Below are 44,958 nucleotides of genomic sequence, written 5' to 3'. Positions count from 1 at the left end.
GCTAAACCCGCTGCACCAGCGGCGGCTAAGCCGGGTGCCAAGCCAGCAGCCCCGAGCCCGAAGCCGGGCGCAGCAAAGCCGGGTACCGGCAACGCCGCACCGTCCCGCGCCCCGAAGCCTGGACAGGAAATGCCACGCCCGCCGAAGCCGGCTGGCCCGAAACCGGGTCCGAAGCCAGGCGCACGCGCACCGCGTGTAGCAAACAACCCATTTTCTACCGGCGGATCCTCCCGCCCGGCACCGCGGCCGTCTAACATGCCGCGCCCGCAGGGAGGTTCTGGTCGTCCGGGGCCGAAGCCTGGAGCACGCCAGGGTGGCCCGCGCTCGCAGGGAGGACACGGTCGTCCGGGACCAAAGCCTGGAGCACGCCAGGGTGGCCCACGCCCACAGGGAGGCCAGGGCCGCGGTAATAAGCCGGGTGGCAACCGTCCAACTCCGGCAATGATGCCTTCGCACCCGAATCCGGGGCAGATGCCGGCAAAGGCTAGCCGCGGCGGCGCTGGTGGCGGCTTCGGTGGCCGTGGTCGTGGCCCAGGAGGTCCGGGTGGCGGACCACGCGGTGGTCGCGGTGGACGTCGCGGTGGAACTGCAGGTGCATTCGGGCGGCCAGGAGGCGCCCCGCGTCGCGGACGTAAGTCGAAGCGTCAGAAGCGCAATGAGTACGAGGCAATGCAGGCACCATCCGTGGTGGGCGGCGTTAAGCTGCCTAACGGTAAGGGCAAGACCATTCGTCTCGCACGTGGTGCATCCCTGTCCGACTTCGCTGAGAAGATTAACGCTGACGCAGCATCGCTGGTCCAGGCGTTGTTCAACCTCGGCGAAATGGTAACGGCAACTGCCTCGGTTTCCGATGAGACCCTGCAGCTGCTCGGCGATGAGATGGACTACAAGGTCCAGGTCGTCTCGCCGGAGGATGAGGACCGTGAGCTCCTCGAGTCCTTCGACCTCCAGTTCGGTGAGGACGAGGGCGACGATGAGGACCTGGAGCAGCGTCCGCCAGTGGTTACCGTGATGGGTCACGTCGATCACGGTAAGACACGCCTGTTGGATACCATTCGTCAGGCTAACGTCGGTGGTCACGAGTCCGGTGGTATTACCCAGCACATCGGTGCCTACCAGGTGCCGGTGGAGCTCGACGGCGAGAAGCGCAAGGTTACCTTCTTGGATACCCCGGGTCACGAGGCGTTTACCGCCATGCGTGCCCGTGGTGCAAAGTCGACCGATATCGCGATTCTGGTGGTTGCAGCCGATGACGGCGTTATGCCGCAGACGGTTGAGGCTATTAACCACGCCAAGGCCGCTGATGTGCCCATCGTCGTGGCAGTCAACAAGATTGATAAGGAAACTGCGGATCCGCAGAAAATTCGTGGTCAGCTGACTGAATACGGTCTCACTGACGAAGAGTGGGGCGGCGACACCATGTTCGTCGATATCTCCGCTAAGAAGGGCACCAACATCGATCAGCTGCTCGAAGCAGTGTTGCTGACTGCAGACGCTTCGCTGGATCTGCGCGCCAACCCGGATATGGATGCCCAGGGTGTCGCCATTGAGGCTCACCTTGACCGCGGCCGTGGTCCCGTGGCAACCGTTATCGTCCAGCGCGGTACGTTGCGCGTCGGTGACTCCATCGTTGTCGGTGACGCCTATGGCCGTGTTCGCCGCATGGTCGACGAATACGGTAACGATGTCGAAGAGGCCGGTCCTTCCCGTCCGGTTCAGGTGCTCGGCCTGACCTCCGTGCCGGGTGCTGGCGACAACCTGCTGGTTGTTGATGAGGATCGTACGGCTCGCCAGATTGCAGACCGCCGTGACGCGCGCCGTCGTAACGCACTGCAGGCACGTCGTCGTAAGCGCGTCTCCCTGGAGAATCTGGACGAGATTCTGAAGGAGACCAACACCCTCAACCTGATCCTGAAGGGCGACAACGCCGGTACCGTCGAGGCACTGGAAGAAGCCCTGCTCAAGATCGAGGTCGACGACGAGGTCGCCCTGAACATCATCGACCGTGGTGTAGGCGCTGTCACGCAGACCAACGTCTCGCTGGCTGCCGCGTCTGACGCCGTTATCATCGGCTTCAACGTTCGCTCCGAGGGCAAGGCCACTGAGTTCGCCAATGCTGAGGGCGTTGACATTCGCTACTACACGGTAATCTACCGTGCTATCGAGGATGTCGAGGCCGCTTTGAAGGGCATGCTCAAGCCGGTCTACGAGGAAAAGGAGATCGGTCGTGCAGAGATTCGCGCCATCTTCAAGTCCTCCGCAGTTGGCCTCATCGCAGGTTGCATGGTGGAGTCCGGCAAGGTTCGCCGCAATGCCAAGGCTCGTCTGGTACGCGACGGCAACGTCATCACGGATTCGGCGACCATCGAGTCGCTGAAGCGCGAGAAGGATGATGCCACCGAGGTCGCAGCCGGTTACGAGTGCGGTATGGTGCTGTCCTACCCGGACATCCAGGTCGACGATGTCATCGAGGTCTACGAGATGGTTGAGGTTCCGCGCACTTAGTAGCGCAAGCTGAACCGCAAGCTAAGCACTGCGTGAACTTTGATAAGGCGCTCCCTTCGGGGAGCGCCTTTTTGCGTACGGTGTTCGTTATGGGCTTCAAAACTAATCTCTTTGCACTCTCGGGTGAACTGCCGCGAACGAATATTTTGAGTTATCCTCCGGCGAGCGCAGAGGAGACTCTTGCGCAATTGGACAGGATTTGGTCAGGGAAGTTCGCCTTTGATTCCGAAGTAACCATTGAGGATGGTCATAATTGGTACCTCCACGCGGTAGCGTTTGGGCCAACGCTGCTTTTCGGGACTGACGACGTATGTTAGGTGTAGGCAAAGATTCTGAGCTGCGCTCTGGCTGGCATTTCCGGCCGTTGAGTTGCTGTGCGATAGCGGGGGTGAGGAGACCCCGTTTCGCCTGCGCATCTTGGTTGTAGTGGCTTCTCAAGCAGGCGATGACATCGATGGTGTCGGCAGTATTGTCATGATGATGAAAGGGGCACTAACAAAGGTCGAACGTAGGGCGAAACACATGACCGCACTCGGTAGACGGCCGCAGGTGAAGATACGAAACTTGCGGTTCGAAGTTGAGTAGTGTTTTGCGTTAGTATTAGCAGTCCTTTGTATTGAATCGCTTTTGCCGGATCCCAATTGTGTCGTTGTCAGCGAAGGGGCACCTCAGGCCCCACGCTATAAGGGGTCTAGCTACGAATCGTTACGCACAGGTTTAGATAGATAGGGAGTAGCCAAAAATGGCAGATCCAGCACGCGCGCGCAGGCTGTCCAAGCGAATTCAGGAGATTGTCGCCAGCTCAATTGAGCGTGAAATTAAGGATCGGCGCCTGGAGTTTGTGACTATCACGGACTGCCGCGTCACCGGCGATTTGCACGATGCCACGATTTTCTACACCGTCCGCGGACGCACGCTGGACGAGGAACCGGATTATGAGTCTGCGACGGCAGCGCTGGAAAAGGCGAAGGGGCAGCTGCGTTCCCTGGTCGGTCGTGGCACCGGTGTGCGCTACACACCGACCCTGACGTTCGAGGTCGACACGGTGCCGGAGATTTCTGCGCACTTGGAGGAGCTTCTCGACAAGACTCGCGCGCGTGATGCAGAACTGGCGGAACGGGCAAGGGATGCCAAGCCCGCGGGCGATGCCAACCCATACCGCGACGAGGAGTAAAACTCTCCGCCAGCCACACCTATAGATGAAAGGGGCACTAACGTGACCACTTCTCCGCAGGCTCAAGAGCAGGCAGCCCATCAGCTCTCTCAGGCGATTGATCGCCGCATGTCCAAGCCGATTCAGCAGATGCAAGAAATGCTTGCCGGCGCCAAGAAGGTCGGCGTCATTGCCCATGTTCACCCCGATGCGGATGCGATTGGTGCTGCATCTGCGATGGTCATGGCTCTTGTACAGCGTGGCATTTCGGCTGTTGCCAGCTACGGCGAGAGCGATTTGCCCGCCAAGTCGCTGCTGACCATCCCCGGGTGGGAGCGGTTCGTGGAGTACACGGACTTGGATGAGGATATCGATACATGGGTGACCGTCGACTGCGCAAGCCCGGGGCGCCTCGGTGAGTTAGAAGAGCGCGTGATGGCTTCCGACCGCGTAATCAATGTCGACCACCACGCGACCAACACCCGCTTTGGGGCCGTCAACATGGTTGATGCGCTCGCAGAGTCCTCGACCATGGTGCTGCTGGACTTCTTCGGCGTCTGGGGCATCAAGCTGACCACGCCGATGGCGCATGCGCTCTATGCGGGGTTGTTGACAGACACCGCGTCGTTCCAGTTTGGGCGTTCTCGCATGCATACCTCGGCGGCGCGGTTGCTGGACAAGGGGCTCGATCCCCGCACAATTGGTGCGCAGCTGTTGGAGGAGCACCCATTTGCCTACTTGCCCTTCCTGGGGCAGGTGCTTTCCACTGCCACACTCGTGCCCGAGTGGGGCGACGGCGCCGGTCTCATCCACGTCGTCATTGAGCACGATCAGACCAGCGAGGTCGGTCACGATGAGATTGAGTCAGTCGTGGACATCGTGCGGACGACAAATGCGGCTGATGTCTGTGCGGTGCTCAAGGAGTATGAGCCAGGCCAGTGGGCGGTATCGTTGCGTTCCCGAGAGGTTGTCGATGTGTCCCAGGTTGCCCTGGCAATCGGTGGCGGTGGCCACGAGCGCGCAGCCGGTCTGACTCGCGAGTGCAGCAAGGATGAGCTGCTGCAGGCCATTCTGGGCACGAGCGAGGTCGCAGCCCAGGCACGGCGTGATATGAGCGAGGTCTAGGGGATTGTCGGACTCGCGAGAAACTCAGGAGCATACTGAGGTCAAGCAAGCTGACATAGAGCGAACCGGACACAACTCGAAGTCGGATGTCAGCCTCCGAGCGATTGTTTCGCTGGCGCTACCCGCGCTGGGTGTGCTTGCCGCGCCGGCTCTCTATGTACTGCTGGATACGGCCGTTATTGGACGGCTCGGAGCGATTGAGCTAGCGGCACTTGCCGCTGGCTCCACCGTCTTTTCCGTGGTGACCACGCAGCTCACTTTCCTGGCTTATGGCACCACCGCCCGATCAGCACGAGCATTTGGTAAAGGCAACGTTGATGAAGCGGTCGAAGAGGGGCTGCAGGCAACATGGGTTGCCATTTTCGTCGGTCTTAGCCTCTTCACCATCATCGTGGGACTAGCACCGGTATTTACCGGTTGGCTCGCTCCACACTCTGAGGTCGCCCAGGATGCAGGGCAGTGGCTACGCGTTGCGGCCTTCGCCATTCCGCTGACCTTGATTGCGCAGGCGGGCAACGGTTGGCTGCGAGGCATTCAAAACACCCGCGCACCGTTGCTTTTTGTACTAGCCGGCCTCATTCCCGCAGCCATTGTCATTGTGCCGCTTGTCCGTGCCTTTGGGCTTGAGGGCTCCGCAATGGCCGTGCTCTTAGGCGAATTGATTACCGGCGGCTTATTCCTGCGCAGTCTTTTCAAGGAGTGTACTCAGCGCAACCTTGCCCTGCGCCCCAACGGCAGCATCATCAAAAGCCAGCTTGTCCTCGGTCGCGACCTCATTGTTCGGTCCCTGTCCTTCCAGGTAGCGTTCCTCTCCGCGGCCGCAGTTGCTGGCCGCGTGGGGCCGAACACGCTCGGTGGGCACCAGGTCATGCTGCAGCTGTGGAATCTCATCTCTTTGGTTCTCGATTCTCTGGCCATTGCAGCACAGACACTCGTCGGTGCAGCCCTAGGCGGTAGCTCCACGGGTGTTGCCCGCTGGACTGGCAAGCGAGTTACTGCATGGTCAAGCATCATTTCTCTCGGCCTCGCAGCTATCTTCGCCGTCGGCAACGCCAGCATCGTCCGCGTCTTCACCGATGACTCAGGTGTAATTAGTTCCGTCACCTCGGGACCATGGTGGATTCTCGTCGCAATGATTCCTATCGGCGGTATCGTCTTCGCACTCGACGGCGTGTTGCTCGGTGCCGGCGACGCAGCCTTCCTTCGTAACGCCACCGTTAGCGCGGTCCTGTGCGGATTCCTCCCACCGGTCTGGCTGGCGCAGGCATTTGGCTGGGGTCTGACCGGCGTGTGGTGTGGTCTCTTGGCCTTCATGATTTTGCGACTTGTCTTTGTCGCCACCCGCTTCCGCGGCGAGAAATGGTACGGCGTCAACGAATGAATGTGCTTGCCGACGTCCAGGAGGCCCTAACCACACATCTACCTGCGGGTAGCCAGCTGGTTATCAGGCCCAATGCCGAGCTGCCCTTTAGCGACGCAGAATTGCGACAGCTCCGCAGTGCTGAGTTCACCCTTTCTGACAGAGCCGTAACAGCACGAGTTCGAGATTTCACCCGGGGGCGTCTCACTGCGCATGAGGTTTTGCAGAGACTAGGAGAGTCTGCCCCAGACGGGATTGCTGCATCACCCAGTGGCGCGCCCCTGTGGCCGCGAGGAGTTGTCGGATCAATTAGTCACTGCGACAAGGCTGTCGCAGCAGTGGCCGCGCACGATGAACAGCTGCAGGGGCTTGGTATCGATGTGGAAGTTGAGCAGACTCTAGAGTTAGGAATCATTGATTCCGTCTTGCGCGCTGACGAGGCTCGCCTTGACCCGCTGGTGCAATTTAGCGCCAAGGAATCGATGTACAAGCTCTGGGAGCCGATAGTCGGTCAGTGGCTCGATTTTGATGAGGTCTCCGTGCAGCTGGGGAAGAAGCCATTAACCAGATGGGGTTTTTCGCGGGGAGTGACGGGCGGACCTTTGGCGCTGGCGTTTCATCGTGAGGTGCCCGAGTGTTTCCGCGGCGTATTGGGCTTCTGGGTCCGCGGTGCCGGAGTTGTTATCACGGCGGTGTGGCTCGAGCAGGCTTAAGCGGCACGTGGCGTTGCCGCTGACGGATTAACTCTTACAGCGTGGCCGGGCGCACCACGAAGACCGTTTTGGCTCGCTTGCCAGATTCTGTGAGCAGTGCCGGAACCTTTCCGGCTGGTGACACCGCCGCGTAGATCCCCGACTTTCCGATCGGCTCCAACCACTTGCCCTGCGCCAAATCAGCCGCCTGCTGTTCAGTAATTTCGCGGGTATCGAAGCAACGCAGGCAGGCTTCGTCCAGACTCATCGGTAGCAACGCAGCGGCACGCTCCGGGCTGGGGCGACGCATCTCCGCAAGTTCCGGGTGCGCAGCGTCAAACTGTTCGGCTTTGGCCGTGAGCTCGTCGATAGTCAATGCCTCGTCAATGGTGAAAACGCCTGCAGCAGTACGCCGTAGCGCGGTGAGATGCCCACCGACTCCCAGTGCCTCCCCCAAGTCACGAGCCAACGCGCGGATGAATGTACCAGCAGAGCAGTCGACCTCCACATCGATGTCGATGCATTCACCGGGACGAACAGGATTGGAGTCGTGGCGGATGTCCAAAACTTCATAGCGGGTGATTGTCACCGGACGAGCGGGGATATCGACCTTCTCGCCCCGGCGAATACGTTCGTAGGCGCGGACACCGTCGATCTTCACCGCGGATACCGCAGCCGGTTTCTGCATAATTGAGCCGGTGAAGTCAGCAACTTTCTCCCGAATCATTTCATCGGTCACTGCTGCCGCTGAGGATTCGGAAAGCAATTCGCCCTCGGCATCGTCGGTAAGCGTGGCAGCGCCGAGACGAATCGTCGCTTGGTAGGACTTCGTGTCGGCGTGCACATGCGGCAGGAAACGGGTGCCACGGCCGATGCCGAGGACGAGAACGCCGGTGGCCATCGGATCGAGGGTGCCAGAGTGGCCGACCTTCTTAGTGCGGAAAATTCGACGGAGTTTGCCCACTACATCATGGCTTGTCCAGCCTTGGGGCTTGTCCACGATGACAATGCCGGCGTCTGCAATTGGATCGAAGTCGGTCATAGACGCAATCCTATGTTGCACTATATGCGGTGTGTTAAACGGCGACCAGTTACACTGGCTCTTTGTGGAGATTTGGTATGGCTTGGACAATGCACCCGCAGACCTGGGCGACACGGTCGTAACCATTGGGGTTTTCGATGGAATTCACCTCGGTCATAAGCGTCTGATTGCTGCTGCGGTCAGAGACGCTCGCGCTCGTGGCGTGAAATCGCTGCTGATGACCTTTGACCCTAACCCGGTAGCGCTGTTTGCCCCGGATAAGGTGCCGCCAGCACTGTCCACTGTTTCCCGTCGTGCCGAACTGGCAGAGGCGGAGGGAATCGATGCCATGCTCGTCGTGCCTTTCGACAAGAACTTCTCCAGCATCCCCGCTGAGGACTTTGTCCGCACCGTTGTCCGCGACAAGCTGAACGCGCAGGCCGTTTTCGTCGGCCAGAACTTCACCTATGGGAAAAAGGCCGCAGGTACTGCCGAGACTATGCCGGGGCACGGCCGTGAGTGTGGGGTGGACGTCACTATCGTCGATCTCCTTGATGTCACCGCCGAGGACTCTACGGAGCGTGTCTCTTCGACGCGTATTCGCGGTTTGCTTGCCGACGGTGCGGTGTCCGCGGCCGCCACGTGTCTTGGGTACTTCTACCGTGTCGATGGCGATGTCATTCCAGGCCAGGGGCGCGGTGGGGCACAGCTCGGCTTTCCAACAGCCAACATTGACTTCGCAGAAGGCTTGGCAATCCCAGCCGATGGTGTCTACGCAGCGTGGTTTACAGCTCAGCCGACGCAGGCACGACCCGAGGCGGATGAGGAAGGCGATATCGAGTTCGGGGTTCGCTACCCAGCAGCGGTGTCAGTGGGCACCAATGTGACCTTTGGGGACACTGACCGCACGGTAGAGGCCTACGTTATTGACCGCCATGCGGACCTCTACGGCACTGCCGGACAGATAGAGTTTGTCCACCGTATTCGCGGAATGGAGAAGTTCGACTCGGTCGAAGAACTCATTGACCGAATGAACCAGGACGTCACTGACACCAAGGCCATTTTGGCTAAAGCGGAATAGCTGGTAAAGTTTCCCGTCGGCTGTGACTGCGGTCCACAAGCAGTTGCGAGGAATTAGCTGCCAAATGCTGTTTGGTTCCGAGAAAGCCGAGAATGTGGACTGAAACAACGACCATAATTTGATTCAAGGAGTTAGATTTACATGGCTTTGAATACTGCAGAAAAGGCAGAGATTCTCAAGGAATTCGGTCTGCACGAGACCGATACCGGTTCCCCGGAGGCTCAGGTTGCACTGCTGACCGCTCGTATTCGTCAGCTGACCGAGCACCTGAAGTTCCACAAGCACGATCACCACTCCCGTCGTGGTCTGCTGCTGCTGGTCGGTCGCCGCAAGGGTCTGCTGCAGTACCTGCAGGACAACGACGTTGAGCGCTACCGTAAGCTGATCGAGCGCCTGGGCCTGCGTCGCTAAGATTTCCCTTAAGGTCCTGTTTGTCAGAGCTTCATTGGTGTAAGTTGCTCTGTTAATTCAAGGCTTTTAAGCTTTTAGACCCGCCGTTTGGGTTTCCATTGGATGGAAGCTCACGGCGGGTCTTTTTGGTCACTTGTCGTTGTGGTATTCACTCATCGATGGGCTGTAGCGTGGCCACAAGTGAATACCTCATCGACATGTGGAGGGGCTGATTGACAGCGTGCGCATAAGTGCCGGGGCACCTTCGATAAGACACGGTAATCCATCGATGAGTGAAGAGAAGTCATCGATAAGTGCCCCCGCTCCGCAAACTCCTAGAACCCCGCGTAGGTGCAAGAACCCAGATGGCAGTGAGAGATCTCCGATCCGTCCAATACGAGAACTTTCCGCGTTAGCTGGTAGAATGCGTGACGCAAACGAAGTTCATTCGATCTTTTCAGGCGACATCGATGATCGCCGCTATTTCTAGGAGTAAGAAACCTATGGCCAACAGCAAGGCTGTTGAATTTTTCTTTGATGAGGATTTCGGTATTACCGAGGCCGTTGCCACCATCGACAATGGTGATTTCGGCACCCGCACCATCCGCTTTGAAACGGGCCAGCTGGCTCGTCAGGCCGATGGTTCGGTGACCACTTACTTGGACGAGGAGACCATGCTCCTGTCCACCGTCACCGCTTCTAACCAGCCCCGCGAGGGCTTTGACTTCTTCCCGCTGACCGTTGACGTAGAAGAGCGTATGTACGCTGCGGGCAAGATTCCGGGTTCGTTCTTCCGCCGTGAAGGCCGCCCATCCACCGACGCCATCCTGGCATGTCGTCTGATTGACCGTCCGCTGCGCCCGACCTTCGTCAAGGGCCTGCGCAACGAGGTACAGGTTGTCGTCACCGTTATGTCCTGGGATCCGAAGGACCGCTACGACGTCGTCGCAATCAATGGCGCATCAGCTGCAACTCAGCTTTCCGGGCTGCCGGTTTCCGGCGCCGTCGGTGGAGTCCGCATTGCGCTTGTCGCCGATGATAAGCATCCGGAGGGCGCATGGGTCGCTTTCCCGACCGAGGAGCAGCACGAGCAGGCTCTGTTCGAGATGGTCGTCGCTGGTCGTATTGTCACCCGCAAGCGCCGTGGCAAGAACGTCGAAGATGTCGCCATCATGATGGTGGAGGCCGGAGCAGGGGAGACCGTCGTCAAGCGTATTGCTGACGGTGCACCGGCCCCGACCGAGGACATCGTCGCCGCTGGTCTCGAGGCCGCAAAGCCGCACATCAAGGTTCTGTGTGAGGCACAGAAGGGTCTGGCTGAGCGCGCAGCGAAGGAAACGCAGGAGTTCCCGCTGTTCCCGGCGTACAGCGATGAAATCTTCGATGCAGTCGAGAAGAAGTCCGCTAAGAAGCTGGCCAAGCTGCTCACCATTCCGGGTAAGCAGGATCGAGACGACGCCACCAACGAGTACATGGAGGACGTCGAGGGGCAGCTGCTGGAGCGTTTCGTCTCTGACGATGTCGATGAGCAGGCTGCTTCCAAGCAGATTCGCGCTGCATATAACGCAGTGATGAAGCAGATTGTTCGTGAGAAGATTCTGGCCGAGGGCTTCCGTATTGACGGTCGCGGTGTCACTGACATCCGTGACCTGGGCGTTGAGGTCGGCCTGGTTCCGCGCGCGCACGGTTCCTCGCTTTTCGAGCGCGGTGAAACCCAGATTCTGGGTGTCACCACTTTGGACATGCTGAAGATGGAACAGCAGATTGACTCGCTGACCCCGGTTACTTCCAAGCGCTACATCCACCACTACAACTTCCCGCCGTACTCCACCGGCGAGACCGGTCGTGTTGGCTCTCCGAAGCGCCGCGAGATTGGCCACGGGGCACTGGCTGAGCGCGCTCTGCTGCCGGTCGTGCCGTCCCGTGAGGAGTTCCCGTACACCATTCGCCAGGTCTCCGAGGCGCTTGGATCCAATGGTTCGACCTCTATGGGTTCGGTCTGTGCTTCGACTCTGTCGCTGTACAACGCCGGTGTGCCGCTGAAGGCTCCGGTTGCCGGTATCGCCATGGGTCTGGTTTCCGGCGAGGTTGACGGTGAGAACCGCTTCGTCGCGCTGACCGATATCCTCGGTGCTGAAGACGCTTTCGGTGACATGGACTTCAAGGTCGCTGGTACTGCGGACTTCATTACCGCACTGCAGCTGGACACCAAGCTCGACGGTATTCCGTCGAAGGTTCTGGCCGATGCCCTGTCGCAGGCTCGTGATGCACGTCTGGCCATCCTCTCTACCATGGCTGAGGTCATCGAATCCCCGGATGAGATGAGCAGCCTCGCTCCGAAGATCACTACCGTCAAGGTTCCGGCTTCGAAGATTGGTGAGGTCATCGGCCCGAAGGGCAAGACCATCAACGGCATCACCGAGGAAACTGGCGCTGACATCTCCATCGAGGACGACGGCACCGTGTTTGTATCGGCAACTTCCGGTAAGGCCGCGGACGCTGCAATCGAGCAGATCAACGCGATTGCTAACCCGCAGCTACCGAAGGTCGGCGAGCGCTACCTGGGCACTGTTGTGAAGACTGTCGCCTTCGGTGCTTTCGTCTCCCTGACTCCGGGCCGTGACGGTCTGATCCACATCTCGAAGCTCGGTGGCGACAAGCGCATCGAGAAGGTCGAGGATGTCATCAACGTCGGCGACAAGATTCAGGTCGAAATCGCTGACATCGACAACCGCGGCAAGATCTCGCTGGTTCCGGTCGAGGACGACTAAAGCTTGGCGACGGAGGATGTGCTGTATGTAGCCTCCGACAACGCGAGTAGCGATGGCGCGGTTAGGTCACAAATTGACCTAACCGCGCTTTTGTTTTGGGTTAATCTCGGGTTTCGAAGGGATTAATTTTCGAATCCACGTGGAAGGTGATTTGCGCATGCGACTTGTCGCGCACGATCATGAATTCATCGACATTGTCGCCGGTGACTATGTCGCAAGTATTTCCCAGTTCGGTGGTGGCCCGAGATCACTGGAGTACTGTGGCCTGCCACTGCTGACAGACTATCCCAAGGGATTCAATCCACCGTTGTCCGCAGGTACGCTCCTGGCTCCGTGGCCGAATAGGGTCGCTGACGGAGTATTTATCTTTGGTGGGGAAGTCCACCGGCTAGATATCTCGGAGCCGTCTCGGGCGAATGCTATTCACGGGTTTGTTGCAGATCGCGTTTGGTCCGTGGTCGATTCTGATGACAGTAGCGTCACCTTGGGAGTGGAAGTTGAGCCACAGCCGGGTTGGCCTTGGGAACTCGGTATGACCGTGCGTTGGCAAGTCACGGCTGCAGATGGCCTATCGGCAGAGTTCACAGTGCATAATCGCAGCGATAGGGAGTGCCCGTTTGGTCTGGGCTGGCATCCTTACTTAAGCGCTTTGGGCGCTGATTTCGGTAGTTGCACACTGCGGTTGCCCGTTGATAAAAACCTGCCACTGGAGCCAATTCGAAACTTGCCCGCCGGTCCAGCGGTGCCAGCGGAGGCAGTGGTTCCAAGCATTCGAGAGGGATTATCTCTGGATGGACTGTGGCTGGATCACTGCTTCTTTGCTGCCGAGGAAACAGCCGAGAGTGGCTCACCGCGCCGTCGTGAAGCGCATTTGATTGGACCAAATGGCAAGGGTGCTGTGCTCTGGGCCGATGATGAATTCCGGTTCTTCCAGGTCTATGTTGCCGACGCTGGACGACGAGAAGGATTTCCTGGGCACGGGAATGCGATCGCGGTGGAACCAATGACATGTCCGCCGGATGCGCTCCGCTCCGGTACCGGTTTGCTGCGGGTTCAGGCTGGAGAGACAACAACTCTTGCCATGGGACTGCGCGCGGAGACGGGCGGAAAATAGTTTTCCCAGCGCAGAACAGTCCAGCCCCCTCAATCGGGTTAAAACCTTCTTAATTAATTCACCTTGAATTAAGAAAGAAAAATACACTAGGGACGAATGTAAAAGAATAGGTCTTCCTTTTGTGCAGGGTAGTGGCGATCTGCCCCTACAGTTTGCGGTAGGTCTAGCCACTTTCACGGCCATTGTTGGACGTGCGCCATATCAGATGCCGAAATAAGGGAAATCCCTATTCGTGCATTTTCTGAATACGTATCAACCGCCTAACCGCAAGGAGGCCGTCGTGATAGTGGCGCAATCAGCCTTAAGACTCGACGCGACATGGGTGGATTACTCCATCGTTGCTCTGTACTTCCTATTCGTCCTCGGTATTGGCTGGGCTGCACGAGCCAAAGTGTCCAGCTCCATTGACTTTTTCCTCTCGGGGCGCTCACTGCCGGCTTGGGTGACGGGGTTGGCGTTCATCTCAGCCAATCTCGGTGCCGTGGAAATCGTCGGCATGTCCGCAAATGGTGTGCAATACGGTTTCCAGACCATGCACTACTTCTGGATTGGTGCCGTCCCAGCCATGGTGTTCCTGGGCATTGTCATGATGCCCTTCTACTATGGCTCCAAGGTTCGCTCAGTTCCGGAGTTCATGCTGCGTCGTTTTGGTCCCGGTGCACACCTGGTCAATGCAATCTCTTTCGCTATCGCGCAGCTGCTGATTGCAGGCATTAACCTTCTGCTTCTGGCCAAAGTGGTCAATGCGCTACTCGGCTGGCCGCTGTGGCTGACGTTGGTAGTCGCCGCAGTCATCGTGCTGTCCTACATCACGCTGGGCGGACTGTCCGCGGCAATCTACAACGAGGTACTTCAGTTCTTCGTGATTGTCGCAGCTCTGTTGCCACTGACTCTGATCGGCCTGCACAGCGTCGGCGGATGGTCCGGGCTGAAGGAAAAAGTTGCCACTGAATCGCACTTCCACACTTGGCCGGGCACGGATATTTCCGGTTTTGATAACCCCATGATTTCCGTCATCGGACTGGTCTTTGGCCTCGGCTTCGTGCTGTCGTTTGGCTACTGGACAACCAACTTCGTGGAAGTTCAGCGCTCCATGGCCGCCGACTCACTGTCGGCCGCCCGCAAGACTCCAATCATCGGTGCTTTCCCGAAGATGTTCATCCCGTTCATCGTCGTGCTGCCGGGCATGATCGCCGGCGCCACCGTCGCACCAATCATGGATCAGACCGCCAAGCCTAACGACGCAATTCTCTACCTAATGAGAGATTTGCTACCCAACGGTCTGCTGGGCATCGCAATCGCCGGTCTACTAGCAGCCTTCATGGCAGGTATGGCAGCGAACATCTCCGCGTTCAATACAGTCTTTAGCTACGACATTTGGCAGACCTACGTCGTCAAAGATCGAGATGATGACTACTACCTCAAGGTCGGCCGTATCGCTACCGTTGGCGCCACCATCATCGCAGTGTTCACTGCACTGATTGCCGATAATTTCGGCAACGTCATGGACTACCTGCAGACGCTATTCGGCTTCTTCAACGCACCGCTGTTCGCCACCTTCCTCATCGGCATGTTCTGGAAGCGCATGACACCGGCGGCAGGTTGGTCGTCTCTGCTCGCAGGCACGGGTGCCGCGATTTTGTACTGGTACATCTCCGAGTTCACGTCGGCAAGCGCAACCATCTTTGACCTGCCGGGGCAGGGCACTGCCTTCGTCGCCGCCTCCGTGGCATTCGTCGTCGATATCGTGGTTGCCGTGGTCGTTTCCCTCATGACAACGCCGAAACCCGATGAGGAGCTGGTGGGCTTCGTCAAGTCCGTCACCCCAAAGGCCAACCTCACAGACGCTGCCGAGGCGGAGCTGCCACTGCTACAGCGAACTGTTCCGCTGGGTATCTTGTGCCTGGTGATGGTCGTAGTTCTCAACATCGTTTTCGCATAGGAGCTAGTGAGAGATCATGTCGCGCACACAAAACAATTCAACTGTAAAAGCGACTGCCAGCACCGGTAAAAAGAAGGCAGGCGCCTTTGACATTCGCAACGTCATCGGGGCTCTGATTGGTCTCTACGGCATCATTTTGCTGCTGTCGTGGCTGTTCCTCGATCCCGGAGTAAACCCAGAGACCAACGTTGCCAAAGAACCGATGTATAACCTGTACAGCGGAGTAGCACTGGTCGTCTTTGCAATCGTTTTCTTTGTCTGGGCGAAACTGCGCCCAACGGTTGTCGAAGAATCATAAGGAGGAGAAAGTGACAACCGACACCCCGCACTCTCACGCTTTTTCGGTAACGCGCACCACGCTTGCCGACGGCCGCGAGTTAATCTACTTCGACGATGAGCCGGACTATGTCTCGGGCACAAAGACTCGAAAGTTGACGGACGAACGTGATCTGCCAAAGGCGATTACGGAGTCAGAGCTGCGCCAAGATCCGCTGACGGGTGATTGGTACTGCTACGCGGCACATCGTATGAACCGCACCTTTATGCCCCCTGCCGGTGAGAACCCATTGGCGCCGACGCTGCCGGGTCAGCTTCCCACAGAGGTGCCTGCCAGCGATTACGACGTGGTGGTGTTTGAAAACCGCTTCCCATCGCTGTCGATGCACATGGAAGTTCCGGATGACTTTGTTCAGACTGTCGACGGCGCCGAGATATTCCCTCGGAAGCCAGCCTTGGCTCGGTGCGAAGTTGTGTGTTTCACGCCGAATGTTTCCGACTCCTTCCGCGATCTGACCTTCACACGTGCGCGCACCGTTATCGAAGCGTGGGCGCACCGCACGGCGGAACTCAGCAAGATTGACGGCGTGCGGTTGGTGTTCCCCTTTGAAAACAGGGGCAAGGAAATTGGGGTAACACTGCAGCATCCCCATGGGCAGATTTACTCCTACCCCTATCTGCCATCTCGTGCGGCGGCCATCGCTGCACGCGCGAAGGCTCACTTTGAAACCATCGGCCGCGACCTTTTTGATGATGTCCTGGCGGCTGAAAAGGCCTCGGGCCGACGCATCATCGCAGAAGGGAAGTACTTCACTGCCTTCGTGCCAGCTGCAGCTAAGTGGCCAGTCGAAGTCATGCTGATGGCAAATCGCGCTGTCGGTGACTTCCAGGAGCTGACCGATGCGGAAAAGGACGAACTGGCAGCAATGTATCTTGACCTGCTGCGACGTATCGATCGATTCTTCCCCGGCATCGACAAAACGCCGTACATCGCAGCCTGGAACCAAGCTCCGGTAGGCGAAGACCATCAGTTCGGGCGCTTCCACCTGCAGCTCTATTCCATGATGCGCTCTGCCGGACGCATGAAGTTCCTCGCCGGTTCAGAGTCCGGGCAGGGAGCCTGGATCTCGGATACAACACCAGAGGCAATCGCTGACCGCTTCCGGGAAGTCGGCCAGACTCGCTGGCTGCCTACTCGTACCCATAAGCAGGCAGTATCCGATGTAACAGAACAGTTCCGCCACAGTTTCGGTACGCAGCCGCAGGGCGTTTTTGCAGCTCCTGGCAGGGTGAACCTGATTGGTGAGCACGTCGATTACGCCGACGGTATCTGCCTGCCGTTCGCGCTGACACAGAATACTTTTGCAGCGGTGAGTGCTCATACGGATAGCAGCCCGTGGACAGTGCGAGTCGTCTCGGACCTGATGACAAAGGACGATGCAGCAGAAGATGACGAACCTGTTGCCATCGCAATGTCCGATGTTGGACCTAGCTCACCTGCAAATTGGACGGGCTACGCAGTCGGCACCATCTGGGCGATGCGCGAGGCGGGGCTGCTGCCTGCGGATTGCCCAAGCTTTAACATTGCAATTTCCTCGGACGTTCCAATCGGCTCTGGGCTGTCCAGCTCTGCCGCATTGGAATGTTCCGTCGGCGTTGCAGCCTTCGAGCTCGTGCATGGTCGCGCAGCCAACGAGGAGGAGCAGCAGGGAATCATTGAGGCGGCCATCCGCGCAGAAAATGAGGTGGTTGGTGCCTCTACCGGCGGTCTGGATCAGCGAATTTCCATCAAGGGCAAGGAAAACCACGCGCTGGCCATTGACTTTGCGAAGTATTCGGACCAGCTTGTAAAGGCTGCCTTCGCAGACAAGGACCTCGAAATTTTGGTGATCAACACCAACGTGCGACACAGTCTCTCAGATGGGCAGTATGCGACGCGTCGAGGAATTATCGATGCTGTGACAAGCGGCCTTGGGGTACCGAACTTCCGTGAGGTGGATGATGCCGTCGGTGCTGCTATCGATTGGGCGAAGGACAACATTCCTGCAGGCACTGATGAAGATCAGTGGGTGGATACGGTGGCGCGCAGAGTTCGTCACGTTGTTACCGAAACCGATCGGACAGCGCAGGCTATTGAGAAGCTCTCCGAGGGCGACTTCGATGCCTTTGGCACTTTGATGGTGGCAAGCCATCTTTCGCTGAAGGATGACTACGAAGTTTCCTGTCCTGAGCTGGATGTGGCAGTAGACGTAGCGCTAGAGCAGGGCGCGCTTGGTGCCCGAATGACTGGCGGTGGCTTTGGGGGCAGCGCCATTGCGCTGCTGCCACACGACCGCGTCAGTGCGGCAGCGAATGCAGTTGCGTCGGCTTTCCGTGACCGAGGAATGCCGGAACCGGAATTCCTCGTTGCCAACCCGGGGCCGGGAGCAAGCCGACTAGTCTAGGCGGTATTACTCCCGGTCTCGGGAGGGGGGCTACTGCAATGCGAACTTCTTCCGCTGCGGCTTGAGCAGCGTGGTCAGGAAGATTAGCACCACACCAAGACCTGCGGCGGTAAACATCGCAATGCCATAGCCACGAATAATGTCGTCGGTTGCAGGAGCTGCTGCACCAGCACCGGAAAGACCAGCGGCGATAACAGCCGACAGTGCGACAAACAGTGCAGTACCGACGGCACCTGCAACCTGCTGCAGCGTGTTCATAATCGCTGAGCCATCCGGGTAGAGATTCTTGGGGAGCTCCCCGAGACCGAAAGTGAACAGTGGAGTAAACAGCAGGCCCAGACCGATCTCAAAGACGATGTGGCAGGCGACAATCCACCACAGCGGAGTGGACGCCGAGATGAAGCCGAGCCCGAAAAGGCCGAGGGCGAGGACAATGGAGCCGGGAATCGCCAGTGGGCGGGGGCCATAGCTGTCGAAGAGGCGGCCGACAGCCGGTCCCATAAGACCCATAATCAGCGGGCCGGGCATCACAATCAGGCCAATGGTCTTGACGTCTACACCGCGCAGGTTGAGGTAGAGCGGCAAAAGGATAATCACACCGAACATCAGCATGAAGCCGATTGTCAGAATGATTGTCGACAGCCTGAAGCTCTTTGTGCGGAAGGTCCGAAGATCCAGCAGAGCTCGGTTGCGCGGTGCCAAGCGGCGCTGGCGCATGATGAAGAACACCAAGAGCACGATTCCGACTGCACCAAGGATTCCGTCGATAAGCGAAAACTCTGCGCCTACCCGGCTCAGCGCGTACACCAGCGGACCGAATGCGCCGGCGCTGAGGAACACCGAGAGGACATCGATGGGCTTCGAGGAGCTCTCTTCAATGTTGGGAACGAGGATGACACCGACCACCAGCACAATCAGCCCGAGCGGCAGCATCGTGTCGAAAAGCGCATGCCAATTGTTGTTTGCAATCTCCAGAATTAAACCGGAGACGGTCGGACCGATAGCAGGTGCGACAGCGATGACTACACTCATTCGTCCCATCATGCGGCCGCGCTCATGCTCCGGTACTACGTTGAGCACCGTGGTCATCAGCAGCGGCAGCAGCACTGCGGTGCCGGAAGCTTGCACAGTGCGTGCGAGAAGCACGATTGCAAAGTTTGGCGCGAAGGCACCGATGAGAGTGCCGACGACGAACAGGCCCTGACTGACCGCGAAAAGAGTGCGAAAGCGCACTGAGGCAATAAGGAAACCGGTGATTGGAATGACGACGGCCATGGTTAGCAGGAACGATGTCGTCAGCCAGCCTGCGGTAGCTGCGCTGATGTTAAGATCCGCCTTGACGACGGGAATTGCGACGCTCATGACCGTCTCATTCAAGATGGCCATAAAAGCCGCAGCTAGTAGCACGTAAATGGCCATGTAAGCGTTTTTCGGCGCTTTGGCCTGTGGTGCTTCCGAGCTTGGGCTGAATTCGGAATCTTCAGATTCAGAAACCAAGAGAAGCCTCTTTCTAGATAGCGTTATTGAAATAATTGATTTTCGAAGATAATGCGGTTTTGCGCAAGAAAATCCCCGTCGAAAGCCGATAAAACGGCAAAGCCGACGGGGGCATTGGCACACAAGATGCCCAACACATTCTAAGGTAAGGGAAGAAGATAAACCCGTTGGGAAAGGACAAGAGAGCTGTGAGCAACATCAAGGTCGGCGTACTCGGCGCTAAGGGCAAGGTAGGATCCACCATTTGCGAGGCAGTTGAAGCCGCCGACGATTTGGAGCTGGCAGCGGGGCTTGATTTTGGCGATGACCTGAATGAGCTTGTCACCGCTGGTGTCCAAACCATCGTTGATTTTACTCAGCCTGATTCCGTGATGGGCAATCTTGAGTTCTGCATTAAAAATGGCATCAACGCCGTCGTGGGTACCACGGGCTTTACTAAGGAGCGCCTCGAGCAGGTGCAGCGTTGGCTTGACGACGCCGACGGTGATGCGAATGTTCTCATTGCACCGAACTTCGCAATCTCCGCTGTTTTGACCATGAAGATGGCAGAGCTGGCCGCTCCGTACTTCGATTCCGCTGAAGTCATCGAAATGCACCACCCGTTTAAGAAGGATGCTCCCTCCGGCACCGCTATCCACACCGCTGAGGCAATAGCGCGTGCGCGCAAAGAAGCCGGCATGGGGGAACAGCCAGATGCCACTGAGCAGACTCTGGATGGTGCTCGCGGTGCCGATGTTGAGGGCATTCCGGTGCACGCGGTGCGCATGACCGGTTCGGTGGCACACGAGACTGTTATCTTCGGTGCCGAAGGACAGTCGCTGACTATTAAGCAGGACTCTTACTCGCGCACCAGTTTCGTGCCGGGTGTGCTGTTGGGTGTGCGCAAGATTGAGGATTTCCCGGGTCTGACTGTGGGGCTGGAGCCGTTCCTGGGACTGTAACGTCCAGGGGTTAGTTGAAAATGTCTGAAAACGTCACTCTCAAGGCGCAGCTGATTGCAGCGACTAATTTCTTCCCACCTGAGGATATCGACTTTGATACCGATGCCGATGGTGGGGAGGCATTGATTGAGTTCTCCGGAAGAGCTTGTTATGAAACGTGGGACAAGCCCAATCCTCGGACTGCGACGAACAGGGGCTACTTGCGGCATGTGCTCGAGGTGGGGCACACCTCATTGTTTGAGCACGCCAGTGCAAGCATCTATGTCCGCGGTCTATCCCGCTCGTGTGCACACGAACTCACACGGCATCGTCATTTTTCCTTTTCGCAGTTGTCGCAGCGGTTTGTGCCGGCCAGCTCAAACAATGTCGTGGTGCCGCCTGCAATAGCGGAGGACCCGGAGCTATTGCGAGTTTTTGAAAGTGCCGTCGATCAGTCCCGTTTCGCCTATGGTGAGCTATTAGACGCACTGGAAGAGAAGTGGGCAGACGAACCCAATGCCATCTTGCGGCGGAAGCAAGCACGTCAGGCGGCCCGGGCGGTTCTGCCTAACGCCACCGAAACTCGAATCGTGGTTACTGGTAATTTCCGCTCTTGGCGCCACTTCATTTCGATGCGGGCTACAGAGCATGCCGATGCTGAAATTCGAGAATTGGCCGTGGCTTGTCTGCGGGAGCTGCAGCGCTGCGCACCAGTTGCTTTTGGGGATTTTGAGATTAACACCCTGAGGGATGGATCGGTCGTCGCATCGAGTCCTTACGCCTTCGAAGGGTAATCGCACGTACAGTGTGAAGATATAGCCGATTGAAATTTTTTAAGAAAAGGTAGTCAACAATGAGCACAGGAATTGCGTCAACACGCGGTGCTGACATTTTCGGCACTGTCGCCGTAGCTATGGTGACCCCTTTTGATAAGGAGGGAAACCTCGACGTCGAGGCAGGTGTCCGACTTGCCGGCCATCTGGTAGACGGTGGCTGCGATGCCCTCATTCTGGCCGGCACGACAGGTGAGTCGCCGACTACGACCACGGAAGAAAAGCTCGAACTTCTCCGTGCTGTCCGCGCAGAGTTGGGTGACAAGGTCAAGCTCATGGCCGGTGCTGGCACTAATGACACGGCCGGTTCCATTGAGCTGGCAAAGGCTTCCGTGGAGGCGGGCGCGGATTCGCTGCTCGTCGTCACGCCGTATTACTCCAAGCCTTCCCAGGAGGGTTTGTACCGCCACTTTACGGCGGTGGCTGACGCGACTGAGGCGCCGGTGTGTCTGTACGATATCCCGCCGCGTTCGGTTATTCCGATTGAAGTTGATACCATTTACCGGCTGGCGGAACATCCGCGCATCCAGGCTGTGAAGGACGCCAAGGGTGATTTGGGAGCTGCCGCCGGCATTATCGCTAATACTGATTTGGCGTGGTACTCCGGTGACGACGTACTGAACCTGCCGTGGCTGTCGATTGGCGCCACCGGTTTCATTTCCGTTATTGGACATGCAGCCCCGCAGCTGCTGGCCGAGGTGCGCTCTTGCTTTGACAAGGGGGACTTGGCTGGTGCTCAGGCGGCCCACGCGAAGATGACTCCGCTGTTTGCAGCTCAGGCTGCGCTTGGCGGTGTAAGTTTTGCTAAATCCGCTCTGCGTCTGCAGGGCATTGAGATAGGAGATCCGCGCTTGCCGCAAATTGCAGCAAATGACCAGCAACTTGAGGTGCTTGAAGCAGCTATGCGGAAGGTAGGTGTTCTGTAGTGGCTGAAGGACGCAATCGCGCCCGCAAGGTAACTCGCAAGGCAGGTCCGCCTTCTGAGTCCGACGTGGCAGCAGCAGAGCAGTCCAGCAACTCTGCATCTAAGTCCTCCGACAAGGGCGGGGCTAATTCTAATAGCTCGAAGTCCTCGCCGCGTTCTGAGCGCTCGGGCCGTTCCGGAGAGCGAAAGAACTCTGGTTCCGGTAAGAAATCCCAGGGTTCGTCCAACTCGTCTAACCGTGGTTCCCGTGGTGGCCGGGGCGGACGCGGCGGCAACCGTGGAAATAATTCTCGCGGTGGCCGTGGTGGACGCGGCGGCAACCGTCGTAATGTCGTCCAGTCGATGCAGGGTGCAGACCTGACTCAGCGTCTGCCCGCACCGCCAAAGGCTCCAAAGGACGGCCTGCGCGTGGTTGCCCTCGGCGGTATCTCCGAAATCGGTCGCAACATGACTGTGCTGGAGTACAAGAACCGCCTGATTATCGTCGACTGTGGTGTGTTGTTCCCGAGTTCGGATGAGCCGGGTGTTGACTTGATTCTGCCGGACTTCTCCTACATGGAGGACAAGTGGGATCGCGTGGAAGCTCTCGTGGTCACCCACGGGCACGAGGACCACATCGGTGCTATCCCGTGGCTGTTGAAGCAGCGCGCGGACATTCCGATTATTGCTTCTCGTTTCACTCTGGCGCTCATTCAGGCCAAGACACAGGAGCACCGTCAGCGTCCGAAGGTTATCGAGGTCAACGACACCAGCCATATTCAGCGTGGCCCGTTCGATCTGCGTTTCTTCAACGTCAACCACTCCATCCCAGAGTGTCTCGGCATCGTCATTAAGACTGGTGCGGGCATGGTGGTGCACACCGGTGACGTGAAGATGGACCAGACTCCGCCGGACGGAAAGCCGACTGATCTGCCGGCGCTCAGTCGCTACGGTGACGAGGGCATTGACCTGTTCCTCTGTGAGTCCACCAACGCCACCATCCCGGGCTTCTCCGGTTCCGAGGCGGAGTTGGCTCCGACCCTGCGTCGTCTGATTATGGACGCAAAGCAGCGCGTTATCGTTGCGGCTTTCGCGTCGAATGTCTACCGCGTTCAGGCTGTCATCGATGCAGCTGTCAAGGCTGGGCGAAAAGTCGCGTTCAACGGCCGCTCCATGATTCGCAACATGCGTATCGCGCAGGAGTTGGGTCTGCTGACCGCGCCTGAGAACACCATCGTGGAGATGAACGAGGCTGCCCGCATGGCTCCGCACAAGGTCGTGCTGGTGACCACCGGTACGCAGGGTGAGCCGATGGCTGCGCTGTCTCGCATGGCCCGCCGTGAGCACCGTCAGATCACCGTTCGTGATGGCGACCTGATTATCCTCAGCTCCTCGCTGGTGCCCGGTAACGAAGAAGCAGTCTTTGGCGTAATTAATATGCTGGCCCAGATTGGCGCGACGGTTGTCACCGGTAAGGACGCCAAGGTTCACACCTCTGGTCACGGGTTTGCCGGCGAGCTGCTGTTCCTCTACAACGCAGCCCGTCCGTCGAATGTCATGCCAATTCACGGTGAGTGGCGCCACATTCGTGCCAACAAGGAACTGGCTGTGTCCACTGGCGTGAAGCCAGAGAACGTCGTCCTTGCTCAGAACGGTGTAGTTGTTGACCTCGTTGACGGTCGTGCTCGCGTTGTTGGCCAGGTTCCGATTGGTAACCTCTACGTCGACGGCGTCACCATGGGCGACGTTGATGCTGACGTGCTGGCAGATCGTGCTGAAATGCGTGAAGGTGGTCTCATCACCGTCACTGCCGTCATCGATAACCGCACTGGTCGTCCGTTGGAGAAGCCGAGGGCTCAGGCTCGCGGTTACTCCGACGACGCGAAGGAAGTACTCGAAACCGTCGAGCAGGTCGTTGACGATACCCTCTTTGACCTGGCGGGCAGTGGCGAAAACAACCCGTACCGCATGGCTCAGGAAGTTCGCCGCCGCACCGAGCGCGTCATCAGCCAGAAGTGGCGCCGTAGCCCGATGATTGTTCCGACCATCGTGCCGATGTCCTCTGAGGCAGCCGAAGAGGTTAGCGATGAGGAAATCAAGGAGTCACGCGAAAGCGTCTAAGCTTCTAGATTGTCTTTTAGCGTAAGAGCCCGCATCCACGTAAAACCGTGTGGATGCGGGCTTGTTTGTTCCTGGTCTAGGCTGGAGCCATGACTTTTGCTGAACGGGAACGTGAAGACCTAGCCAATCTATTGCTCAGCGTCGGCCCGGACGCACCGACGTTGTGCGAGGGATGGACAACCCGGGATCTTGCTAACCATCTTTACATTCGTGAAAACCGTCTGGATGCCGCTGGCGGAATGTTTGTCAAAGCGCTGTCGAATCGTCTCGATGACGTGACTGACGAGGTCAATCGAATGCCCTACGTAGAAGTAGTGGGGAAGTGGGGTAGTGGTGCTCCGAAGTGGAACCCAATGAATTGGGCGGACCGCTACGTTAATGCTGCGGAGAACTTCGTCCACCATGAGGACGTTCGTCGTGCACAGGAAGGTTGGACCGTTCGTCAGCTACCGCCTTCTGGGAATTCGGACCTATGGCGTCTCGTCACTACTGCCGGTCGTATGATGTTGCGCGGTTCGACATCGACGGTGGTACTAATGCGTGACGACGGAGTTGCGGTGACCCCAATTGATAACAGCGCTAAGGGGGCCCCGGTTGTGACTGTGCGTGGAAGCGTCGGCGAGCTTGTGCTGTGGCTCTATGGCCGTGATGAGGTACGCGTCACCATCGATGGCGACGAATCGGGCATCAAGCGCAACAGCATCTAAGGCGACGCTGACGAATCCGGGTAGACCCTTCGACCTCGCTGTTAAACAATGACACGCGTGTGACTAATGTGAAAACGATCCGGTATTAGCTGTAAGGTATTGGTCATGTCTGCGACCAGCCGAACCAGAACCGACAATCGTCGTGCATCGTCCCGCTCTGCGGAGACAGATGTCACGCGTCGATACCCCGTGCACAATGCCACGGAGGAATTTGAGCGCACTCCTAGTGCTATGTCGTTCGTGGGCAACAGCTTGGCTAGTGCCTGGTCGGAAACTGCCCGCGGCGTGGCCGGTCTTGCCCGTCGGGTAGGCGGTCGCAAAAATAAGCGAGATGAAGAGGAGAATATGTCGCGGCGCGAAAGTGACGCCGATTTTTCGACGAAGCCCCGCAGGAAGCGTCGTAAGGCTGCGAGCGGCTATGACGATGTAATTGAACCGCCGACACCGGCTTCGACACCAGTAGACGAGCTCGACGCCGAGATTGATGAGGCCGACGAACCGGGCTCGAAGGACGGCCTGGCGTTGCTCGTGCTGGCATTGGCGATTGTGCTCGCTGGCTCAACGTGGTTTCACCTCGCGGGGCCAGTAGGGGAGTTCATTGAAACGGCAGTTCGCACGCTAATTGGTATCGGTGCTTTTGTGCTTCCGGTGCTACTCGGTGTTATTTCCGTATTGATGATGCTGGATGCTACGCCGCGCCGTGAGCGTCTGACGCCTACCGTCACCGGTGCTTCGCTGATTGTGGTGGGGCTACTTGCAATTGTGCATATTGGCTCAGGGAGGCCAGCAGATTGGCAGGGGCGGCGGGCTGCTGGTGGCGCAATCGGTGGGTATATCGGTTCTCCGCTAGCCGCTGGATTTACCTCATGGGTCGCCGTGATTCTGTTGCTGGGCATTGTGTTCTACGGAGCACTGGTGTTCTCTGGCGCAACGGTGCGCCAGCTCATCGACGCCAGCAAGGAGTACCTCAACTTCTCCGAATGGTCTTCGCGGAGTGCCGACGATGAGCTGGAATCGGATGATCCTTACGGCAATGTCGATGACATGCTGGAGCGTCGTGCGAACTGGGATTCGGATACCGACTATGCCGACGAGGATTTTGATCAGCCGACTCAGTTAATCGAGCGCCGCCCAAGCCGCAGTAGGCACTCGCGTCGTTCTGCGGCGCGTACGACTGGTCGCTCGGCTTACCGTGTACCCCGCCGTGGTTCGGAAAGTCGAAGCGCAGTGTCCGAACCGGCGCCTTACGATGATTCGGATGCTGACGGCAACCTCTACGATCTTTTGGACGAAGGGCCACGGAGGACTCGACAGGCCCCGGGAACTTCCCGTCAGGTGGAGGACGTCGACTACGATTCGGCAAAGACCACGGTGTTCGATGTCCGTAACGGAGCACAGCACTCCAATCGAGCTTCCGCACCAGAGCCGGAGTTTCCGGCAGCCGAGTACGTGGAGGAAACTCAGTCGGATGCCGTGCATCGGGATACCGCCGAGACGGAATCGACTATTCCGGCTGTCGGGGGCTCGCGCTACCACGCTGCCGAGGATGAGTACGACGAGTACTCTGAGTATCCGACTCAGGAAGCCGCGGCAGCTAGTTCCAGCGAACGCAATCGTGGTTCTGAGTCTCGAACTTTCAAACAGCCCGCTGTTCAGCCTGAGAGCATAGAGCAGGCGAGTGCCCCACAGACTGAGCCTTCTGCCGACGATTCGCGGGATGCGGTCTCTGAGACTACCCGACGTACTATGGATGCCATTGCCGCTCGCTCCGGCATCGATGCCTCCAAGATTCCGGCCACGACTCCGAAGTCCGAATTGGAAAAGGACACCGAGAGTTCTTCCGGCTCGTCGGCACGCACACCGGAGTCGGAGTACCACCTGCCGTCGACCAAGTTGTTGATTCCGGGTGAGCGTCCGAAGACTCGCACGGCAACGAACGACCGCATGATTGAAGCGATTACTGATGTATTCGCAGAGTTCAAGGTCGATGCAGCGGTGACCGGTTTCTCGCGTGGTCCGACCGTGACTCGTTACGAGGTCGAGCTTGGCCCGGGCGTGAAAGTTTCGAAGATTACGAACCTGCAGTCCAACATTGCCTACGCGGTAGCGACCGACAACGTCCGTCTGCTGACCCCGATTCCAGGTAAGTCCGCCGTTGGTATCGAGGTACCGAACAATGACCGTGAGATGGTTCGGCTTGCCGACGTCCTCAATGCGCCGAAGACTGTTGCGAACGATGACCCGATGCTGATTGGTCTCGGTAAGGATATTGAGGGCGAGTTCATCTCGCATTCCATCCAGAAGATGCCGCACCTACTCGTTGCCGGTTCGACCGGTTCGGGTAAGTCTGCGTTCGTAAACTCGATGTTGGTGTCGCTGCTTACCCGTGCGACACCGGAGGAAGTTCGCCTGATTCTGGTGGACCCCAAGATGGTAGAGCTGACTCCGTATGAGGGGATTCCGCATCTGATTACGCCAATCATCACTCAGCCGAAGAAGGCCGCGGCTGCCCTGCAGTGGTTGGTCGAAGAGATGGAACAGCGCTACATGGACATGAAGGCTGCGCGCGTTCGTCACATCAAGGACTTCAACCGCAAGGTCAAGTCCGGCGAGATTACGACGCCACTCGGCTCGGAACGCGAGTACCGTCCATATCCGTACATTGTCTGTGTCGTTGACGAGTTGGCAGACCTGATGATGACCGCACCTCGCGATATCGAAGATGCGATTGTTCGTATTACCCAGAAGGCGCGTGCAGCCGGCATCCACTTGGTCCTGGCAACGCAGCGTCCCTCGGTGGACGTGGTCACTGGCCTAATTAAGACCAACGTGCCGTCGCGATTGGCGTTCGCTACCTCGTCGCTCACTGACTCCCGTGTCATCCTGGACCAGGGTGGTGCGGAAAAGCTGATTGGTATGGGTGATGGTCTGTTCATCCCACAGGGCGCAGGCAAGCCGCGACGTATTCAGGGTGCTTTCGTTACCGACGAAGAGATCCAGGCAGTCGTTGATGCCGCTAAGGCGCAGGCCGAACCGGATTACACCGAGGGCGTCACCGAGGATAAGAACGCCGAGGCCGAGCGCAACATTGATCCCGATATCGGTGATGACCTGGAAGACCTGCTCCAGGCAGTCGAGCTGGTGGTCACCGCACAGCACGGTTCGACCTCGATGTTGCAGCGAAAGATGCGAGTCGGTTTTGCTAAGGCTGGTCGACTGATGGACCTGATGGAAACTCGCGGTGTGGTTGGGCCGTCGGAGGGATCTAAGGCCCGTGAGGTGCTGGTCAAACCGGAGGAACTCGAAACCATTCAGTGGATGATTAAGGGCGCAAATCCAGAGGATGCTCCGAAGGAAGAAGTAAACGTGGTCGACGCTAGTCCGAATCAGTCCATGGCGTAGACCGCCTCGGCTCACCGTCGTTTTTCATTGACGTGTATAGTCGGCATACGTGGAGGGGAGTATCCCCGGTTAAAGTGGATTTTTCCGCTAATCCGTGACGGTTATCGTCAGCACGGACTGGAGACACGAATGCGCTTCGTGCCCTACCAGTTCCGGTGCCGTCACTTCTGCCACTATGGCAGGGGCAGGAGAGACCTCCGGTTTATGTTCGCACGACCGGAGGTCTTTTACTATGCATGTGTCCGCATTGGTATGGATTATCACCATTGTGGTCGTCATGGGTTTTATCGCCTTTGACTTCTATGCACACGTTCGCACGCCGCATAACCCAACTATGAAGGAAGCCGGTATCTGGACTGCCTTCTACGTTGTCCTGGCATTCATTTTCGGTGGCATGGTCTGGTTGCTATGGGACCACCATCGTGGCATCGAGTTCCTTTCGGGCTATATCACCGAAAAGGCACTCAGTGTGGACAACCTGTTTGTCTTTGCGCTCATCATCGGCGCTTTTAAGATTCCGCGACAGTACCAGCAGAAGGTATTGCTGTTCGGTATTGCAATGGCGCTGGTATTCCGTGGCCTGTTCATTTGGGCTGGTGCCGCAGTTATTGCCAAGTGGTCGGACGTTTTCTATCTGTTTGCAATCTTCCTGATTTACACGGCTATCAAGACGGTGTACGACGAAGCCGTCGATAAGCCGGAACCCGATCCGTCGGATATGAAACTGATTCAATGGCTGCGTCGCGTCGTCCCGATTTCGGATCATTACAACGAGGACAAGCTGACTGTTAAGGAGAACGGCAAGCGTTACTTGACGCCGCTTGCTATTGCGCTGGTGTCCATCGGTTTTATCGACGTGATGTTCGCGTTCGACTCCATCCCAGCTATCTACGGTCTGACGGATGAGGCCTATATCGTCTTTACCGCAAACGCCCTGGCTCTCATGGGATTGCGTCAGATGTACTTCCTGCTCGACGGTCTACTGGATCGACTCGTGTACCTGGCTTATGGCCTGGGTATTATTCTGGCTTTCATCGGTGTGAAGCTGCTGCTGCATGCGCTGCACGAAAACAACCTGCCGTTTATTAACGGCGGTGAAAACGTGGCGGTGCCTGAAGTCTCTACCTGGGTATCGCTGGCAATTATCGTCATCGTTTTGGTGGTTACGGTCCTGGCCTCTTGGCTCAAGATCAAGCGCGATGAAAACATGGGTGCAATTGCCCTGCCGCGTCTTCACCACGACGAGCATGGAAACCACGGCTCTCACGCTTCCCCGACCTCGGCCGGCGCAGGATCTGCGTCGGCTGGAAACGAAACCACCGATTCGCAGGCTGGTAAGAACGAACCTGGGCATTAGCCGAACACGACTGTGAGATAAGGTAACAACTGTGACTGCTCCAAGTGCTGATACAAGCCGTGTTTCCAACTGGAACTTGCCAAATTTTTTGACGGTGCTTCGCATCCTCGGAGTGCCGGTGTTTCTGTGGGTACTTCTTCAGGAAGGCGGCGATTCCACCAATTGGCGCTGGTGGTCATTTGTCGTTTTCGCACTTCTGATGGCGACCGACAAGCTGGACGGGCACCTGGCACGCAGCCGCAATCTCATTACCGACTTTGGCAAGATTGCCGATCCGATTGCCGATAAGGCTCTGATGCTGGCTGCGCTGGTTGGTATGAACATCATCGACATTCTGCCGTGGTGGGTGACTGTCATCATCGTGATTCGCGAAGGAGGCATCACCATCTGGCGTATGTTCGCACTGCGCCAGGGGCGTGTTGTGCCCGCTTCTCGCGGCGGCAAGATTAAGACGGTGCTGCAGTCTGTAGCAGTGGGACTCTTCCTCATGCCCGTGGACTGGCTGTTCTGGCCGTCTTGGATTGTGATGATTGCCGCGATTGTCGTTACCGTCGGTACCGGCATCCAGTACATTGTGGATGCGAAAAAGGCCGAATAGCGGAACTAAGTGGAGGTTAAAGCTGTGAGTACAGTCAGATACCTCGCCCAAGGCGACGGCAGCGCAGACGGCGTCGATAGCGTTTCGCGCAAGCTCGTGCAAATGCTCACGGCTCGTGGCGAGACTTTCGCCGCTGCCGAATCACTCACCGCAGGTCTTCTCTGCGCCACTGTCGCCTCCGTACCGGGAGCCTCTGCAGTTCTACGGGGCGGTGTGGTCACTTACGCCACTGACACGAAGGCGCTGCTTGCCGACGTACCGAAGGATGTTTTGGCCACATATGGCCCAGTGTCCGAATTGACGGCTCGGTATATGGCACTTGGAGTGGCGAATAAGACAATGGCAGATTGGGGGATTTCGCTAACTGGTGTTGCCGGTCCAACCATGCAGGATGGGCACCCTGTAGGTGAAGTCTGGTGTGGCCTGAAACCGCCGGGAGCTTCGTACCTGGACGGGGTAACCGCGGTAAGGTTGCCGGTGAATAAAGATGGTTCGCGTGCGGAGATTCGTCGTCAAGCAGTGGCCTTGGCGTTAGAATTGTTGATGAAAAATCTCGGCGCTGAGTAGAATTCTTTGAAAATTGGGAACAGGTCGGCCCTCTAAGACGTTAGAGAAAGTGATGACCAACAATACTGCACTTATGACCATTCACTACCCAGAGGTAGATAGCGCTGCTGCTTTGGAGGCTTCTATGGATGCCACGGCGCAGTCCGCGCGGGTGGCCGTAGCGGAGCAGCCGGGATCAGTTGCAAAGTTAACGGCACAGGATTTGGCGGAACGGGAGGAATCCCGCGAGCCACTGCTGCGAGAGGCGCTGGGGGAGACGCTGCGTGATATCCGCTCGCGCAGTGGGCAGACTCTGCGTGAGCTTTCTGAAAATGCGGCTATTAGCCCTGGATACCTGTCTGAACTTGAGCGCGGCCGGAAAGAGGTTTCTTCCGAGCTACTGGCATCGGTTTGCTCGGCGCTCGGGGTGACAGTGTCGGATTTGATGATGGAAGCTGCAACCGCGATGGCTCTGCACTCGGCGAGCCCCGAATTGGCAGCGATGTAAAACTAGGTTGGGTCGGCGGAATTTGTTTTCGTTACCCCGACACTTAGCGCCCGAAGAAGCTCCGCTTTAGTTAAGATTGGGTGCGCGATAAGCACAGACCTGCGTTGAGGTAGTTGCATTTAGAAAGGTGTATGGAACGCTATGGCTAATCCATTTGTTAAGCTGTGGAATTATTTGATGGCCGCTTTTGATTCCAAGATTGAGGAAAACGCTGATCCGAAGGTTCAGATTCAGCAGGCCATCGAGGATGCCCAGCGGCAGCACCAAGAACTATCGCAGCAGGCAGCGGCGGTGATTGGTAATCAGCGCCAGCTGGAAATGCGCCTTAACCGTCAGCTCGCTGAGATTGAAAAGCTGCAGGGCAATACCCGTCAGGCATTGCAGCTGGCCGACAAGGCTCGTGCTGAAGGGGATACCGCGAAGGCCACTGAGTACGAGAATGCCGCTGAGGCTTTCGCCGCTCAGTTGGTTACTGCCGAGCAGTCGGTCGAGGATTTGAAGGCTCTGCACGATCAGTCGCTGCAGCAGGCTGCTCAGGCCAAGAAGGCTGTTGAGCGTAACTCCATGCAGTTGCAACAGAAGGTTGCGGAGCGTGCAAAACTGCTCAGCCAGCTGGAGCAGGCAAAGATGCAGGAGAAGGTTTCCGAGTCTCTGCAGTCGATGAATCAGATTTCTTCGGGCTCTACGCCTAACCTGGATCAGGTCCGTGACAAGATTGAGCGTCGTTACGCTAACGCTCTTGGGCAGGCTGAGCTGGCCCAGAATTCCGTTCAGGGACGTATGGCTGAGGTCGAAGCCGCTGGCGTGCAGATGGCTGGCCACTCCCGTTTGGAACAGATTCGCGCAGAAATGAACGGCGGCAACGAGCTCACTGGCGGTGAGGCGCAGAAGTCCATTGAGGGTAACTCTGCCTCCAACGTTGACCCTGCAGTTGCTGAGCGCATGCGCCAGCTGCGTGAGGGAAACTAATTCCGTTACTCTCCCTCGCCGCGGGCGATTAATGAATCTCCCATAGCTTTTGAACGGTTGATGGTCCGGATGACCACGGGTACACCGAAGGCAATGATTGAACCGGTGGCACCCCGGGCTTTTCGGGCCTCCAGCACCTCGGACGCGGCCATGACCTGAAGCGGAATCATACGCAGGGTCAGAGATAGTGCGAGTGCGATGGTATCGACCGGTAGACCGAAGCGGGCCAACGGCTGCATTGCAGTTGTCAAAGTATCCATGATGTCGCTGACTCGGGTCGTCAACGTTAGCAGTATCGCTGCCGCGATTGCTGCGAGAAGCGTGAGAAAGGTCGTCAGCGCCTGCTCCCCTCCGGCGCGCCACCACAGTAGAAGTGAAAGCAGCGCCAGAATGATGACAGCTCCACGGAGCTGTCGGAAGGCAACCGTAGGTGGCACTTTGGCAACTGCGTAAGCGACGGTAACGATTGCCAGGGCGATTGCCCCGCCCAGCCAGGTATCCACGAGGATGCCGGTGAGCAACAAAAAGGCGATGACACTGATGAGTTTGGCGGCAGTCGGTAGCCTATGTACGGGTGACTTGTGGTTGAGGTAAAGCCCTAGGGGGACATTGGCCGGATGGATCATAAGCGGCCTTCTTCCGCACGCGTCATATCCCTGATATAGCGGTCAATAACTTCCTTTGGCTCCCCGTCGTCGACAATTTCACCCGCGCTTACACGGATAACTCGGTCGAAGTCCACAATAAAGTCCAAATCGTGAGTTACCACGATGACTTGCTGCTCAAGCTGGGCGAAAATATTCCGAATGTGGAGACGATTGCGCAGGTCAAGAAGCGTAGTGGGCTCATCGGCAATGATGGTCGTGGGGTTGAGAATCAACACGGCCACCAGAGCTAGTAGTTGTTTTTGCCCACCGGAGAGCAAGTGCGGCGAGGTGTCAGCATGATTTGCGAGGCCGAAGTGTTCGAGAGCTTCCTGTACTAGCTGGTTTCGCTGGGTTTTGGACAGTTTTCGCTTTCGGAGCGAAAAGGCGATGTCTTCTGCGACTGTCGGCATCACAATTTGGTTATCCGCATCAGAAAAAATGAAACCGACCTTCTTGCGGATTTCCTTTGCCTGCTTTGCGACATTCATGCCTTCGTATGTGACCGTGCCGCCAGTGACCGCGCCCAGGCCGTTAATCAGTCGTACCAGCGTAGACTTACCACCGCCGTTTTCGCCGATAATTCCAATGCGCTTCTCTGTGAGAGTCAGCGTAGTCGGCTGCAGTATTTGACGTCCCGAATAGTTCGCGGCCGCGCGGTCAAAAGTGATGGTGGGCATGGTGCGACTCGATGACCTTTCTGAGTGCGTCGGTTACTCAGCCGTGTTGGCTGCTTCCGTTACTAGGCGATGCTGCTTGCGGTTGGCAGCGTCGGGAAGCAAATCTGGGAAAGCTTGTAGTACTGCCGTAGCGATGAGCGCGGCTACGACAACCTTGGCGACATCGCCTGGAATAAACGGAATGTTCGTGATTAGCGCGTCGGTGAAGCCGAGCCCCATGCGCCAGACCAATCCGAGAGAGCCGAAGAAGTACTGCAATACAACGCCGGCGAGACCCGCGCCGATGAAGACGGCGATGCGTGGCCCCTTCGCCCTCGGTGCTTGCTGGGCAATTGCTCCGATGACGAAACCGGCAATCAGGTAGCCGAAAATGTAGCCGACCGTGGGGCCTGGGAGTGCGGCCAGGAGTGGCTTCCAACCGGCCATGTTCGGGACGCCCACGAGACCAACGGCCAGAAACAGGGTAGTGGCGAGGCCGCCACGCTTGAATCCGAGAATCATTCCGGCCAGTGCAATGCCCATGTTCTGTAAAACGACTGGCACGCCTAGTCCCCCAACGGGAATGGCGATTCCGCCGAGCACGATGATGAGTGCTGCAAAAGCGGCGATAATAGTGAGGTCATACACCTTGGAATTATTCACGACTTTTATCTTAACCCCCGTGGTTGAGCACTGTTCAGGCAGGGCGGTCGCATGGAGTCGTGCAGGAAAAACGGCCAGGAAGGTATCAGTGACAGCTATCTTGTACCTTGGTCTTATGCGATTGGCCGATTTTCACAACTTCGTCAACCACGAATTTGGCCCTCAGCATGGCCCGTGGCTGTTGCATTCCCATGTGCTGATGGATTACGGCAAAACTCCCGCAGAACTACTCGAAGACGGGGTCGAGCCTCGCGATATCTGGTGGGCTCTGTGCAGGGAACATGACGTTCCTGAAGACCGCTGGTACGGTCCCGACGAATAGGCTACGGCGTAGACGACGGTGAATGCTTGCCGACGACGCTTGCGTGGCGTTGCCATTCGAACAGGGTTTCGCATATTATCGAAAGTGCTGATGAAGTCAATCCGTCTGATTCGGTATAACTTCCGGGTGTAACCGACAGTAGAGGTGTCGCGGACCAATTTGGAACCGGAACGGTAGATTTCGCGCCTAACTAAGTGTGAGCGAAGTTTCTGTTTTGGATGAAAATCGGGACACAGATTCTCTGAGTGCGGCTCCAGAACCCGATACCGTACGCGACAATGACAATGAGGAAGAACAACAAACTATGGCTCGTAAGAAGGCTACGGCTTCGAACCAGGGCAATAATCGCCTGAAGGCACTCGATGTAGCGCTGGCGAATATTGAAAAGGATTTTGGTAAGGGCGCAGTGATGCGCCTGGGAGACGACAATCGTCCTCCAATTCAGGTAATTCCCTCCGGCAATATCGCTATCGACGTGGCCTTGGGCCTGGGCGGTTTCCCACGTGGTCGCATCGTAGAGATTTATGGTCCAGAATCCTCGGGTAAGACCACAGTCGCACTGCATGCTATTGCAGAGGCGCAGCGGCAGGGAGGTATTGCCGCATTTATTGATGCGGAACATGCACTGGATCCGGTCTATGCACGCAAGCTTGGGGTAGATACGGACAACCTTCTGGTATCCCAGCCAGACACTGGTGAACAGGCGCTTGAGATTACGGATATGCTGGTGCGTTCCGGCGCTATTGACATCATCGTGGTTGACTCCGTGGCCGCGTTGACGCCGAAGGCTGAAATTGACGGCGAAATGGGTGATTCTCACGTTGGTCTGCAGGCGCGGTTGATGAGTCAGGCGCTGCGAAAGATGACGGGAGCGTTGTCTAGCACCGGCACTACAGCCATCTTCATTAACCAGCTGCGTGAGAAGATTGGCGTAATGTTCGGCTCGCCGGAGACCACCACGGGTGGTAAGGCGCTGAAGTTCTACGCTTCTGTTCGCTGTGACGTGCGCCGGATTCAGACGTTGAAGGACGGTCAAGATGCGGTGGGTAACCGCACTCGCCTGAAGGTTGTCAAGAACAAGGTGTCGCCGCCGTTCAAGCAGGCAGAGTTCGACATCATCTACGGTGAGGGCATTTCACGTGAGGGCTCTCTGATTGACATGGGTGTTGACAACGGCATCGTCAAGAAGTCCGGTTCATGGTTTACCTACGAGGGTGATCAGCTGGGACAGGGTAAGGAAAAGGCTCGTATGCACCTACGCGAGAATCCAGAAATTGCCCAGGAGATCGAGGTCAAGATTAAGAAGAAGCTCGGGGTCGGGGAATTCGCTGAGGTCGAGGACGAGACCGATATCGATGCTCCGGTTGATGTCGTGCCGGACATCGACTTCGACGATTTGGAAGACTAGCTATCTCGAGGCATAGCGCTGCGAAACATGAAAAGTGAGGACAGTGGAGGATCGAAACGGCCGCGATGTGCGGGAGACTATCGAAAAGCTTGCTCAGCAAATTGCGGAAGCTGATGGTAGTTCGCTCTATGATGCTGGCCGCGAAGAATCCAAAGCTCCGATTCGTGCGAAAGCGCTGCGCTTGCTTGATCAGCGAATGCGGTCCCGCAAGGAACTTGTAGAAAGGCTGGAAGCAGTCGAGGAGTTTCCATCCTCGATGATTGAGGAAGTCGTTGATGACCTGACCCGAAGTGGATTGGTTAATGATGAGCTTTTCGCATCCGAATGGGTGCGGCAGCGCTTTGCCAGTCGCGGCAAGTCGAAGATGGTTTTGAATCGAGAACTGCAGGAAAAGGGCATTGATGCTTCTCTCCGCGCCGACGCGTTGCAGCAGATTACGCACAACGCGGAAGAAGAAGTAGCCCGAAAGCTAGCGGCAAAGAAAGCAGCCACCATTAGAACAGTGGCACCAGACTTCAATTCCAAGCAAAAGGATCTACGTAAGGTCGTCGGTGTGCTGGCGCGGCGCGGTTTTCCATCAGAGTTATCGATGAGTATTGCTCGGGATGAGCTGGAAGAGCGCTACCGAGAGCTCGAAGAGGACGCGGAGTAGCAACGGGCGTCCGCGGAGAAGATAAACGCCGTCGTTGATAGCGTTGATGCTAACGTAAGCAGGATTAGCGCGCCCACAGCGCACCGAGCCGAATTATGGGAGTTGCTGATTGGGGAAATGAGCCACAAACAGCTAACCTAAACTGCCGTGACTACCCCTTCTTTGAACTCTCAGCAGCAGTCTTCGCCTCGCACATATGAGGTACGTACTTTCGGCTGTCAGATGAACGTCCATGACTCGGAACGCCTTTCTGGCCTGCTGGAAGATAACGGTTACGTAGCGGCTGCAGAAGGCGAGAACCCCGATTTGGTCGTCTTCAATACCTGTGCCGTTCGAGAGAACGCGGACAACCGCCTTTATGGCACATTGGGACAGCTCAAACCAGTCAAAGATGCCCACCCAGGCATGCAGATTGCCGTCGGGGGTTGCTTAGCGCAGAAGGATAAAGACGTCGTCGTAAAAAAGGCCCCTTGGGTGGATGTCGTCTTCGGTACGCATAACTTGGGTTCGCTGCCAGCGCTGTTGGAACGTGCCGCGCATAACGACCGCGCTGAAGTTGAGATTAAGGATGCCCTGGAAGAATTTCCGTCAGTACTGCCAGCCAAGCGTGAATCCACTTACGCAGGTTGGGTCAGTATTTCCGTGGGTTGCAATAACACGTGCACGTTCTGCATCGTCCCTAGCTTGCGTGGCAAGGAACGCGACCGCCGTCCGGGCGACATTCTCGCTGAGGTGCAGGCGCTAGTGGAACAGGGCGTCACTGACGTCACTCTCCTGGGTCAGAACGTCAACGCCTATGGCGTTAACTTCGCAGACCCTGACATGGAACGCGACCGTTCGGCTTTTTCCAAACTACTGCGCGCCTGTGGCCAGATTGAGGGGCTGGAGCGTGTGCGCTTTACGTCACCGCACCCAGCCGAATTCACCGATGATGTCATCGATGCCATGGCGGAGACCCCGAACGTGGTTCACCAGCTGCACATGCCACTACAGTCCGGTTCGGATCGGGTGCTGAAAGACATGCGCCGCTCCTACCGCACCAAGAAATTCCTGGGCATTTTGGAGAAGGTTCGGGAAAAGATGCCGGATGCGGCCATCACCACCGATATCATTGTCGGTTTTCCGGGGGAGACTGAAGAGGACTTCCAGCAAACTCTCGACGTGGTGGAAAAGGCTCGCTTTAGCTCGGCGTTCACCTTCCAGTATTCGCCCCGTCCGGGGACGCCGGCCGCAACGATGCCGAATCAGGTTCCGCCCGAGGTTGTGAAGGATCGCTATGGTCGACTGCTAGCGCTTCAGGAGCGTATTTCCGAGGAGGAAAACGCCAAGCTAGTCGGCCGTGAAGTTGAACTGCTGGTCAGCCAGTCCGATGGCCGTAAGAACGCTGAGACGCATCGCATGTCGGGTCGGAGTCGGGACGGTCGCCTGGTGCACTTCAGCCCGTCGGAAAGCGAACCAGGCGTCGTTGATCGAAAGATTCGTCCCGGTGACTATGTGACAGTGCGTGTGACCGACTCTGCACCGCACTTCCTCATTGCTGACTCCGGCGTGCTGACGCACCGCCGCACTAAAGCGGGGGATAATGTGGAGGTCGGTCAGATTCCAACGACCGCTCCGATTGGAGTTGGTCTGGGCTTGCCAAAGATTGGGCGGCCGGAGAAAACGAGTGTAAGTGAGGGATGCGGCTGTGAGTAGGGACAAGGCTTCGCCGGAAAGTGACATGGAATCCACTAGCGAGCAGTCGGTGGAATCCGCGCAGGCACTGCGGGTTCAGGAGCGCAAGGCCGCTGGAGAGCTGGAGCTCGGCCGTGCAGTGATTCCGATGATGGTTGCCGTTGTCGGCCTCATTACGAGTTTCTTCCTTCCACACTCGGGCGTCGTGTTGGGCTTTGACGTGCTGCTGGATACAGATGTTGCACATCAGTACTTCACCACTCGCCCGGAGCGAATCTACTCCATTCTCGTGGTGGTAGGAGTGCTGCTGGCTATTGCGACGCTGATTACACGGACCACAATCCTCGCGTTTGTCACCTGGTTCTTTGCTTGTATCCAGATGGTCTACTCAGTTTTCGCTGGTTGGATGCGTCAGTCGCGTCCACAGGAGCTGGCAGGCGAGGGTATTTCCTTCGGTCTAATGCTCGGTATTTTCTGCAGTTTCCTGCTGGCCATCTCCGTGACATTCATCGCTTTTCGACGCAGTAAGGAGCAGCTCGCACTCGCGACAAAACGTCGCAAGCACGCTGACACCGATCCGGTACTGCGTGCGCAGCAGGTTTACCTGCGCTCGGGGCTGACTCCGAATACAACTACGGATGTCGAGGTTGTCGACGACCGCCGCGAGCGAGCCCGCCGACGTAATCGCGGTCAGCAGGGCAGTGGTGTGCAAGGTGCTGTTCAGGAGAGCCCTGACCAGAGTGAGCAGGTTAGCGACAAGTAGGGGTTGCAGCATAGACGCTGTTGAGCGCGCCGGAGAGCTGCAGCCAGCTTCCCGGCGCACAAGCAGCTCCGTTAGAGCTCCTTGAGGGTTTCTGCGGCCTGCTCTGCCCACTGGTGCCACTGCTCGGCCTGTTCACGGGCCTTGGCGGCCTGAGAAGTCTTGCCCTTCGCCTCGAGTTCGGCAGCCTTCTGCTCAAACTCGGCCGCGCGGTCGGCGAACTGTTGGACGCGAGCCTGCGCTTCGGGGTCGGTGCGGCGCCACTGCGAATCGGCCGCGTCCGAGACGCGCTTTTCCAGTGCGCCAATGCGGTTTTCGTACTCGCGCACACGACCGCGCGGTACAAAGCCGATGGCATCCCACTTCTCTTGCAGATGACGTAGTTCGTTGCGAGCGTGCTCGAGGCCCTTGGACGGATCAATGCGGTCTTCGTACTCGGCCAGCAGGGCATCCTTGGCTGCGGCGTTTTCCTCGAACTCCTTGTCGCGGGCGGCGTTGACCGCATTACGAGCACCAAAGAACTCGTCCTGGGCGGCCTTGAACTGTGCCCAGAGCTTGTCGTCCACCTCGCGTGGGGCTCGACCAGCAGCCTTCCACTCAGCCATCAAGTCGCGGAAAGCAGCAGCGGTGCCACCCCAATCAGTGGAAGACTTTAGCGCTTCAGCTCGCTCAATGATGTCCTCTTTCGCGCGGCGAGCTGCAGCACGGTTGCGATCCAGCTCCGCAAAATGGGAACCTCGGCGGCGGTTAAAAGAATCGCGTGCACGGGAGTAACGGCGCCAGAGCTGGTCATCAGTCTTGCGGTCGATTCCGCGGATCTGCTTCCATTCCGTGAGAATCTCGCGGATACGGTCGCCGGCGACCTTCCACTCGGTGGAGTTCTCCGCCAATTCTTCGGCTTCTGCAGCGAGCTCCTCCTTGCGAGCGATGGCCTTCTTACGGCGTTCTGCCTTGTCATGTGCGACCTTCTCCTCCGCGACATGGGAGGAGGCGATAACCTCTGCAAGGCGCTTATCCAGCGCATCGATATCGCCAAGAACCGTGGCAGTAGCGAGGCTTTCACGCAGTTCAGCGGCGTTGTGGGAAATGGTCTGTGCCTCCTGTGGGTGGGAGACAATGCGAGACTCCAACAGCTCGACTTCGGTGGCCAGATCCTCGTAGCGCTTGCCGTAGTGGGCATAGCCCTCTTCCACGGTGCCGGCCTGCCAGGAACCAATATTGCGCTCACCGGCGCTGGTGATTAGCCAAACAGTGCCGTCTTCGTCAATACGGCCAAACTTCTTCGGGTCATTGTGGACAGTATGTGCCGCAACAGCCGATCCTGCGGGCGCTGCAGCAGCTCCAGGGGCCTTACGATGAGCCGGCATCGCGCCTGGTCGAGGCCCTGGACGTGGACCCGGGCGTGGACCTGGCTTAGGGGAATTGCTGGTACCGGTCATAGTAGGTAAACCTCTTCCAATCTTCATGCAGAACTGCCGCGCGACACGGCTGCCATCAAACACTTGCGGTATCAGTTCGAGTATCCCAAAAATTCTGGCACAGCGCGCGTAACCCCGCCGGAATAAGGCATCGGCTAGCCCCTCACGGTAGCGTTGAGGACGTGAATTTCCGTTTTCCTCGGCTTGTTATCGTTCCGCGTGCGCTCCTCATCGTCGAGGAGCTGGGCGGTTCTGCACCCACTGCCACGGAACTGCGGAAGTGTGCCCGACAGGCCGTCGCAACGCTGTGGGCACATGACGAACCCGCGGAGCCCGGCGCGGTCGCCATCATCACCGGCACGTTGCCGGAGGAGCCATCGCATGAGCCCAACAAGCCGGGAAGTTTCCGCCCGTATGGGGTTGATGTCACGGTGTCCGGCGGTACCGAATTGCCAGAGCTGCTGGGACGCTGGCTCATCGAAGACTACGCGCGACGTATTCCTGCCGGCCACACTGGCCACATTCTTCAGTCAGCGTGCTTCGAATCCATCGCTGAGGCGCTCGGTGCCGGTTACACGCGTCTGCTCGTGCTTGTCGACGGCGCATTCGGTCTTGCGGACGAATCCCCGGTCGGCGCAATTGAGGGCGCAGCGGAAGTTGATGCGCTGTGCAGCCAGATTGCGGGTCAGGAGTGCTCCACCGTTAACGTGGAAAATGCTGAGTTTCCAGCTCCTGGCGAGTACGCGGCCGAGTTATGGCTGCAGCTGAGCAAAGCTGCTGAAAGCTGGAATGGGGTAGGAATGGCCGTCGTAAAGCGTGTGTACTATGACGGCGCCCCCTACGGCATCGGTTACCACGTGGCCAGCTGGCTGTGTGTTGCGAAGTAATAGCGTGCGTTTTCAAGTTTGTGCAGGAGTGTGAACTGAGTAGTGACGGCTTTCGAGAGTGAGAGCTTGCCGGTGCCGATTGCGGTGGTCGGACCGACGGCGTCGGGAAAGTCGGATTTGGGGCTGGTGCTCGCGGAGCAGCTTGGTGGTGAGGTCGTCAATGTCGATTCCATGCAGCTGTATCGAGGGATGGATATCGGGACCGCGAAACTGTCGGTGGACCAGCGGCGGGGGATTCCGCACCATCAGCTCGATGTGCTGGATGTGATGCAGCCGGCGAGCGTGGCGACGTATCAGCGTGAGGCAGTCTCGGATGTTGAGGCCATTCGTGCTCGGGGGAAAGTCCCCATCCTTGTCGGTGGGTCGATGATGTATGTACAGGCGTTGGTGGACGACTGGCAGTTCCCACCTACGAACCCTGAGGTGCGTGCGAAGTGGGAGGCGGTGCAGAACGAGATCGGGCCGGCGGCGTTGCATGACCGGCTCGCCGAGATCGATCCGGACGCGGCGGCGATTATCGAGACCAACGACCCGCGGCGCACCGTCCGGGCGTTGGAGGTCATCGAGCTAACAGGAAAACCTTTTGCGGCGTCGAAACCGTCGATAGATAAGCCCCCGCGGTGGAACACTCGCATCCTGGGATTACGCACGCAGGCGGAATGGCTGAATCCGCGGATTGAACAGCGCACCAGAGGCATGTTTGCCTCCGGCCTGGTGGAGGAAACTGAGGGTTTGATTGCACAGGGGCTGCGCGAAGGCGTAACTGCTAGCCGTGCGATTGGTTACGCGCAGGTACTGGACTATTTCGATGGCGTTTACGACCTGGATACGGCCTGTGAACGCACGATTACTGGGACTCGGAGGTATGTGCGGCGGCAGCGTTCCTGGTTCAACCGTGATCATCGAATCATGTGGCTTGACGCGGCCGGTGATGTGCCGGGGCAGGCTTTTTCTGCGCTTGGGCTTTAGCCGGTTCGGCTGTCCCGCTAGCATCGAGGGCATGGTTTCATTCGCCAAAGGCCACGGTACGCAAAACGATTTTCTAATTTTCCCAGATGATTCGGTGTCGCTCGATTTGACCGAGTCGCTGGTCGCGGCAGTGTGCGATCGACAGCGTGGTCTTGGCGCTGACGGCGTTCTACGAGTTGCCCGTGCGGGAAAACTCGTGGATGCCGGTATCTTGGCGGCACTGCCGGAGGGGGTTGAAGCCGACGATTGGTTTATGGACTACCGCAATGGCGATGGCTCCATCGCCGAGATGTGTGGTAACGGTGTCCGCGTCTTTGCGCACTATGTTGCCGCAATTCACAGTCCGGATAGTGTCGTCGACGGAACTCTGCGTGTGGGCACTCGAGCAGGGCTGCGCGCTGTCTCGATTGATGAGCTCAGCCGCAGGCACGCGGTTGTCGGGGTAGACATGGGGCAACCGGAGGTGCTCGGTGTGGCTACTGCGTTCATTGGTTCGGGCGAGACTGCACAGAAATTCGCCGGGATTGGTGTTGACGTGGGAAATCCGCATTTGGCCTGCGTTATGCCTGGTCTGAATGCCGATACTTTGGCACAGCTTGAGTTAGAGGCGGCGGGTAGTGCCACCAAGCCGGTGCGTGCCGACGAAGCCATGTTCCCGCGCGGCCTCAACTTGGAAATTGTCACCCCGCTGGATGCCTCTGATTCGGTATCCATGCGAGTGATCGAACGGGGAGTGGGTGAGACCCGCTCGTGTGGAACCGGTACGGTTGCAGCGGCTATTGCTGCGCTGACCGATGCCGACCGCACCGAGGGAGCGGTGACGGTCAAGGTGCCCGGTGGCGTGGTGACCGTGGATGTCCACGAGGCCAGCAATACCGATGGCGCCTTCTCGGCGATCTTGACCGGTCCGAGCGTGATTCACACGCTTGGCAAAATTGAGCTGGAAGCCCTGTGACTGGTAGCTAGCGCAACGGGGCTGGCGGGTTAGTCGAAGCGGACGCGAGTTAGCGAACTAGTGTCCGCCGCAACCGCCTTCGCCACAACCACAGCCACCTTCGCCGCAACCGCCACCGCAGCCCTGTGGCGGGATGATTTCACCCGTCAGCAAGAAAGTACCCGAGACAACCATGCCCGGCTGAGGCGCTTCGTCGCCACCGGGGACGAGCACATCCATGGGAGTCGGTAGCGCAAGGTTGAGCACCCAGAACTTCTTTCCAGTTAGCTCATTTACATGCTTGCGAGAGTTGTTGATAACACCAGCCAGCTTGACAGTGGCGCTGGGGGAGGCCTTGCCAACCTGGTCGCCGACAATCGCCTTGGCACCTGCAAAGTCGAGGGTTGTCGGAGTCTGGCCAGTGCGCTTCTCGTAATCCTCAGAAGATGCGTCGAGAGTGAAGTCAGTTGCCAACGCGGACAGTGCGACATGCTCGAAGGTCTGTGTGCCGGCATCAACGATCATCGGTCCCTGCGACAGTAGACAGCAGGCGACCTCGATGACCTTGTCAAAATCGTCCGAAGACGGGTCATCCTCGACAATCTCCACCAGCGCCAGGACATCGTCCACACTGGAGACATGCGCAGTGACGGTCGGGCTGCCCGCGAAACCTGCGTAGGTAGAAAATGGTTCAACACCCAGGATGTGCAAGCGCGCGCCAGAGGAATCTTCGAAACGAACCAGCTGACCACCGCGTACCTCGCCGATAACCGAGAGATTGTCGCTGGCAATCGCGGCCTCCATCGCGTCTCGCCAGCTTGGGTAGTCCATGCCAATGCTTCGCAAGTCAGTAGTCATAACTTCCGATGATACTTCCCATATCTTCATCTGCGAACTAACGAATCGCACGGGAGTAAGTTAAGTTCCGCAGTTCACCTGGACCCATGTCCTCACACTGCGTCCACACTGCGTCGACAATTCGAACGAGGCTAACGGTTCTGCCATCCTAAATAGGCAAATATTAAGTGTGAGATAAATAACCTTCCTTAGGTGTACCCGGTTTATTCCATTTAGGCGTACCTAAGAGTAGGCTGGCCTTCATAAACATCATTTGTTTAGCTTAATTCTTATCGATAGAAGCGAGGTCTCTCATGCTTGGACTGCGGTCTCGAAAACAGTCGGATGACGTTCAGTCGCTTGCTGACGTTCCGGTGGGGGCAACCGTCACCCTGGGCGCGTCGCATGTGGATGAGCGCCTGTGCCGCAGGCTTTCACAACTCGGGCTTCGCCCTGGAATGAGTGTCACTGTCGGACAGAGCACCAGTGGCGGTGGACGTATCGTCCATGCTGGCGCAACGCGTTACGCCATCGATGCCAGCACGCTGCGCAAGATGTCCGTCGCGGGTTAGTACCCTACATTCCTTTTCCTCACATTCTTCCTGAAAGTTCACAATGACAACACCTACGGATTCCTCAACGCGAAAATTCGCATCCACGCCGAGCTGTCATGCTTGTAGTGGTGGAGCGCCAGCAAAAGATGGTGCACCTGTTGTCGCAGTTGTTGGCGCACCGAATTCCGGTAAGTCAACGCTGTTTAATAGTTTGACTGGCGCGAAAGCGCAGATGGGCAATTGGCCGGGCACGACCGTGGAGGTCAGCCGTGGCGCATGGAAGACTGATGTCGCTGAGTACGATGTCATTGATTTCCCTGGTGCCTACTCGCTGGATGCCA

General features: G+C 57.7%; 40 protein-coding genes and 1 pseudogene (1 of these 41 cut by a window edge). 34 read left to right on the top strand and 7 right to left on the bottom strand.

The window, feature by feature from the left end; translation table 11 throughout:
* From infB to ADA16_RS11300, 6 genes and pseudogenes are all read left to right on the top strand, one after another.
* A partial coding sequence (gene infB, locus ADA16_RS00870) for a translation initiation factor IF-2 (protein WP_048758423.1) occupies window positions 1-2,505 on the top strand: 2,505 nt, incomplete at its 5' end.
* 742 nt (window positions 2,506-3,247) lie between these two features.
* Window positions 3,248-3,679 (top strand): 30S ribosome-binding factor RbfA, encoded by a 432-nt coding sequence (gene rbfA / locus ADA16_RS00860; RefSeq protein WP_048758422.1) that lies wholly within the window; start codon window positions 3,248-3,250, stop codon window positions 3,677-3,679.
* Between the two features lie 42 nt (window positions 3,680-3,721).
* The gene (locus ADA16_RS00855; protein ID WP_048758421.1) at window positions 3,722-4,783 is read left to right on the top strand and encodes a DHH family phosphoesterase; all 1,062 of its coding nucleotides are present in this window, start codon (window positions 3,722-3,724) and stop codon (window positions 4,781-4,783) included.
* A 4-nt stretch (window positions 4,784-4,787) separates the two neighbouring features.
* Window positions 4,788-6,164: an MATE family efflux transporter gene (locus tag ADA16_RS00850; RefSeq protein WP_152680703.1), complete on the top strand. Its 1,377-nt coding sequence runs from the start codon at window positions 4,788-4,790 to the stop codon at window positions 6,162-6,164.
* A pseudogene (locus tag ADA16_RS11305) lies at window positions 6,143-6,478 on the top strand (4-phosphopantetheinyl transferase); the annotation flags it as partial. The gene ADA16_RS00850 and the pseudogene ADA16_RS11305, both read left to right, overlap by 22 nt.
* A 3-nt stretch (window positions 6,479-6,481) precedes the next feature.
* A complete protein-coding gene (locus tag ADA16_RS11300) occupies window positions 6,482-6,856 on the top strand; it encodes a 4'-phosphopantetheinyl transferase superfamily protein (RefSeq protein WP_239659291.1) in 375 nt (124 codons plus the stop codon).
* Window positions 6,857-6,890: 34 nt separating this feature from the next.
* Here ADA16_RS11300 and truB read toward each other — a convergent pair whose 3' ends face one another.
* A complete protein-coding gene (gene truB / locus ADA16_RS00840; protein ID WP_048758419.1) occupies window positions 6,891-7,877 on the bottom strand; it encodes a tRNA pseudouridine(55) synthase TruB in 987 nt (328 codons plus the stop codon).
* A gap of 64 nt (window positions 7,878-7,941) precedes the next feature.
* On the opposite strand from truB, the gene ADA16_RS00835 reads away from it, so the two are divergent.
* The 7 genes from ADA16_RS00835 to galK all read left to right on the top strand — a co-directional run bounded on the left by ADA16_RS00835 (window position 7,942) and on the right by galK (window position 17,874).
* Complete coding sequence (locus tag ADA16_RS00835) at window positions 7,942-8,937, top strand: bifunctional riboflavin kinase/FAD synthetase (protein ID WP_048758418.1); 996 nt, start codon at window positions 7,942-7,944, stop codon at window positions 8,935-8,937.
* Between the two features lie 141 nt (window positions 8,938-9,078).
* Window positions 9,079-9,348 carry a 30S ribosomal protein S15 gene (rpsO, locus tag ADA16_RS00830; RefSeq protein WP_016422594.1) on the top strand — a complete coding sequence of 90 codons (270 nt, stop codon included), beginning with the start codon at window positions 9,079-9,081 and terminating at the stop codon, window positions 9,346-9,348.
* A gap of 482 nt (window positions 9,349-9,830) precedes the next feature.
* Window positions 9,831-12,098 (top strand): polyribonucleotide nucleotidyltransferase, encoded by a 2,268-nt coding sequence (locus ADA16_RS00825; protein WP_048758417.1) that lies wholly within the window; start codon window positions 9,831-9,833, stop codon window positions 12,096-12,098.
* 157 nt (window positions 12,099-12,255) lie between these two features.
* Window positions 12,256-13,212 carry an aldose 1-epimerase family protein gene (locus ADA16_RS00820; RefSeq protein WP_048758416.1) on the top strand — a complete coding sequence of 319 codons (957 nt, stop codon included), beginning with the start codon at window positions 12,256-12,258 and terminating at the stop codon, window positions 13,210-13,212.
* Window positions 13,213-13,492: 280 nt separating this feature from the next.
* Window positions 13,493-15,154: a sodium:solute symporter family protein gene (locus ADA16_RS00815; protein WP_193387466.1), complete on the top strand. Its 1,662-nt coding sequence runs from the start codon at window positions 13,493-13,495 to the stop codon at window positions 15,152-15,154.
* A 16-nt stretch (window positions 15,155-15,170) separates the two neighbouring features.
* A complete protein-coding gene (locus tag ADA16_RS00810) occupies window positions 15,171-15,452 on the top strand; it encodes a hypothetical protein (protein ID WP_048758414.1) in 282 nt (93 codons plus the stop codon).
* A 10-nt stretch (window positions 15,453-15,462) separates the two neighbouring features.
* The gene (gene galK, locus ADA16_RS11480) at window positions 15,463-17,874 is read left to right on the top strand and encodes a galactokinase (protein WP_082150618.1); all 2,412 of its coding nucleotides are present in this window, start codon (window positions 15,463-15,465) and stop codon (window positions 17,872-17,874) included.
* Window positions 17,875-17,904: 30 nt separating this feature from the next.
* On the opposite strand, the gene ADA16_RS00800 is transcribed toward galK, so the two are convergent.
* The gene (locus tag ADA16_RS00800; protein WP_048758413.1) at window positions 17,905-19,371 is read right to left on the bottom strand and encodes an MDR family MFS transporter; all 1,467 of its coding nucleotides are present in this window, start codon (window positions 19,369-19,371) and stop codon (window positions 17,905-17,907) included.
* Between the two features lie 188 nt (window positions 19,372-19,559).
* On the opposite strand from ADA16_RS00800, the gene dapB reads away from it, so the two are divergent.
* From dapB to ADA16_RS00745, 11 genes are all read left to right on the top strand, one after another.
* Window positions 19,560-20,312 (top strand): 4-hydroxy-tetrahydrodipicolinate reductase, encoded by a 753-nt coding sequence (gene dapB / locus ADA16_RS00795; RefSeq protein WP_048758412.1) that lies wholly within the window; start codon window positions 19,560-19,562, stop codon window positions 20,310-20,312.
* Between the two features lie 20 nt (window positions 20,313-20,332).
* Window positions 20,333-21,085, top strand: coding sequence for an FAD-dependent thymidylate synthase (thyX, locus tag ADA16_RS00790; RefSeq protein ID WP_048758411.1), 753 nt, complete (start codon window positions 20,333-20,335; stop codon window positions 21,083-21,085).
* A gap of 59 nt (window positions 21,086-21,144) precedes the next feature.
* Window positions 21,145-22,050 (top strand): 4-hydroxy-tetrahydrodipicolinate synthase, encoded by a 906-nt coding sequence (dapA, locus tag ADA16_RS00785; RefSeq protein WP_048758410.1) that lies wholly within the window; start codon window positions 21,145-21,147, stop codon window positions 22,048-22,050.
* Entirely contained in the window at window positions 22,050-24,149 is a 2,100-nt protein-coding gene (locus tag ADA16_RS00780; RefSeq protein WP_048758409.1) for a ribonuclease J, read from the top strand. Before dapA ends, ADA16_RS00780 begins: the two co-directional genes overlap by 1 nt.
* An 89-nt stretch (window positions 24,150-24,238) precedes the next feature.
* A complete protein-coding gene (locus tag ADA16_RS00775) occupies window positions 24,239-24,856 on the top strand; it encodes a TIGR03085 family metal-binding protein (RefSeq protein ID WP_048758408.1) in 618 nt (205 codons plus the stop codon).
* 105 nt (window positions 24,857-24,961) lie between these two features.
* Entirely contained in the window at window positions 24,962-28,258 is a 3,297-nt protein-coding gene (locus ADA16_RS00770) for a DNA translocase FtsK (protein ID WP_048758407.1), read from the top strand.
* 232 nt (window positions 28,259-28,490) lie between these two features.
* A complete protein-coding gene (locus ADA16_RS00765; RefSeq protein WP_048758406.1) occupies window positions 28,491-29,615 on the top strand; it encodes a TerC family protein in 1,125 nt (374 codons plus the stop codon).
* 31 nt (window positions 29,616-29,646) lie between these two features.
* Window positions 29,647-30,213 (top strand): CDP-diacylglycerol--glycerol-3-phosphate 3-phosphatidyltransferase, encoded by a 567-nt coding sequence (gene pgsA / locus ADA16_RS00760; RefSeq protein WP_048758405.1) that lies wholly within the window; start codon window positions 29,647-29,649, stop codon window positions 30,211-30,213.
* 24 nt (window positions 30,214-30,237) lie between these two features.
* Window positions 30,238-30,780: a CinA family protein gene (locus ADA16_RS00755; RefSeq protein ID WP_076772108.1), complete on the top strand. Its 543-nt coding sequence runs from the start codon at window positions 30,238-30,240 to the stop codon at window positions 30,778-30,780.
* Between the two features lie 52 nt (window positions 30,781-30,832).
* Window positions 30,833-31,267: a helix-turn-helix domain-containing protein gene (locus ADA16_RS00750; RefSeq protein ID WP_048758404.1), complete on the top strand. Its 435-nt coding sequence runs from the start codon at window positions 30,833-30,835 to the stop codon at window positions 31,265-31,267.
* Between the two features lie 141 nt (window positions 31,268-31,408).
* The gene (locus ADA16_RS00745; protein ID WP_048758403.1) at window positions 31,409-32,236 is read left to right on the top strand and encodes a PspA/IM30 family protein; all 828 of its coding nucleotides are present in this window, start codon (window positions 31,409-31,411) and stop codon (window positions 32,234-32,236) included.
* Window positions 32,237-32,241: 5 nt separating this feature from the next.
* Here the strand turns inward: ADA16_RS00745 and ADA16_RS00740 are convergent, their stop codons facing one another.
* From ADA16_RS00740 to ADA16_RS00730, 3 genes are read right to left on the bottom strand one after another with little or no spacing between them, the layout of a single operon-like run.
* Window positions 32,242-32,862: an energy-coupling factor transporter transmembrane component T family protein gene (locus tag ADA16_RS00740; protein WP_048758402.1), complete on the bottom strand. Its 621-nt coding sequence runs from the start codon at window positions 32,860-32,862 to the stop codon at window positions 32,242-32,244.
* Window positions 32,859-33,560, bottom strand: coding sequence for an energy-coupling factor ABC transporter ATP-binding protein (locus ADA16_RS00735; protein ID WP_048758401.1), 702 nt, complete (start codon window positions 33,558-33,560; stop codon window positions 32,859-32,861). Before ADA16_RS00735 ends, ADA16_RS00740 begins: the two co-directional genes overlap by 4 nt.
* A 33-nt stretch (window positions 33,561-33,593) precedes the next feature.
* Window positions 33,594-34,211: a biotin transporter BioY gene (locus ADA16_RS00730; protein WP_048758400.1), complete on the bottom strand. Its 618-nt coding sequence runs from the start codon at window positions 34,209-34,211 to the stop codon at window positions 33,594-33,596.
* A 79-nt stretch (window positions 34,212-34,290) separates the two neighbouring features.
* Between ADA16_RS00730 and ADA16_RS00725 the strand changes: the two genes are divergently transcribed.
* The 5 genes from ADA16_RS00725 to ADA16_RS00705 all read left to right on the top strand — a co-directional run bounded on the left by ADA16_RS00725 (window position 34,291) and on the right by ADA16_RS00705 (window position 39,021).
* The gene (locus ADA16_RS00725; protein ID WP_082150617.1) at window positions 34,291-34,524 is read left to right on the top strand and encodes a DUF3046 domain-containing protein; all 234 of its coding nucleotides are present in this window, start codon (window positions 34,291-34,293) and stop codon (window positions 34,522-34,524) included.
* A gap of 304 nt (window positions 34,525-34,828) precedes the next feature.
* Entirely contained in the window at window positions 34,829-35,932 is a 1,104-nt protein-coding gene (recA, locus tag ADA16_RS00720) for a recombinase RecA (RefSeq protein WP_048758399.1), read from the top strand.
* 43 nt (window positions 35,933-35,975) lie between these two features.
* A complete protein-coding gene (locus ADA16_RS00715; RefSeq protein ID WP_048758398.1) occupies window positions 35,976-36,584 on the top strand; it encodes a regulatory protein RecX in 609 nt (202 codons plus the stop codon).
* Between the two features lie 147 nt (window positions 36,585-36,731).
* The gene (miaB, locus tag ADA16_RS00710) at window positions 36,732-38,279 is read left to right on the top strand and encodes a tRNA (N6-isopentenyl adenosine(37)-C2)-methylthiotransferase MiaB (RefSeq protein WP_048758397.1); all 1,548 of its coding nucleotides are present in this window, start codon (window positions 36,732-36,734) and stop codon (window positions 38,277-38,279) included.
* Window positions 38,272-39,021 (top strand): hypothetical protein, encoded by a 750-nt coding sequence (locus ADA16_RS00705; RefSeq protein WP_239659286.1) that lies wholly within the window; start codon window positions 38,272-38,274, stop codon window positions 39,019-39,021. Before miaB ends, ADA16_RS00705 begins: the two co-directional genes overlap by 8 nt.
* 71 nt (window positions 39,022-39,092) lie before the next feature.
* Here the strand turns inward: ADA16_RS00705 and ADA16_RS00700 are convergent, their stop codons facing one another.
* On the bottom strand, window positions 39,093-40,457 hold the full coding sequence (locus ADA16_RS00700) for a DUF349 domain-containing protein (protein WP_082150616.1): 1,365 nt from the start codon (window positions 40,455-40,457) through the stop codon (window positions 39,093-39,095).
* A 161-nt stretch (window positions 40,458-40,618) separates the two neighbouring features.
* Here ADA16_RS00700 and ADA16_RS00695 point away from each other — a divergent pair, with 161 nt between their 5' ends.
* The 3 genes from ADA16_RS00695 to dapF are packed head-to-tail and all read left to right on the top strand — an operon-like array spanning window position 40,619 to window position 43,247.
* A complete protein-coding gene (locus tag ADA16_RS00695) occupies window positions 40,619-41,323 on the top strand; it encodes a hypothetical protein (protein WP_048758394.1) in 705 nt (234 codons plus the stop codon).
* 42 nt (window positions 41,324-41,365) lie between these two features.
* Window positions 41,366-42,292 carry a tRNA (adenosine(37)-N6)-dimethylallyltransferase MiaA gene (gene miaA, locus ADA16_RS00690; protein WP_371450237.1) on the top strand — a complete coding sequence of 309 codons (927 nt, stop codon included), beginning with the start codon at window positions 41,366-41,368 and terminating at the stop codon, window positions 42,290-42,292.
* A gap of 31 nt (window positions 42,293-42,323) precedes the next feature.
* Window positions 42,324-43,247: a diaminopimelate epimerase gene (gene dapF, locus ADA16_RS00685; RefSeq protein ID WP_048758393.1), complete on the top strand. Its 924-nt coding sequence runs from the start codon at window positions 42,324-42,326 to the stop codon at window positions 43,245-43,247.
* Window positions 43,248-43,304: 57 nt separating this feature from the next.
* Here dapF and ADA16_RS00680 read toward each other — a convergent pair whose 3' ends face one another.
* Window positions 43,305-44,084: a hypothetical protein gene (locus ADA16_RS00680; RefSeq protein WP_048758392.1), complete on the bottom strand. Its 780-nt coding sequence runs from the start codon at window positions 44,082-44,084 to the stop codon at window positions 43,305-43,307.
* Between the two features lie 293 nt (window positions 44,085-44,377).
* Between ADA16_RS00680 and ADA16_RS00675 the strand changes: the two genes are divergently transcribed.
* Both ADA16_RS00675 and feoB read left to right on the top strand, forming a co-directional pair.
* Window positions 44,378-44,635 (top strand): FeoA family protein, encoded by a 258-nt coding sequence (locus ADA16_RS00675; RefSeq protein ID WP_070767324.1) that lies wholly within the window; start codon window positions 44,378-44,380, stop codon window positions 44,633-44,635.
* A 43-nt stretch (window positions 44,636-44,678) separates the two neighbouring features.
* A protein-coding gene (feoB, locus tag ADA16_RS00670; protein ID WP_048758391.1) for a ferrous iron transport protein B crosses the window boundary here: on the top strand, window positions 44,679-44,958 show its beginning. It continues 1,706 nt past the right edge of the window; the window shows 280 of its 1,986 coding nt (coding positions 1-280); it begins with the start codon at window positions 44,679-44,681; its stop codon lies beyond the right edge, outside the window.

This window comes from Corynebacterium vitaeruminis (genome assembly GCF_001054325.1).
GTDB lineage: Bacteria > Actinomycetota > Actinomycetes > Mycobacteriales > Mycobacteriaceae > Corynebacterium > Corynebacterium vitaeruminis_A.
Note: the sequence above shows the minus strand (reverse complement) of the source record. Positions and strands in the feature narration are given on the sequence as shown.

Excerpts from the sequence above, each read along its gene's own strand:
- rbfA (WP_048758422.1), top strand. The coding sequence starts at position 3,248 with ATGGCAGATCCAGCACGCGCGCGCAGGCTGTCCAAGCGAATTCAGGAG.
- truB (WP_048758419.1), bottom strand. The coding sequence starts at position 7,877 with ATGACCGACTTCGATCCAATTGCAGACGCCGGCATTGTCATCGTGGAC.
- rpsO (WP_016422594.1), top strand. The coding sequence starts at position 9,079 with ATGGCTTTGAATACTGCAGAAAAGGCAGAGATTCTCAAGGAATTCGGT.
- ADA16_RS00825 (WP_048758417.1), top strand. The coding sequence starts at position 9,831 with ATGGCCAACAGCAAGGCTGTTGAATTTTTCTTTGATGAGGATTTCGGT.
- ADA16_RS00820 (WP_048758416.1), top strand. The coding sequence starts at position 12,256 with ATGCGACTTGTCGCGCACGATCATGAATTCATCGACATTGTCGCCGGT.
- ADA16_RS00810 (WP_048758414.1), top strand. The coding sequence starts at position 15,171 with ATGTCGCGCACACAAAACAATTCAACTGTAAAAGCGACTGCCAGCACC.
- thyX (WP_048758411.1), top strand. The coding sequence starts at position 20,333 with ATGTCTGAAAACGTCACTCTCAAGGCGCAGCTGATTGCAGCGACTAAT.
- dapA (WP_048758410.1), top strand. The coding sequence starts at position 21,145 with ATGAGCACAGGAATTGCGTCAACACGCGGTGCTGACATTTTCGGCACT.
- ADA16_RS00775 (WP_048758408.1), top strand. The coding sequence starts at position 24,239 with ATGACTTTTGCTGAACGGGAACGTGAAGACCTAGCCAATCTATTGCTC.
- ADA16_RS00770 (WP_048758407.1), top strand. The coding sequence starts at position 24,962 with ATGTCTGCGACCAGCCGAACCAGAACCGACAATCGTCGTGCATCGTCC.
- ADA16_RS00765 (WP_048758406.1), top strand. The coding sequence starts at position 28,491 with ATGCATGTGTCCGCATTGGTATGGATTATCACCATTGTGGTCGTCATG.
- ADA16_RS00750 (WP_048758404.1), top strand. The coding sequence starts at position 30,833 with ATGACCAACAATACTGCACTTATGACCATTCACTACCCAGAGGTAGAT.
- ADA16_RS00745 (WP_048758403.1), top strand. The coding sequence starts at position 31,409 with ATGGCTAATCCATTTGTTAAGCTGTGGAATTATTTGATGGCCGCTTTT.
- ADA16_RS00740 (WP_048758402.1), bottom strand. The coding sequence starts at position 32,862 with ATGATCCATCCGGCCAATGTCCCCCTAGGGCTTTACCTCAACCACAAG.
- ADA16_RS00735 (WP_048758401.1), bottom strand. The coding sequence starts at position 33,560 with ATGCCCACCATCACTTTTGACCGCGCGGCCGCGAACTATTCGGGACGT.
- recA (WP_048758399.1), top strand. The coding sequence starts at position 34,829 with ATGGCTCGTAAGAAGGCTACGGCTTCGAACCAGGGCAATAATCGCCTG.
- ADA16_RS00700 (WP_082150616.1), bottom strand. The coding sequence starts at position 40,457 with ATGACCGGTACCAGCAATTCCCCTAAGCCAGGTCCACGCCCGGGTCCA.
- dapF (WP_048758393.1), top strand. The coding sequence starts at position 42,324 with ATGGTTTCATTCGCCAAAGGCCACGGTACGCAAAACGATTTTCTAATT.
- ADA16_RS00680 (WP_048758392.1), bottom strand. The coding sequence starts at position 44,084 with ATGACTACTGACTTGCGAAGCATTGGCATGGACTACCCAAGCTGGCGA.
- ADA16_RS00675 (WP_070767324.1), top strand. The coding sequence starts at position 44,378 with ATGCTTGGACTGCGGTCTCGAAAACAGTCGGATGACGTTCAGTCGCTT.